This window comes from Ramlibacter sp. (assembly GCF_013697775.1).
In the GTDB taxonomy this organism is placed as follows: Bacteria; Pseudomonadota; Gammaproteobacteria; order Burkholderiales; family Burkholderiaceae_C; genus Ramlibacter.
Genome location: NZ_JACCWG010000109.1, coordinates 1 through 43,452, shown reverse-complemented (window position 1 = coordinate 43,452; position 43,452 = coordinate 1). Strand labels below are relative to the sequence as shown.

The 43,452-nt window shown below is 67.9% G+C and carries 42 protein-coding genes and 4 pseudogenes; 17 read left to right on the top strand and 29 right to left on the bottom strand.

The features are described 5' to 3' along the window. From pdxA to H0U68_RS05855, 6 genes and pseudogenes are all read left to right on the top strand, one after another. On the top strand, positions 1 to 834 hold an 834-nt coding region (gene pdxA / locus H0U68_RS05875; RefSeq protein ID WP_296353593.1), incomplete at its 5' end, for a 4-hydroxythreonine-4-phosphate dehydrogenase PdxA. Then, positions 831 to 1,502 carry a 4-hydroxythreonine-4-phosphate dehydrogenase gene (locus H0U68_RS05870; protein ID WP_296353591.1) on the top strand — a complete coding sequence of 224 codons (672 nt, stop codon included), beginning with the start codon at positions 831 to 833 and terminating at the stop codon, positions 1,500 to 1,502. The genes pdxA and H0U68_RS05870, both read left to right, overlap by 4 nt. Further along, a pseudogene (locus H0U68_RS24360) lies at positions 1,397 to 1,768 on the top strand (cyclase family protein); the annotation flags it as partial. The gene H0U68_RS05870 and the pseudogene H0U68_RS24360, both read left to right, overlap by 106 nt. 88 nt (positions 1,769 to 1,856) lie before the next feature. Further along, positions 1,857 to 2,267: a cyclase family protein gene (locus H0U68_RS05865; RefSeq protein ID WP_296353589.1), complete on the top strand. Its 411-nt coding sequence runs from the start codon at positions 1,857 to 1,859 to the stop codon at positions 2,265 to 2,267. Positions 2,268 to 2,277: 10 nt separating this feature from the next. Further along, the gene (locus tag H0U68_RS05860) at positions 2,278 to 2,658 is read left to right on the top strand and encodes a cupin domain-containing protein (protein ID WP_296353586.1); all 381 of its coding nucleotides are present in this window, start codon (positions 2,278 to 2,280) and stop codon (positions 2,656 to 2,658) included. Continuing rightward, positions 2,651 to 3,163, top strand: a complete 513-nt coding sequence (locus H0U68_RS05855; RefSeq protein ID WP_296353584.1) for a YbaK/EbsC family protein — start codon at positions 2,651 to 2,653, stop codon at positions 3,161 to 3,163. The genes H0U68_RS05860 and H0U68_RS05855 overlap by 8 nt, the downstream gene beginning before the upstream one ends. Before the next feature lie 40 nt (positions 3,164 to 3,203). Here H0U68_RS05855 and H0U68_RS05850 read toward each other — a convergent pair whose 3' ends face one another. From H0U68_RS05850 to H0U68_RS05795, 12 genes are read right to left on the bottom strand one after another with little or no spacing between them, the layout of a single operon-like run. Continuing rightward, positions 3,204 to 3,881 carry an HAD family phosphatase gene (locus H0U68_RS05850; protein ID WP_296353582.1) on the bottom strand — a complete coding sequence of 226 codons (678 nt, stop codon included), beginning with the start codon at positions 3,879 to 3,881 and terminating at the stop codon, positions 3,204 to 3,206. Between the two features lie 4 nt (positions 3,882 to 3,885). Then, positions 3,886 to 4,299 (bottom strand): YchJ family metal-binding protein, encoded by a 414-nt coding sequence (locus tag H0U68_RS05845; protein WP_296353579.1) that lies wholly within the window; start codon positions 4,297 to 4,299, stop codon positions 3,886 to 3,888. Continuing rightward, positions 4,299 to 4,718, bottom strand: a complete 420-nt coding sequence (locus H0U68_RS05840; RefSeq protein WP_296353578.1) for a rhodanese-like domain-containing protein — start codon at positions 4,716 to 4,718, stop codon at positions 4,299 to 4,301. Before H0U68_RS05840 ends, H0U68_RS05845 begins: the two co-directional genes overlap by 1 nt. A 27-nt stretch (positions 4,719 to 4,745) precedes the next feature. Then, positions 4,746 to 5,873 carry an acyl-CoA dehydrogenase family protein gene (locus tag H0U68_RS05835; protein WP_296353576.1) on the bottom strand — a complete coding sequence of 376 codons (1,128 nt, stop codon included), beginning with the start codon at positions 5,871 to 5,873 and terminating at the stop codon, positions 4,746 to 4,748. A gap of 25 nt (positions 5,874 to 5,898) precedes the next feature. Next, a complete protein-coding gene (locus tag H0U68_RS05830; protein ID WP_296353574.1) occupies positions 5,899 to 6,567 on the bottom strand; it encodes an SDR family oxidoreductase in 669 nt (222 codons plus the stop codon). 5 nt (positions 6,568 to 6,572) lie between these two features. Next, on the bottom strand, positions 6,573 to 7,760 hold the full coding sequence (locus tag H0U68_RS05825; RefSeq protein ID WP_296353572.1) for an acetyl-CoA C-acyltransferase: 1,188 nt from the start codon (positions 7,758 to 7,760) through the stop codon (positions 6,573 to 6,575). A gap of 16 nt (positions 7,761 to 7,776) precedes the next feature. Continuing rightward, complete coding sequence (locus tag H0U68_RS05820) at positions 7,777 to 8,277, bottom strand: hypothetical protein (protein WP_365730823.1); 501 nt, start codon at positions 8,275 to 8,277, stop codon at positions 7,777 to 7,779. Continuing rightward, on the bottom strand, positions 8,274 to 10,127 hold the full coding sequence (aceK, locus tag H0U68_RS05815; protein ID WP_296353570.1) for a bifunctional isocitrate dehydrogenase kinase/phosphatase: 1,854 nt from the start codon (positions 10,125 to 10,127) through the stop codon (positions 8,274 to 8,276). The genes H0U68_RS05820 and aceK overlap by 4 nt, the downstream gene beginning before the upstream one ends. Positions 10,128 to 10,144: 17 nt before the next feature. Next, a complete protein-coding gene (gene can, locus H0U68_RS05810) occupies positions 10,145 to 10,798 on the bottom strand; it encodes a carbonate dehydratase (protein ID WP_296353568.1) in 654 nt (217 codons plus the stop codon). A 2-nt stretch (positions 10,799 to 10,800) separates the two neighbouring features. Then, positions 10,801 to 11,979 carry an isovaleryl-CoA dehydrogenase gene (locus tag H0U68_RS05805; protein WP_296353566.1) on the bottom strand — a complete coding sequence of 393 codons (1,179 nt, stop codon included), beginning with the start codon at positions 11,977 to 11,979 and terminating at the stop codon, positions 10,801 to 10,803. Between the two features lie 9 nt (positions 11,980 to 11,988). Then, positions 11,989 to 12,450, bottom strand: coding sequence for a PaaI family thioesterase (locus H0U68_RS05800; RefSeq protein ID WP_296353564.1), 462 nt, complete (start codon positions 12,448 to 12,450; stop codon positions 11,989 to 11,991). A gap of 45 nt (positions 12,451 to 12,495) precedes the next feature. Beyond that, positions 12,496 to 12,897: a MerR family DNA-binding transcriptional regulator gene (locus tag H0U68_RS05795; protein ID WP_296353601.1), complete on the bottom strand. Its 402-nt coding sequence runs from the start codon at positions 12,895 to 12,897 to the stop codon at positions 12,496 to 12,498. 127 nt (positions 12,898 to 13,024) lie between these two features. Between H0U68_RS05795 and H0U68_RS05790 the strand changes: the two are divergent. Then, positions 13,025 to 14,079: pseudogene (locus H0U68_RS05790) on the top strand (MBL fold metallo-hydrolase). Here the strand turns inward: H0U68_RS05790 and H0U68_RS05785 are convergent. From H0U68_RS05785 to glyQ, 8 genes are all read right to left on the bottom strand, one after another. Then, positions 14,066 to 17,593, bottom strand: coding sequence for a PAS domain S-box protein (locus tag H0U68_RS05785; RefSeq protein WP_296353562.1), 3,528 nt, complete (start codon positions 17,591 to 17,593; stop codon positions 14,066 to 14,068). The pseudogene H0U68_RS05790 and the gene H0U68_RS05785 overlap by 14 nt on opposite strands. A gap of 89 nt (positions 17,594 to 17,682) precedes the next feature. Beyond that, positions 17,683 to 18,594, bottom strand: coding sequence for a SprT family zinc-dependent metalloprotease (locus H0U68_RS05780; RefSeq protein WP_296353560.1), 912 nt, complete (start codon positions 18,592 to 18,594; stop codon positions 17,683 to 17,685). Positions 18,595 to 18,645: 51 nt separating this feature from the next. Beyond that, positions 18,646 to 19,413 (bottom strand): lysophospholipid acyltransferase family protein, encoded by a 768-nt coding sequence (locus tag H0U68_RS05775; RefSeq protein WP_296353558.1) that lies wholly within the window; start codon positions 19,411 to 19,413, stop codon positions 18,646 to 18,648. A 23-nt stretch (positions 19,414 to 19,436) separates the two neighbouring features. Further along, a complete protein-coding gene (gene gmhB / locus H0U68_RS05770) occupies positions 19,437 to 20,006 on the bottom strand; it encodes a D-glycero-beta-D-manno-heptose 1,7-bisphosphate 7-phosphatase (protein WP_296353556.1) in 570 nt (189 codons plus the stop codon). Beyond that, positions 20,003 to 20,437, bottom strand: a complete 435-nt coding sequence (locus tag H0U68_RS05765) for a hypothetical protein (protein ID WP_296353555.1) — start codon at positions 20,435 to 20,437, stop codon at positions 20,003 to 20,005. The genes gmhB and H0U68_RS05765 overlap by 4 nt, the downstream gene beginning before the upstream one ends. Continuing rightward, entirely contained in the window at positions 20,434 to 20,757 is a 324-nt protein-coding gene (locus tag H0U68_RS05760; protein WP_296353553.1) for a hypothetical protein, read from the bottom strand. Before H0U68_RS05760 ends, H0U68_RS05765 begins: the two co-directional genes overlap by 4 nt. A 23-nt stretch (positions 20,758 to 20,780) precedes the next feature. Beyond that, complete coding sequence (gene glyS, locus H0U68_RS05755) at positions 20,781 to 22,883, bottom strand: glycine--tRNA ligase subunit beta (protein WP_296353551.1); 2,103 nt, start codon at positions 22,881 to 22,883, stop codon at positions 20,781 to 20,783. Between the two features lies 1 nt (position 22,884). Further along, positions 22,885 to 23,790 carry a glycine--tRNA ligase subunit alpha gene (glyQ, locus tag H0U68_RS05750; RefSeq protein WP_296353549.1) on the bottom strand — a complete coding sequence of 302 codons (906 nt, stop codon included), beginning with the start codon at positions 23,788 to 23,790 and terminating at the stop codon, positions 22,885 to 22,887. Positions 23,791 to 24,053: 263 nt separating this feature from the next. Here glyQ and H0U68_RS05745 point away from each other — a divergent pair, with 263 nt between their 5' ends. From H0U68_RS05745 to H0U68_RS05720, 6 genes are all read left to right on the top strand, one after another. After that, positions 24,054 to 24,551, top strand: coding sequence for a spore coat protein U domain-containing protein (locus H0U68_RS05745; protein ID WP_296353548.1), 498 nt, complete (start codon positions 24,054 to 24,056; stop codon positions 24,549 to 24,551). A 17-nt stretch (positions 24,552 to 24,568) separates the two neighbouring features. Continuing rightward, positions 24,569 to 25,297, top strand: coding sequence for a fimbria/pilus periplasmic chaperone (locus H0U68_RS05740; RefSeq protein ID WP_296353546.1), 729 nt, complete (start codon positions 24,569 to 24,571; stop codon positions 25,295 to 25,297). Between the two features lie 56 nt (positions 25,298 to 25,353). Then, positions 25,354 to 27,810, top strand: coding sequence for a fimbria/pilus outer membrane usher protein (locus tag H0U68_RS24355; protein ID WP_365730812.1), 2,457 nt, complete (start codon positions 25,354 to 25,356; stop codon positions 27,808 to 27,810). Then, positions 27,714 to 28,166 (top strand): FimD/PapC C-terminal domain-containing protein, encoded by a 453-nt coding sequence (locus H0U68_RS05730; RefSeq protein WP_365730810.1) that lies wholly within the window; start codon positions 27,714 to 27,716, stop codon positions 28,164 to 28,166. The genes H0U68_RS24355 and H0U68_RS05730 overlap by 97 nt, the downstream gene beginning before the upstream one ends. A 26-nt stretch (positions 28,167 to 28,192) precedes the next feature. Continuing rightward, a complete protein-coding gene (locus tag H0U68_RS05725) occupies positions 28,193 to 28,636 on the top strand; it encodes a spore coat protein U domain-containing protein (RefSeq protein ID WP_296353544.1) in 444 nt (147 codons plus the stop codon). A gap of 120 nt (positions 28,637 to 28,756) precedes the next feature. Next, on the top strand, positions 28,757 to 29,689 hold the full coding sequence (locus H0U68_RS05720; RefSeq protein WP_296353542.1) for a LysR family transcriptional regulator: 933 nt from the start codon (positions 28,757 to 28,759) through the stop codon (positions 29,687 to 29,689). Position 29,690: 1 nt separating this feature from the next. Here H0U68_RS05720 and H0U68_RS05715 read toward each other — a convergent pair whose 3' ends face one another. The 5 genes from H0U68_RS05715 to H0U68_RS05695 form a co-directional block, all read right to left on the bottom strand. Beyond that, positions 29,691 to 30,713 (bottom strand): porin, encoded by a 1,023-nt coding sequence (locus tag H0U68_RS05715; protein WP_296353540.1) that lies wholly within the window; start codon positions 30,711 to 30,713, stop codon positions 29,691 to 29,693. A gap of 164 nt (positions 30,714 to 30,877) precedes the next feature. Further along, positions 30,878 to 32,431 (bottom strand): apolipoprotein N-acyltransferase, encoded by a 1,554-nt coding sequence (gene lnt, locus H0U68_RS05710; RefSeq protein WP_296353538.1) that lies wholly within the window; start codon positions 32,429 to 32,431, stop codon positions 30,878 to 30,880. Next, on the bottom strand, positions 32,431 to 33,309 hold the full coding sequence (locus H0U68_RS05705) for a transporter associated domain-containing protein (protein WP_296353535.1): 879 nt from the start codon (positions 33,307 to 33,309) through the stop codon (positions 32,431 to 32,433). The genes lnt and H0U68_RS05705 overlap by 1 nt, the downstream gene beginning before the upstream one ends. A 94-nt stretch (positions 33,310 to 33,403) precedes the next feature. After that, entirely contained in the window at positions 33,404 to 34,036 is a 633-nt protein-coding gene (locus H0U68_RS05700; protein ID WP_296353533.1) for a GNAT family N-acetyltransferase, read from the bottom strand. An 83-nt stretch (positions 34,037 to 34,119) separates the two neighbouring features. Next, positions 34,120 to 34,602, bottom strand: a complete 483-nt coding sequence (locus H0U68_RS05695) for an Lrp/AsnC family transcriptional regulator (protein ID WP_296353531.1) — start codon at positions 34,600 to 34,602, stop codon at positions 34,120 to 34,122. 160 nt (positions 34,603 to 34,762) lie between these two features. Here H0U68_RS05695 and hppD point away from each other — a divergent pair, with 160 nt between their 5' ends. Beyond that, complete coding sequence (gene hppD, locus H0U68_RS05690; protein WP_296353598.1) at positions 34,763 to 35,848, top strand: 4-hydroxyphenylpyruvate dioxygenase; 1,086 nt, start codon at positions 34,763 to 34,765, stop codon at positions 35,846 to 35,848. Between the two features lie 143 nt (positions 35,849 to 35,991). On the opposite strand, the pseudogene H0U68_RS05685 reads toward hppD, so the two are convergent. Continuing rightward, positions 35,992 to 36,698, bottom strand: a pseudogene (locus H0U68_RS05685) (IS481 family transposase); the annotation flags it as partial. A gap of 65 nt (positions 36,699 to 36,763) precedes the next feature. On the opposite strand from H0U68_RS05685, the gene H0U68_RS05680 reads away from it, so the two are divergent. After that, positions 36,764 to 38,035 (top strand): IS256 family transposase, encoded by a 1,272-nt coding sequence (locus H0U68_RS05680; RefSeq protein WP_296353529.1) that lies wholly within the window; start codon positions 36,764 to 36,766, stop codon positions 38,033 to 38,035. A 114-nt stretch (positions 38,036 to 38,149) separates the two neighbouring features. On the opposite strand, the pseudogene H0U68_RS05675 reads toward H0U68_RS05680, so the two are convergent. Further along, positions 38,150 to 38,338: pseudogene (locus H0U68_RS05675) on the bottom strand (leucine zipper domain-containing protein); the annotation flags it as partial. A 149-nt stretch (positions 38,339 to 38,487) separates the two neighbouring features. Between H0U68_RS05675 and H0U68_RS05670 the strand changes: the two are divergent. Together H0U68_RS05670 and H0U68_RS05665 are read left to right on the top strand one after the other, a co-directional pair. After that, positions 38,488 to 39,078 carry a hypothetical protein gene (locus H0U68_RS05670; protein ID WP_296353527.1) on the top strand — a complete coding sequence of 197 codons (591 nt, stop codon included), beginning with the start codon at positions 38,488 to 38,490 and terminating at the stop codon, positions 39,076 to 39,078. Positions 39,079 to 39,154: 76 nt separating this feature from the next. After that, entirely contained in the window at positions 39,155 to 39,703 is a 549-nt protein-coding gene (locus H0U68_RS05665; RefSeq protein ID WP_296353524.1) for a class I SAM-dependent methyltransferase, read from the top strand. Here the strand turns inward: H0U68_RS05665 and H0U68_RS05660 are convergent. After that, positions 39,683 to 42,877: an adenylate/guanylate cyclase domain-containing protein gene (locus tag H0U68_RS05660; protein WP_296353522.1), complete on the bottom strand. Its 3,195-nt coding sequence runs from the start codon at positions 42,875 to 42,877 to the stop codon at positions 39,683 to 39,685. The genes H0U68_RS05665 and H0U68_RS05660 overlap by 21 nt on opposite strands. A 108-nt stretch (positions 42,878 to 42,985) precedes the next feature. Beyond that, positions 42,986 to 43,375 (bottom strand): M4 family metallopeptidase, encoded by a 390-nt coding sequence (locus H0U68_RS05655; protein WP_296353596.1) that lies wholly within the window; start codon positions 43,373 to 43,375, stop codon positions 42,986 to 42,988. Between the last annotated feature and the right edge of the window lie 77 nt (positions 43,376 to 43,452).

The following is a 43,452-nucleotide window of genomic DNA, read 5'->3' as shown; positions in this document are numbered from 1 at the left end:
CGCGCGGTCCGCGTGGTGCGCACGCCGCAGCAACATGCGGCGCAGGCGGGCGTGCTCGACGTGATCGACATCGGCGACCTGCCGCCCGACCTGCCGTTCGGCAAGGTCGACGCGCGCGCCGGCCGCGCTGGCTTCGAGGCCGTGCGCCACGCCATCGGCCTGGCCATGGCGGGTGAAGTGGCCGCCATCTGCACCGCGCCGCTGCACAAGGAAGCGCTGGCCGCGGCGGGTGTGCGTCACCCGGGCCACACCGAAATGCTGGCCGAGTTCGCCGGCGCATCCGACACCGCCATGATGCTGCTCAACACCGCGCTGCGCGTGATGCTGGTGACGGTGCACTGCTCGCTGGCCGATGCCATCCACCAGATCGACAGCGCGCGCGAGCTGCGCATCATCCGGCTTGCGCACCGCACGCTGCGCGCGATGTGCATCGCCGCGCCGCGCATCGCGGTGGCGGGGCTGAACCCGCACGCGGGCGAAGGCGGCCTGTTCGGGTCGGAAGAGGCCGGCGTCATCGCGCCCGCCGTCGCCGCGGCGCGCGCCGAAGGCATCGACGCCACCGGACCGCTGCCGGGCGACACGGTGTTCATGCAGGCGCGGCGCGGCCGCTTCGACATCGTGATCGCGCAGTACCACGACCAGGGCCTGATCCCGATCAAGCTGCTGGGCATCGAGGACGGCGTGAACCTCACCGCCGGCCTGCCCTTCATCCGCACCAGCCCCGACCACGGCACCGCGTTCGACATCGCGGGCCAAGGCATCGCCGACCCGTCCAGCCTGCGCGCCGCGCTGTGCATGGCGCACGACCTGTGCACCAGGAAAACATCCGAATGAGCCACTTCATCCTCATGCTCACGCGCGACGACCGCACGGTGGGCGACGCGGCGCAGGTGTACCGGCGCCTGCGCGGCGGCCCGCTGCTGCACGTCGGCGTCAAGGACATCGGCCTGCCGTTCGACGAACTGGCCGAACTGGTCGCGATGATCAAGGCCGACGGCCGGCAGGCCTTGCTGGAAGTGGTCAGCGGCACGCGCGATGCGGAACTGACCTCGCTGGAAGCCGCGGCACGCCTGCAGGTGGACTACGCGCTGGGCGGGCGGCAGGCGCACGACGCGGTGCGCATCCTGCGCGGCCGGCCGATCCGCTATTTTCCGTTCGCCGGCCACACGGTGGGCCATCCCACGCGCCTGGTCGGCGACGCGACGGAGATCATCGAGGACGCCCGCGCGCTGGCCGCCATTCCCGGCGTGCACGGGCTGGACCTGCTGGCCTACCGCTTCGCGGGCGATGTGCCGGCGCTGGCGCGCGCCGTGGTGCGGGCCGTGCCCGTGCCGGTGATCGCGGCCGGCAGCATCGACAGCGCCATGCGCATCGGCGCCATGCAGGCGGCCGGCGTGTGGGGCTTCACGGTGGGAAGCGCGCTGTTCGACGGGCTGTTCCCCGCCGACACCTTCGGCGCCCAGATTGCATCCATCCTCGACGTGGCGGGAGTGCAGCCTTGAGCGCATCGCATCCCTACTGGGCGTTGCTGGACGTGCTCAAGTGCGGCCGCTGGGTCGACCTCACGCATGCGTTCGACGGCGACATCCCGCACTGCCAAGCCTTCCCGCCCGCGCAACGCACCACGCTGTATGCGCACGCGCCGGACAAGGGCACGCTGGGCCAGGGCTTTCTCGCGCACCACTACCAGCTGGTCGGCCAGTGGGGCACACACGTGGATGCGGGCGCGCATTTCGTACCGGGCCGCCGCTTCCTCGACGAGATCCCGGTGACGGAGATGGTGCTGCCGCTGGTGGTGATCGACGCGAGCGCCGCCTGCGCGCGCGCGCAGCGACTCTTGCATCCAGCCGGCCGACGTGCAGCGTTGGGAAGAGCGGCACGGCCGCATCCCGCACGGTGCCTTCGTGGCGATGCGCAGCGACTGGTCGCAGCGCTGGCCCTCGCATGCACGCATGCACAACCGCGACGCGGCCGGCGTGGCGCATTTCCCCGGCTGGAGCGCCGAAGTGCTGCGCCTGCTGCACGAAGACCGCGGCGCGCTCGCCTTTGGCCACGAAACCACCGACACCGACAGCGGCATCTCGGTCAGCCGCGGCGACGTGTCGCTGGAGCGCTACGTGCTGGACACGGACGCCTGGCAGATCGAGCTGCTGGCGAACCTGGACCAGGTGCCCGAGGCCGGCGCGCTCGCCGTGGCGAGCTGGCCCAAACCCAAGGCCGGCGCGGGCTTCCCCGCGCGGGTGTTCGCGATCTGTCCCTCCTCCTGAAGCATCCACCATGAAGCAAGACGCACCTTCCCCCTACGACATCACCAGCGACGTGCAGTTCGGTTTTCTCAAGCACATCGACGTCGATCACCTGGTGGACAACGCGCCGCCCGGCTGGTCCAACCGCACGCTGTGCGAAGTCAACGACTGCGTGGTGCGGCTGGGCGTGGTGCACGGCGAATTCCACTGGCACAAGCACGAGAAGGAAGACGAGTTCTTCTACGTGGTGCGCGGCACGCTGTTCGTCGACATCGAAGGCGCCACGGTGGAACTCAAACCCAACCAGGGCTACACCGTGCCCAAGGGCGTGCTGCACCGCACGCGCGCGCCCGAGCCCACGGCCATGCTGATGATCGAAGGGCGCGGCGTCACCGCGGTGGGCGATGAGTGAGCCGCAAGCTGCCGTTCCGGCCATCGACGCCTACGCGCGCCTGGTCGCGCTGCTGGACGCGCACGGCGCGGCGTATTCGCTGATCGACCATGCGCCCGAAGGCCGCACCGACCTCGTGAGCGCGATGCGCGGCCACGCCGTGGCCGATGCGGCCAAGTGCATGGTGGTGATGGTGAAGATCGGCAAGAAGAGCACGCGCTTCGTACTGGCCGTCGTGCCAGGCGACCGCAAGGTGGACATCGCCGCCATCCAGCGGCTGAAGGGCGGCACCTTCGCGCGCTTCACTGATCCGGCCGTGGCCGAGCGCCTGGCGCAGAGCGTGGCCGGCACCATCCTGCCGTTCACGTTCGACGACGACCTGGAGCTGGTCGCCGACCCGGCGCTGGCCGAGCGGCCCACGCTGTACTTCAACGCCGCGCGGCTGGACCGCTCGATCGCATTGAAGACGGCGGACTACCTGACGATCGCCAAGCCGCGCATGGAGCGCATCGCCGCTGCTGCTTGACTCGGCATGCGGCCGTTGCCGCAGCAGTGATGTGTCGCGATCAGCAGCGCAGTGACAGTGCCGGCAAATCGGCCATGTCGCTGAAGATCACCGACGCGCCGGCGCGTCGCAGCGCATCCGGCGCGTCGTGGCCGGCCTCGGGCGGGCTGTAGCCGAACACGGTGGCGCCGGCCGCCACGCCGGCCGTGACGCCGGTGACCGTGTCCTCCACCACCATGCAGCGCGCGGGGTCGGCGCCGAGTGCGGCCGCCGCCGCCAGGTACACGTCGGGGGCAGGCTTGGAGCGCGGCAGGTCGTGGCCGCTGAAGACGCGGCCCTCGAAGAAGCGCATCAGGCCGGTCTTGCGCAGCTGCAGTTCCACCTTGGGAAGGTCGGCGCCGGAGGCGACGGCAACGCGGCCCTGGTGGCGTGCGTGCAATTGCTCGACCGCCTGCAGCGCGTTGCGAATCGGCTGCACGCGTTCCATCAGGCCGCGGTTGCGGCGCTCGCGGAACTCGGCCAGCCAGTCCTCGCTGAAGGGCTTGCCTGTGTGCCGCTCGATCAGCGCACGCTCGTCCTTCACCGCCTTGCCGACGAAGATGCGCATGCACTCTTCCACGCTCAGCTGCCAGCCCAGCTCGCCCAGCATCTCGCGCAGCACGCCGTTGGTGATGCGCTCGCTGTCCACCAGCACGCCGTCGCAGTCGAACAGGACGGCTTCGAAACTCTTGTCGTTCATGCGTTCAGCATACATCGCCGTCCACGTAGAACCAGCGGCCGTCCTCCCGCATGAAGCGGCTGCGCTCGTGGATGCGCGCGGCGCGGCCGGCCATGCGGTAGCGGGCGACGAACTCGACTTCTGCATGCGTGGCGTCGCTCTGCCGGTGCGCATGCACGGCCAGTCCCAGCCACTTGATGCCGGGGTCGGTCTCGGCCTCGGCCGGCCGCGTGCCGGCGTGCCAGGTCGCCACCAGATACCGCGCGTCCTGCAGCACGTACGCGCAGTAGCGCGAGCGCATGAGCGACTCGGCGTCCGGCGCCGGCGTGGTGTCGAAGTGGCCGAGATAGCGGCCGCAGCAGTGCACGAACGCCAGGGGACGTTTCTTGAGGTCGGCGCGTGCGCAGGGGCACGGCGCGCCGGCAGCCGGTGCCGCCATCAGCCCTTGCGCGCCTTGCGCTCTTCCAGCGTCTCGGTCGGCGCGCCTTGCTTGGCCCATTCGGTGTAGCCGCCTTCGATGTGCGCCACGTTCGTCATGCCCATGTCCTGCAAACTCTTGGCGGCCAGCGCGCTGCGCCAGCCGGCGCCGCAGAACAGCACGAACTCCTTGCCTTCGTCGGCGAACACGCTTTTGAAGTACGGCGACGTGGGATCGACCCAGAACTCCAGCATGCCGCGCGGCGCGTGGTAGCTGCCGGCCACCGTGCCTTCGGCCTGCAGCTCGCGCACGTCGCGGATGTCCACGACCTGCAGCCGCGGGTCGCTGCCCAGGCGCGTACGCACGTCCTGGACCGTGTACGTCTTCACCTGCGCCATGGCGGCGTCGACCAGTGCGCGGAATCCTTTGGTGATGGGCATGCGTGTGTCCTCCTGGGTGCTGCGCGCTTACAGCGCCCGCTGGATGATGATCTTCTGCACGTCCGACGTGCCTTCGTAGATCTGGCAGACGCGCACGTCGCGCCAGATGCGCTCCACCGGAAAGTCGTTCACGTAGCCGTAGCCGCCCAGCGTCTGGATGGCGGCGCTGCAGACCTGCTCGGCCATCTCGCTCGCGTACAGCTTGGCCATGGCCGCTTCCTTCAAACAAGGGCGGCCGGCGTCGCGCAGTGCGGCGGCGTGCCAGATCAGCTGGCGCGCCGCCTCGATCTTCATCGCGCATTCGGCCAGGCGAAAGCCCACGGCCTGGTGGTTGATGATGGCGGTGCCGAAGCTCTCGCGTTCCTTGGCGTAGGCCACGGCCACGTCAAAGGCGCTGCGCGCCATGCCCACGCTTTGCGCGGCAATGCCGATGCGCCCGCCTTCCAGCGCCGACAGCGCGATGCGGTAGCCCTCGCCTTCCTCGCCGATGCGGTTCTCGGCTGGGATGCGGCAGTTCTCGAAGTTGATCTGCGCCGTGTCGCTGGAGCGTTGGCCGACTTTGTCTTCCAGGCGCGCCACGGTGTAGCCGGGCGCGTCGGTGGGCACCAGGAAGGCGCTCATGCCGCGCTTGCCGGCGCCCTTGTCCGTCACGGCAATCACCACCGCCAGCTGGCCGTTCTTGCCGCTGGTGATGAACTGCTTGACGCCGTTGATCACGTACGCGTCGCCCTGCTTCACCGCGGTGGTGCGCAGCGCGGATGCGTCGCTGCCCACGTGCGGCTCGGTCAGGCAGAACACGCCCAGCAGCTCGCCGGCGGCCAGGCGCGTGAGCCACTTCTTCTTTTGCGCCTCGCTGCCGTAGCGCATCATGATCGCGTTGACCGGGCAGTTGGTCACGCTGATGGCCGTGCTGGTGCCGCCGTCGCCGGCGGCGATTTCCTCCAGCACCAGCGCCAGCGAAAGGTAGTCCAGCCCGGCGCCGCCGTATTCATCGGGCACGCAGATGCCGTAGGCGCCCAGCGCCGCCAGCCCCTGGTGCGCTTCGCGCGGGAACGCGTGCTCGCGGTCCCAGTGCGCCGCGTGCGGCCACAGCTGTTCCTGCGCATAGGCGCGCACCGCGTCGCGGATCATTTCCTGGTCTTGGGTCAGCAGCATGGAGGGTCGCCGTTGTTGTTGTCGTTCACCAGCTCTTGAAGCGCCGGCCGTCGTAGTTGAGGAAAGCGCCCTGGTGCGTGAAGCTCAGGCGCGCGGCGGTTTCGCGCATCAGCGCGACGCTGCGCTCCACTTCCAGCGTGGCGCCCGGGCCGCCCATGTCGGTCTTCACCCAGCCCGGGCTGATAACGGCCATGATGGCCTTGGGATAGTCAGGCTGCGCGGCCACCACCGCCATGTTGAGCGCAGCCTTGCTCACGCGGTAGACCCAGCCCAGGCTGGAGTCCACGCTGGCGAAGTGCGCCATCTTGCTGGTGACGAAGACGAATCTGCCGCCCGTGGCCTCCACCAGCGGCGCGACCTGCGGAATGACCTGCATGGCGCCCAGCACGTTGGTGTGCATGGCGCGGTCGAAGTCTTCGCGGGTCGGCGGCTCGGTCGCGCCGGCCGTGGTGTAGACGCCCGCGACGTAGAGCGCCAGGTCGATCTTCTCGCCATCGAGCTGACAGGCCAGGCCGCTGGTGCTGGCCGGGTCGGTGACGTCCAGCCGCAGCGCCTGCGCGCCCAGCGCCTCGATGCGCTGGCAGCCCGCGTCGTCGCGCGCGGTGGCGATGACGCGGTCCCAGTCGGCCCGGTACTGGCGCACGAATTCCAGCCCGATGCCGCGCGAGGCGCCAAGGACCAGGACCGTGGCCATGGCGCTTACAGCAGCTCGACCGTCATGGCCGTACCTTCGCCGCCGCCGATGCACAGCGTGGCCAGGCCGCGCTTGGCGCCGCGCGCCTGCATGGCGTGGATCAGCGTAACCAGGATGCGCGCGCCGGACGCGCCGATCGGGTGGCCCAGCACCAGGCCGCCGCCGTTGACGTTGACGATGTCGGGCGACACCTTCAGGTCGTGCATCAGCGCCATCGGCACCACGGCGAAGGCTTCGTTGATTTCCCACAGGTCGACGTCGCTGACCTTCCAGCCGGCCTTCTGCAGCGCCTTCTGCGTGGCGCCGATGGGCGCGGTGGTGAACCAGTTGGGTTCCTGCGAATGCACGGCGTGCGACACGATGCGCGCCAGCGGCCTGGCGCCCACGCGCGCGGCGGTGGAGCCGGTCATCAGCACCATGGCGGCGGCGCCGTCGTTGATGGACGAGGCCGACGCCGCGGTGATGGTGCCGCCATCTTTCTTGAACGCGGGCTTGAGCAGCGGGATCTTGTCGACCTTGACCTTGCCCGGGCCTTCGTCGAGGGAGATCACGCGCTCGCCGGCACGGTCCTTCACGGCAACCGGCACCACTTCGGCGGCGAAGGCGCCGCCGGCCACGGCCGAGCGCTGCGCGCGCAGCACCGAGTCGCGGGCGAAGGCGTCCTGCTGCTCGCGCGTGAAGCCGTACTTGGCCGCGCAGTCCTCGCCGAAGGTGCCCATGGCGCGGCCGGGTTCGTAGGCGTCTTCCAGGCCGTCGAGCGTCATGTGGTCGAAGATGCGGTCATGGCCCATGCGGTAGCCGCCGCGGCCCTTGAGCAGGAGATAGGGCGCATTGGTCATGCTTTCCATGCCGCCGGCCACCAGGATCTCGTGCGTGCCGGCCAACAGCATGTCGTTGGCGAACATCACGGCCTGCATGCCGGAGGCGCACATCTTGGACAGCGTGATGGCGCCGGTGCTGCGCGGCAGCCCGGCCTTGTGCGCGGCCTGGCGGGCCGGCGCCTGGCCCTGGCCGGCCATCAGGCAGTTGCCCATCAGCACTTCGCCGACGGCGTCGTTGGGAATGCCGGCGCGCTCCACGGCGGCCTTGATCGCGGCTGCGCCCAGGTCGGACGCGGACAGCGAGGCGAAGTCGCCCTGGAAGTTGCCCATGGGGGTGCGGGCGGCACCGACGATGACGATGGATTCGGACATGGAAAGCTCCTTTTGGTCAGCTGGTGTGATGAAGAATCATGGGGCCGTGTTCCTCTTCGGCAACACGGCGGATGTAATCCTGGAATTCCGCGTCCTCGCCGCGCAGCAGCAGGGGCAGCGCGTTGCGGAAGTCCTCGCGGTGGCACCACTCGCGCATGTAGTCGTCCCAGCTGTTCCAGCGCCGCGCCTCGGTCTCGCTCATGCGGGACTTGTAGGCCACGAGGTAGGCGCGCTCGAACAACGAGATCAGCATATCGAAAATCACCAGCATCCGCTCGCGCTGCTCCGCGGTTGGATCGGCCAGCGGGTCGTTGGTTCGCAGCTGCAAATCGGGATGCGCCAGCACGACCTTGAGGAATTCGTTGTAGGCGTTGCTCAGCAGCTGGTACGCCTCTTCTTCCTCGTTGTCGCGCTCCTTGCGCTGCTCCCAGGCGAAGAACAGGATGGCGACCGGCAGGCCCAGCGCCGTGACGATGAAGCTCGCCAGCTCCCAGGCGTCGCGCATGGCCGCGTTCACGCATCGGCCTCCACCGGCCCGGCAGCAAGGGCCGCGCCCGCCTGCCTGCGCGCGAAGCGCTTGTCGCGCTCGTAGGGAAAGACGTCGTGCACGTGGCCGGCGGCGATACGCTCCTTGTGGGCCTGCCAGAACGCCGGGTCCAGCAGGTCGGCATGGTGCTTCATGAACACCTCGCGCACCGCCGCGTTGCCGAGCAGGAACGGCGCGAAGGTTTCGGGGAACACGTCGTGCGGGCCGACCGAATACCAGATCTCGCCCGACATTTCTTCCTCTTCGTTGCGCGGCTCGGGCACCTTGCGGAAGTTGCAGTCGGTGATGTATTCGATCTCGTCGTAGTCGTAGAACACGACCTTGCCGTTGCGCGTGACGCCGAAGTTCTTCCACAGCATGTCGCCCGGGAAGATGTTGGCCGACACCAGGTCCTTGATGGCGTTGCCGTAGTCGACCACCGCGTGCGCGATCTGCTCCTGCGCGGCGGCTGCCACCGCCGGGTCGGCGCTCTTGCTGGCGTCGAACGCTTCCTGCAGGTAGATGTTCAGCGGGATCATGCGCCGCTCGATGTAGAGGTGCTTGATGACCACCTCGTCGTGGCCGTCGCCGTCGCGGTCGGAGATTTCCAGCTGGCTGGGCGCGAACTTGCGGATCTCGTCGATCAGGTCGTCCTCGAAGCGCTCGCGCGCGAACGCCACCTCGCTGTACTCCAGCGTGTCGGCCAAGCGGCCGACACGGTCGTGCTGCTTGACCAGCAGGTACTTGCCCTGGATCTGCTCGCGCGAAGTGTCCTTGGGCGGCGGGTAGAAGTCCTTGATGACCTTGAAGACGAACGGGAACGACGGCAGGTCGAACACCAGCATCACCATGCCCTTGATGCCGGGCGCGATGCGGAACTTGTCGCTGGAATGCTTCAGGTGGTAGAGGAAGTCGCGGTAGAACAGCGTCTTGCCCTGCTTGGCCAGGCCCAGCGCGTTGTAGATTTCGGCGCGCGGCTTGCGCGGCATGAGAGAGCGCAGGAACTGCACGCTGGCCGCCGGCACGCCCATGTCCACCATGAAGTAGGCCCGCGCGAAGCTGAACAGCATCTGCAGGTCGTCCTCGCCGAACAGGCAGGCGTCGATCACCAATTTTCCCGCCCGGTTGTGCAGGATCGGCAGCGCGAACGGCAGCTCGTTGAAGCCGTTGATGATCTTGCCCACCACGTAGGCGCCCTTGTTGCGGAAGAACAGGGACGACAGCACCTGGATCTGGAAGTTGGCGCGCAGCTTCACCTGGTGCAGCCGCGCGCTCATCGCTTCCAGCACGAAGCCGGCGTCGCGCTGCAGGTCGTCGAACTCCCGCTGCAGGCGGTAGTTGTCGACGATGCGCACCAGCGTTTCCTGCAGCGTCTCGCGCGTGGGGTAGTAGGAGCGGTAGGTCGGCGTGGCGGCCGGCTCGTCGTTTTCGATGTACTCGGTGCTGACCGCCGGCCGCACGAAGATGAAGTCGTTGTGGAAGTACGTGCGGTGCAGGATCTTGGTGGTGACCGAGTTGAAAAAGGTCTCCGCCAGTTCCGGCTGGTGGTGGTCGATCAGGAGGCCGATGTAGTGCAGCTTGACCTGCTGCCACACCTCCATCGGCAGCGCGCCGGCCTTGAATTCGTTTTCCAGCCGCGTCACGGCTTCCCGCACGCGCAGGTCGTAGAACTCGATGCGCCCGCGCTGCGCGCGCTGCTGGCCGTGCCAGTCGGCGGTTTCGAAGCGCTGCTTGGCGCGCGCGGACTCGGTGCGGAACAGCTCGTAGTGCCGGTCGAAGCCGTCGCGCATGGCCCGCGCGATGTCGTAGGCTTGCGGCGAGTCCAGGCGCTGGGGGAACATCGCTGCCGCCTCCGCTGCTACCGGCGCTTGGCCGTCACGGTGTCGATCGCCGCGTGGTACGCCGGCTCGATCGCGTCGTGGCCGGAGACGGTCATGCGCAGGTCCTGCAGCAGGCCGTCGTGCACGCCGAAGGCCCAGCCGTGCACGCTGACTTTCTGCCCCTTGGCCCAGGCGTCGGTCATCACCGTGCTGACGCAGACATTGACCACCTGCTCGATCACGTTGAGTTCCACCAGCGCGTCCAGCCGGTGCGCGTCGCCCACCTTCTCCAGAATGCCGCGATGCCGGTCGCGCACGTCCTGGATGTGGCGGATCCAGTTGTCCGCCAGACCGATGCGCGTGCCGTGCAGCGCCGCCTGCACGCCGCCGCAGCCGTAGTGGCCCACCACCATGATGTGTTCGACCTTGAGCATCTCCACCGCGAACTGGATCGCCGACAGCGCGTTCAGGTCGGAGTGCACGACGATGTTGGCGACGTTGCGGTGCACGAACACCTCGCCCGGCTCCAACCCGGTGATCTGGTTGGCCGGCACACGGCTGTCGGAGCAGCCGATCCACATGAATTTCGGGCGCTGCTGCTGCGTGAGCCCCGAGAAGAAGCCCGGACGCGTGCGCTCCATCTCCGCGGCCCAGGCACGGTTGTGGGCGAACAGGTCTTGGATGGCGGTCATGTTTACATCGTCTCGGCGAACAGCTCGCGGCCGATCAGCATGCGGCGGACTTCGCTGGTGCCGGCGCCGATTTCGTACAGCTTGGCGTCGCGCCACAGGCGGCCCAGCGGGTACTCGTTGATGTAGCCGTTGCCACCGTAGACCTGGATGCCCTCACCGGCCATCCAGGTGGCCTTCTCGGCGCAGTACAGGATGACCGACGCGCAGTCCTTGCGCACCTGGCGCACGTGCTCGCTGCCCAGCAGGTCGAGGTTCTTGCCCACCATGTAGCAGTAGGCGCGCGCCGCCTGCAGCACCGTGTACATGTCGGCGACCTTGCCCTGGATGAGCTGGAATTCGCCGATGCTCTGGCCGAACTGCTTGCGGTCGTGGATGTACGGAATGACGTTGTCCATTACCGCCTGCATGATGCCGATGGGGCCGGCGGCGAGCACCGCGCGCTCGTAGTCCAGCCCGCTCATCAGCACCTTGGCGCCGCCGTTCAGCATGCCCAGCACGTTCTCGGCCGGCACCTCGACGTCCTGGAACACCAGCTCGCCGGTGTGGCTGCCGCGCATACCCAGCTTGTCGAGCTTCTGGGCGATGGAAAAGCCCTTCATGCCCTTCTGGATCAGGAACGCGGTGACCCCGCGCGCGCCCAGCTCGGGCTCGGTCTTGGCATACACCACCAGCGTGTCGGCATCGGGGCCGTTGGTGATCCAGAACTTGCTGCCGTTGAGCAGGTAGTAGCCGCCCTTGTCCTGGGCCTTCAGCTTCATGGAGATCACGTCGCTGCCGGCGCCGGACTCGCTCATGGCCAGCGCGCCCACGTGCTCGCCGGAGATCAGCCTGGGCAGGTACTTCTTCTTTTGCGCGTCGCTGCCGTTGCGCTTGATCTGGTTGACGCACAGGTTGCTGTGCGCGCCGTACGACAGGCCCACCGAGGCCGAAGCGCGCGAGATTTCTTCCATGGCCACCATGTGCGCCAGGTAGCCCATGCCGGCGCCGCCGTACTCCTCGGGCACCGTGATGCCCAGCACGCCGAGCTCGCCCATCTTGCGCCACAGGTCCATCGGGAACTGGTCGCTGCGGTCGATCTCGCCGGCGCGCGGCGCGATCTCGGATTGGGCGAAGGCGTGCACCGCGTCGCGCAGCGCGTCGATGTCTTCGCCGAGCTGGAAGTTCAGGCCGGGCAGTTGCATGGTGTCTCCTTAGTGCTGGATGCCTTCACGGCCGAACACGGCCATGAGGGTGCAGGTCATGGTGGCAACGAGTTTTTCTTTTTCGCCGTCCAGCGCCCAGGCACGGCCTTCGGACACCGTGATGGTGCGGCCCGGCTTGAGCACCTCGCCCTGGACGCGGAACAGCTGGCCGCGCGCGGGCGCCAGCAGGTTGACCTTGTATTCGATGGTGAGCACCGCCGCGTCGGCGGGCATCAGGCTGAAGGCGGCATAGCCGCATGCGGTGTCCATTACCGCGCCCAGCACGCCGGCATGCACGAAGCCGTGCTGCTGCGTCACCTGCTCGGACCAGGGGAACTCCATCACCGAGCGGCCCGGCTCCACCGCCGTGAGCGCGACGTTGAAGGTCTTCAGCGCGCCCTGGCGCTCGAAGCTGGCGCGCACGCGATCGGCGAAACCGGCGTCCGCGGGTTCAAAAGACGGCACGGCCATGGCAACTCCCCAGTTGACGTTTACGTAAACGTCAACTATACCAGTTCAGGCACGTTTCTCGAACTTGCCCAGCAGCGCCCGCGCCTCGCGCTCGTGGGTCTTCACCTCGTCCAGGTTGGCCTGCAGCTCGGCCATCTGCTCTTCCAGCTGCCGGCGGTGCTCGGCCAGGACGGTGAGGAACTTGCGCAGCTGCGGCCCGGTGTCGCGCGGGCTGTCGTACATGTCGATGATGTCCTTGGCCTCGGTCAGGGACAGCCCGAGGCGCTTGGCGCGCAGGGTGAGCTTCAGGCGGGTGCGGTCGCGGCTGCTGTAGACGCGGTTGCGCCCGCCCGGGCCGGACCGCTCCGGCTGCAGCAGGCCCATGTCCTCGTAGAAGCGGATGGCGCGGGTGGTGAGGTCGAACTCGCGCGCCAGGTCGCTGATGGTGAACGTCGTGTTGGTGGGCATCGCGGAAGCGGTCGCCTGCGCGACGGCAACGGACAAGCGGGTCATGTGGGTTCCCTACAATGGGCCATTACATCTGACGTTTACGTCAACGTCAATCAGGGCCTGTTCACACTCGCGGTACCCACGCATGAACCTCCAGGAACAAGAGCTGCACTACCCTCTCGGCGACACGCTGCCGCTTCCTGGACACACCATCGAGGTAGCGCCCGGCGTGCAGTGGATCCGCATGGCACTGCCGTTCGCGCTGGACCACATCAACCTGTGGCTGCTGCGCGACGAGATCGACGGGCGCGCCGGCTGGACCGCGGTGGATTGCTGCATCACGCGCGACGAGGCCAAGGCGCAGTGGGAGGCGGTGTTCGCCAACGCGCTGCAGGGTCTGCCGATCCTGCGCGTGGTCGTCACCCACATGCACCCGGACCACATCGGCCTGGCGCACTGGCTGTGCGAGCGCTGGAACGCGCCGCTGTGGATCAGCGCCACCGACTACAACGCCGCGCGCATGGCCTCGCAGAGCACCACCGGCTTCGGCGGCGAAAGCGCGGCGCGCTTCTTCGCCTCGCAGGGCCTGAGCGATCCGGAGTCGATCGAGAAGATCCGCGCGCGCGCCAACTACTACCGGGCATGGTGCCGGCGGTTCCGCCGAGCTTTCGCCGCATGCTGGAAGGCGACGTGCTCGCCATCGGCGGCAACGGATGGCGCTGCATCGCGGGCTACGGGCACGCGCCCGAGCACATCGCGCTGTTCTGCGAGGAGCTGGACGTGCTGATCAGCGGCGACATGCTGCTGCCGCGCATTTCCACCAACGTGAGCGTGTACGACATCGAGCCCGAGTCGAACGCGCTGGCGCTATTCCTGTCGTCCATCGACAAGTTCCGCGCGCTGCCCCCCGACACGCTGGTGCTGCCCTCGCACGGCAAGCCGTTTCGCGGCATGCACCGGCGCGTCGAGCAGCTGCACGAGCACCACGACGCGCGCCTGGCCGAGGTGATGCAGGCCTGCGCCGAACGCCCGCACAGCGCCGCCGACGTGCTGCCGATCCTGTTCAAGCGTGTGCTCGACCTGCACCAGACCACCTTCGCCATGGGCGAGGCGGTTGCGCACCTGCACCTGCTGTGGCATGCGGGGCAGCTGCAGCGCACGCGCGGCGCCGACGGGGTTTGGCGGTTCAGCCCAGCGTGAAATAGAAGGTCGTGCCCTCGCCGGGCACGGACTCGACCCAGACCTTGCCCTGGTGGCGCATCACCACGCGCCGCACGGTTGCCAAGCCGATGCCGGTGCCGGCGAATTCGGCTTCGGTGTGCAGGCGCTGGAAGGCGGTGAACAGCTTGCCGGCGTAGGCCATGTCGAAGCCCACGCCGTTGTCGCGCACGAAAAAGGCACCCTCGTCCGTGCGCCCGACCTCAATGCGCGCCGGCTGCGCGCCGGCGGTGAACTTCCAGGCGTTGCCCAGCAGGTTTTCCAGCAGCGCGCGCAGCAGCCTGTCGTCGCCCTGCACCTGCAGGCCGTCGTGCACCTGGACGTCGACCTGCCGCTCGGGCGCCTGGATGCGCAGGTTGTCCACCGTCTCGCCCGCGATGGCGCTCAGGTCCACCATGGCATGGCTGAGCGGCGCGCGCGTCACGCGCGACAGCGCCAGCATGGCCTCGATCAGCTGCTCCATCTTCAGCACGCCGGCTTCGATGCGCGCCAGGTAGTGGCGCGCCCTCTCGTCGGCCAGCGGGCCGATGCGCTGCTCCAGCGCCTTGCTGAAGCCGCCGATCGCGCCCAGCGGCGCGCGCAGGTCGTGCGACACCGAGTAGGAGAACGCCTCCAGCTCCGCGTTGGTGTCGCGCAGCGCCGCCTCGATGGCCTTCAGCTCGGTGATGTCGGAGTCGATGCCGACCCAGAACTCCACGCCGCCCTGCGCGTCCAGCACCGGCGCCGCGCGGTAGGACATGGTGTGCCAGGCGCCGTCGCGCCCACAGATGCGCCGCATGCCGCTGAACGGCTCCAGCCGCTCGCGCGAGCGCTTCCAGGCCCGGCGCATCTGCGCCAGATCCTCGGGATGGATGACACTCAGCCAGCCTTCGCCCAGCCAGTCGTGCGGCGCACCGCCGGCCAGCTCGTACCAGGCGCGGTTCAGGTAGGTGACCTGGCCTTGCGGGTCGACGTTCCACACCACTTCGGGCGCCTGCTCGGCCAGCACGCGGTAGCGCTTTTCCTGGCGCGCGAGTTCGGCCGTGCGGTAGGCGATGCGCGACTCCAGGTTGGCGTTGAGCTCGCGGATCTGCTCGAACAGGCGTGCGTTCTCGATCGAGATCGACGCCAGATGCGCCAGCTCGATGGCCACGTATTCGTCGCGTTCGGTGAACTCGCCCTCGAATTTGTCGGACAGCTGCAGCAGCCCGATGTTTTCGCCGCGGCCGTTGACCAGCGGCACCGCCAGCAGGCCGCGCAGCGACAGATGCTGCGCGGCGAACGCGCCGAAATTGCGCCAGCGCGGGTGCGCCGTCAGCGCGTCCTGCGTGAGGCGCAGCGGCCGGCCGGTTTCGCAGACCACGGCGTAGATGCCGGTGCCCTCGGGCGGCGAGATCGGGCTGCCCCGCCACTGCGCGTACTTGTCCGACAGCGACAAGGCGGTGATCACCTGCGCCCAGTCGTTGTCGGTGGTGAGGCTCAGCACGGCTTGGTGCGCCCCAATCACGCGCCGCGCCTGCTCCACCACCTCGTCCATGGTCTGCTGCATCACCTGGTGGCGTGCGATCGCCTGCGCCGCCTCGGCCGTGCGCTGCAGCATGCGGCTGAAGTCCTGCAGCTCGCGCTCGCCGGCCAGCAGCGCCTGCTCGGCCTGCTTGCGCGCGGTGACGTCGCGCTGCACGGCGATCCAGTGGGTGTACTGGCCGGCCTCGTTGGCCATCGGCACGATGTCCAGCTCGACCCAGAACGGGCGGCCCTGCTTGGTGTAGTTCACCAGTTCTTCGCGTACCGGCAGTCCCTGCGCCAGCGCCGAGCGGATGCGGTCCAGCGTGGCGCGGTCGGTGTCCGGCCCCTGCAGCATGCGCGGCGTCTGGCCGATCGCCTCGCGCGCCGAATAGCCGGTGAGCCGCTCGAAGGCTTCGTTGACGAACACGATGCGCGGGCCCGGGGGGTCCAGCGGCGCCGCCAGCGTGATCAGCACGATGTCGTTGAGCCGCGCCACCGCGTTGCGCAGCAGCACCAGGTCGGACTCGGCGCGCTCCAGCGCGGTGACGTCGGTGAACACCACCAGCGCGCCGGTGATGCCCTCCTCGCGGTACAGCGGCTGGTAGCTGCAGCGCAGCAGCCGGCCCTGCGCGATCAGCGGGTTGCGCGCCAGCACCAGCAGCTCGCCGCTGGCGCCGCGCATGGCGCGCGCGAACGGCATGTCCTGCGTCTCGAACAGCTGCTGCGTGCCGGGCCGGTACAGGCCGAAGTGGCGCGGCCAGTCCTCGGGCATGACCTTGGCGCCTTCCAGCGGGAACAGGTGCTCGGCGGCGCGGTTGACCATCATCAGCTGGCCCATGCGGTCCACCGCGATCAGTCCCTCCTGCATGCTGTTGAGCACGGTGTCCAGCACCGCGTAGGCGCTGCGGCTGCGCCCCAGCTCCGCCTCCAGGTCGGCCTGTCGCAGCTGCAGCGACTCGGCCATGAGGTTGAACGCGGCGCCGATGCGCATGAACTCGCCGCGGGTGCTGCGGGCCTGCAGCGGCACCCGCGCGTCCAGCTTGCCCTGCTCCAGCCGCCGCACCACGCCCAGGATCTGCTTGGTCGGCTTGACGATCACGCGTCCGCCTACCCACCACGCCGCGGCGAGCCCCGTCAGCAGGGTCAGCGCGACCACCGGCAGCAGGTCGCCCAGCTGGTCGTGCGCGCCGGCCGTGGCCTGCGCGCGGCCCAGGCTCACGACCGACAGGAAATTCTCGCCGCCCACGCCCTGGCTAGGCACCGCGGCATAGAGGCGGCGCTCGCCGGCGACATCGGTCAGCTCCCCCACCAGCGGCTTCATGGTAAGGGCGGCCTCGCGCAAGACGGGATCGGCGAGCGCGCGGCCGCCCCGGGTGGCGGCGCCGCGCGGGTATTCCATCAGCACCTGGCCGCGCCGGTCGGCAACGAACACCTGGGCGCCGGCGGGCAGGTCCATGCGGGCGAGCAGGTTGCTTGCGTGCTCCAGGTCCAGCGAGGCAAAGGCCGCGCCGATCACCTCGTCGCCGTCCATCAACGGGTGCGCAAAAGGCAGCACGAAGCGTCCGGTGAGGCTGCCGAACTGGGCCTGGCCGACCGCGAAGCGCCGCTCGGCCACCGCCTGCCCGTAGGCAGAACGCGCGCGTGCGACGGTTCCGCGCGGCCCGGCGTTGGCATCGCAGATCATCTGCCCGCCGGTATCCACCACGCCGATGTTGGCGTACACCGGGTAGCGGCCGCGCAGGTTCTCGAAGAAGCTGTCGCAGCCGCCGCGCTGCATCTGGCGCAGCTGCGGCACCGAGGCAATGACCCCCAGCAGCAGCTGGGCCGATTCGACCGCGCGGTCCTGGTAGCTGGCGATGGCCGAGGCGGTGAATTTCAGCTGCGACTGCGCGCGCGCCGCGCTGGCGTCGTTCTCCCGCGCCGCGAACCACACGGACAGGATGGCCAGCGGCAGCACGGCCGCGAGGACCAGCAGCACCAGCCGCTCCCGCAGACTCAGCCTGCCTTGCACAGCATGGCTCCTTTGTGTTGCGCGCGCCGCGCCGCGCGTGGATCAGTGTACGCGGTGCCCATGCGCCGTGCGGCGGGCGCCGGCGCGGATCACCAGGGGGGCAGCGCCTCTTCCTTGAGCTGCGCACGCAGCGATGCGTAGTCGGGCACCACTGCCCGCACGGTGTCCCAGAAACGGGGGCTGTGGTCCATTACATGCAAATGGCTGAGTTCGTGCGCCACCACGTAGTCGACCACCGGCATGCGGAAATGCACCAGCCGCCAATTCAGGCGGATCGAGCCGTCGTTGCGCGCCGTGCCCCACAGGGTGCCGGCGCTGCTGAGGGAGAGCCGCCGCCATTGCACGCCCAGCTGCGGCGCGAAGTGGTCGAGCCGCTCGGTGAACACGCGCTTGGCCTGGCGCATCAGCCAAGCCTGCACCGCGTCGCGGATCTGCGCCGGCTCGGCGTTCTGCGCCACCCCCACGTGCAGGGTATGGCGCGCGACGCCGGGCAAGCCGCCGTCGGCCGCGTGCAGCATGCAGCCGGCCTCTTCGAACGCATGGCGCGGGTCGAGCACCACGATCACCGGTTCGCCCAGGAAAGGAAACGTCGCGCCGTCTTTCCAGGCAATGCGCGCGGCCTCGATGCGCTCGCGGCGTTTGCCCGCCTGCTGCAGCTTGGCGGCGATCCAGCGCGCCTTGGTGCGCAGCGCCGCGTCCACCTCGGCCAGCGGCACCCAGCGCGGCGCGCTGACGGTCAGGCCGTCGGGGCCGACCACGAAGCCGATGTTGCGGCGCTTGGCGCGGCGGAATTCGTAGGCCACGTGCAGCTCGCCCAGCAGCACCTCGCGGTTGGCCGCGGGATGGCGAAAGCGTTGCGGCGCCAGCAGCGTGTCCAGCTCCACGGCCGGCGCCTGCGGTGGCGCAGGCGGCGTGGCGGCGGCGGGTGGGGGTGGCGCAGGCGCGGGAGGCGGTTTCGGCTCGTCGAACAGATCGAGCAGGAGCTGGAACGGAGACCGCATGCGGGGCAGTGTACCGTTCGCGCGGCACGCGCCGCGCGCAAAAAGTCCGCGTCAGGGCGCCGGCGAGGGGGCGGCGTCCGCCGATGTGGCGTAGGCCCCGGGATCGAGCCGCCGCATCTCGGCTTCGATCCAGGTTTCCACTTCGCGCATGAGCTCGTCGGCGCTGCGGCCGGCGCTGGGGATGGGCCGGCCGATGGACACGTCGACCACGCCGGCGCGCTTGACGAATGCCTTGCGCGGCCAGCACTTGCCGGACGTCACCGCCACCGGGATCACCGGCGCGCCGGTCTCCACCGCGAGCCGCGTGCCGCCGTTCTTGTAGCTGCCCTGCTGGCCGCGCGCGATGCGCGTGCCCTCCGGGAACATGATGATCCAAATGCCCTGGTCCAGCAGCAGCCGGCCCTGCGCCACCACCTTGTTGAAGGCCTGCGCGCGCTGGTTGCGGTCGATGTGCACCATGTCCAGCCGGCCCATGGCCCAGCCGAAGAACGGCACGCGCAGCAGCTCCTTCTTGAACACGAAGGCGAGCGGATGCGGCATCAGCACCGGCATCAAAAAGGTTTCCAGCGTGGACTGGTGCTTGACCAGCAGGATGGCGGGACTGCGTTCGCCCTGCGGCAGGTGTTCCATGCCGTGCACGCGCCAGCGCACGCCACACAGCACCCGTGCCCCGTGCACCGCCCAGCCGAGCCAGCGCACCGCCATCCAGTACAGCGGCACGCCGCGCCGCCAGAGCGAGGCCACCAGCATGATGATGGCCCAAGGAATCACCGTCAGCAGCATCCAGAGGGCGTGGAGGAGCGAGCGCAGGAAGGCCATGGCAGCGCGGTTGACGGCCGCGCTCAGGCCGGCTTGGCGGGCGGCGGGACGCGCTTGACCAGCCAGTCGGCGAACGCGCAGAGGTCCTCGTGCACCTGCGTGCCGGCGGGAAACTCCGCCGGCAGCGGCTGGCCGCGCAGCGCGGCGGCCTTGCCGGTGAGCACCAGGTGCGGCGCGCAGCCGACCGCCACGCCTGCCTGCAGGTCGCGCACCGTGTCGCCGACCACCGGCACCTGCTTCAGGTCGACGCCCAGGCGCTCGCCGATCTGCTCGAACAGCCCCGGCAGCGGCTTGCGGCAGCGGCAGCCCTCGTCCGGGCTGTGCGGGCAATAGAACACGGCGTCGATGCGCCCGCCGACGGCCGCCAGCGCCTTGTGCATCTTGGCGTGCACGGCGTTGAGCGTCGCCACGTCGAACAGGCCGCGGCCCAGGCCCGACTGGTTGGACGCCACCACCACGTGCCAGCCCGCATGGTTCAGCCGCGCGATCGCCTCCAGCGCCCCGGGCAGCGGCTGCCATTCGTCGGGCGACTTGATGAACTCGTCGCTGTCGGCGTTGATGGTGCCGTCGCGGTCGAGGATGGCGAGTTTCATGCGGATCGAGCCTCCAGGGACCGGCGGCGCGCCCATTCGGAAATAGCGGCGACAGGATGCGCAGCGATGTCCAGCTGGCCGATGCGCTGCAGCAGGACGTCGGCATCGAGCATGCGACGGCCGCCCACATAAAACAACTGCATTCGACTCTGCCAATCCGACGACATCACGGCAGTTTCGGGGCCGACGCCATCGGCGTGATAGCCGAACGTTTCGTCGAAACTCGACATGGCACCGATCGCGCCATCGATCAGGTCGGCCTTCCCGGGATTGAGCGCCGGATATAAATCGAGCTCACGCGACACCAGCAACTCTTCGGGTGCGTGCGGATAGGCCAGCAGAATCGCCTGGCTGCCCACCACCACAAAGGAATGCTCCTGCGTGATGGCCGCGGCCGCGCGCAGCACGTGCTCGACTTCGGACCGCTTCATGGCGAAGCGCGCCGTGCGGCACGCAGCAGCGCACCGCGCTCTTGCTGGGTCACCAGCACCGACAGTGGGGAGATGTTGCGCAGTGCGGCGGCGTGTTCGGTGGGCGCGCATGCTTCACGCTCAATCGCCTCGACGCCGAGTGCGACCAGTTGGTTCCATTCATCACGGTAGGCGTCCGAGCGGGTTTCGCCGTTCAGCGCGCGCCAGCGCGCCAGCAAGGCGGCAACGTCCGCGATCCGGGCAGGCTCCGCACGAAGGCGCGCCACTGCGAGCCGATGCATTTCCAGCAGGAAGTCGTCGATCTGTTGCTGCCGGTTCACGCGTCGATTATCCGGTCCACGCTTCAGCTTGCCAACCGCGACAGGTCCGCCACGCGGTTCATCGCCTGGTGCAGCATCGACAGCAGGCCGAGCCGGTTCAGGCGCAGGTCCGGCTGCTCGGCGTTGACCATCACGCCATCGAAGAACGCATCCACCGGGCCGCGCAGGGCGGCCAGGGTCTGCAGCGAAGCGGTGTAGTCGCCCGCCTCGAACTGCGCATGCGCCTGCGGCCCGATGCTGCCCATGGCGGCGTGGAGCGCCTTTTCCGCGTCCTCCTGCAGCAGCACGTCGCTCACGTGCGGATCGACCCGGCCGTCGGCCTTCTTCAGGATGTTGCCGATGCGCTTGTTGGCGGCCGCCAGCGCGGGCGCTTCCGGCAGCGCAGCGAAGGCCCGCACCGCGGCGAGCCGCTTGGCGACGTCGCCCAGGCGCTGCGGGCGCAGCGCCAGCACCGCGTCGACTTCCTGCGTGCTGTAGCCCTGCTCGCGCAGCAGGCCCGCCAGGCGTTCGAAGATGAAGTCGGCCAGCAGCGCGCCGGTCTTGGCCTCGGCCTGCGGGAACAGGGCCAGCGCCTGGGCGACCAGCTCGCCGACGGCCAGCGGCAGGTCCTGCCCCATCAGCATGCGCACGATGCCCAGCGCATGGCGGCGCAGCGCGAACGGGTCCTTGTCGCCGGTGGGCAATTGCCCGATGGCGAACAGGCCGGCCAGCGTTTCCAGCTTGTCGGCCAGCGCGACCACCAGGCCGACGCGGTTGCGCGGCAGCGCGTCGCCGGCGAAGCGCGGACGGTAGTGGTCCTCGATGGCGAAGGCGATGTCCTCGCCCAGGCCGTCGTGGCGCGCGTAGTAGCCGCCCATGATGCCCTGCAGCTCGGGGAATTCGCCCACCATGTCGGTCAGCAGGTCGGCCTTGGCGAGCAGCGCCGCGCGGTCGGCGTTGTGCGCGAGCAAGTCGTCGCCCAGCCGCGCGCCGATCACCCTGGCAATGGCGCGCACGCGCTCGATGCGCTCGCCCTGGGTGCCCAGCTTGTTGTGGTAGACCACCTTCGACAGGCCGGCAACGCGCGACTCCAGCGGCTTCTTGCGGTCCTGGTCGAAGAAGAATTTGGCGTCGGCCAGGCGCGGGCGCACCACGCGCTCGTTGCCGCCGACCACGGCGCTGGCGTCGGCCGGGCGGATGTTGCTGACCACCAGGAATTTGTTGGTGAGCTTGCCGCCGGCATCCAGCAGCGGAAAGTATTTCTGGTTGGCCTTCATCGTGAGGATGAGGCATTCCTGCGGCACGTCGAGGAACTCGCGCTCGAACGCGCAGACCAGAACGTTGGGCCGCTCGACCAGCGCCGTCACTTCGTCCAGCAGCGCGGCGTCATCGATCGGCTGCACGCCGCCGCCGACCTTCTGCGCAGCGTCGGCGAGCTGCCGCGCGATCTCGGCGCGGCGGGCCTGGAAGCTCGCGATGACCGCGCCGTCGCGCTCCAGCGTTTGCGCATAGCTGTCGGCATCCGCGATCTCGATGCGTTCGACAGCGGCTTCGAAGCGGTGGCCGCGCGTGGTGCGTCCGGCCTGCAGGCCCAGCGCCTGCACCGGCACCACCTCGTTGCCGTGCAGCGCGACCAGCGCATGCGCCGGCCGCACGAATTTCACGTCCGTCCCGTCGGCTAGCTGGTAGGTCATGACCTTGGGAATCGGCAGGTTCTCGATGGCAACCAGCAGTGCGCCCTGCAATCCATCCACAAGCGGCCGGCCCACCGCCAATCTCTCAAGAAACACGAACTCCTTTCCGCCTTCAAAGGCGCGCTTGGTTTCAGCGAGAGATGCTCCCTCCTTGTCGAGGCGTTTCAGCAGGGAGTCCGACGGCTCGCCAGCCGGCCCGAACGCAACACCAACCGGCAGCAGCCGTGTTCGGACGGGCACATCGGGACAAACCGATCGAACCGCTGTGATGTGGACGCCAAGCCTGCGAGGGGAGGCATAAACCGTTTGAATAGATGCAGCGTCGAGATAGTCGAGCTTGCGCAATGTTCCGAAAATCTCGTTCGCAAACGCCTCGCCAAGCTTCTTGAGCGCCTTGGGCGGCAGTTCCTCGACGAACAGTTCGACCAGCAGGTTCTTGGTTGTCGCTGCCATCTCAAGCCGCCTTCTTCTGCATCCGCGCCACCCATTCGCGCGGCGCCATCGGAAAATCCAGCCGCTCGCGGCTCTCGTAGTAACTCTGCGCCACGCTGCGCGCCAGGTTGCGGATGCGGCCGATGTAGGCCGCGCGTTCGGTCACGCTGATCGCGCCGCGCGCGTCCAGCAGGTTGAAGGTGTGCGCGGCCTTCAGCACCTGCTCGTAGGCGGGCAGCGCCAGCTGCTGCTCCATCAGGTGCCCGGCCTGCTTCTCGTACGCGCCGAAGGCGGTGAACAGGAACTCGGCGTCGCTGTGCTCGAAGTTGTAGGTGGACTGCTCCACCTCGTTCTGGTGGTAGACGTCGCCATAGGTGAGGCCGTCGGTCCACTGCAGGTTGTAGACGTTGTCCACGCCCTGCAGGTACATGGCAAGGCGCTCCAGGCCGTAGGTGATCTCGCCGGTGATCGGCTTGCAGTCGATGCCGCCGACCTGCTGGAAGTAGGTGAACTGCGTCACCTCCATGCCGTTCAGCCAGACTTCCCAGCCCAGGCCCCACGCCCCCAGTGTCGGGTTCTCCCAGTCGTCCTCGACGAAACGGATGTCGTTTTTCTTCAAGTCGAATCCCACCGCTTCCAGCGAGCCCAGGTACAGCTCCAGGATGTCGGCCGGCGCGGGCTTCAACACCACCTGGAACTGGTAGTAGTGCTGCATGCGGTTCGGGTTCTGGCCGTAGCGGCCATCTTTCGGCCGCCGGCTGGGCTGCACGTAGGCGGCCTTCCACGGCTCGGGGCCGATGGCGCGCAGGAAGGTGGCGGTGTGCGAGGTGCCGGCGCCGACCTCCATGTCGTACGGCTGCAGCAGCGCGCAGCCCTGGGCGTCCCAGTACGACTGCAGCTTCAGGATGAGTTGCTGGAAAGTGAGCATAGAGACCTGGAAGGGCCGGCCGATGCCGCGCACGTTGCGGGAATGCCACGGCGGCCAAAGCTTTCGATTGTAGGCGGGCACAGCAGCACGCTGGGGGTGGCGGCGTGTGGCGCAGGCGCTTAGGCAATTCGCCTAGGGCGCGCTAAGGAACTCGGCAGCAGTGGCGCGGCGCCTCAACCCTAAAGTGACTGGACACCTGCAGGAGTTACGGCGAGGGCAGCGACCCGCAGGTGTGTTGTTCAAACCGTTGGAGGAACCAAATCATGTCGAAACGCATTCTTATTTCCGCGCTGGCCGCAGCCGGCCTCGCCTCCATGGCATTCAGCTCGCACGCCGCCACCGTGGGAGGCTCCGTCGATGTGCAGACCACCCTGACGGCCGCTTGCGAGATCTCCGCATCCGGTGCGGCGATCGACTTCGGCTCCGTGGTGGCGCTGGCCAGCAGCGGCAACAAGGCCGCCAACAGCGGCTCCGGCTTCCAGGTGGCCTGCAGCACCGGCCTCAGCCCCACCATCTACTCGGCCACGACGCGCGAGATGGACGACGGCGCCACCCACACCCTGGCATTCAACCTGTGCCTGTCGGCCTGCACCGGCTCCAACGACCTGGCAAGTGCCGCTTTAAGCGCGGACACCCTGTCCATCACGCAGAACGGCAGCCTGCAGACCGTGGCGCTGCACGGCCGCATCCTCGCGGCGAACTTCAAGGCGCTGCCCGCCGGCAGCTACGCAAAGACGGTCACCGTCAACGTCGACTATTGAACCCAGGCGGGCTGGCAATGACTGTCGCTTCCCGCGCCGGCTGGCGGCGCAGTCTGTTGCGGCTGGGCGCGGCCCTGGCGCTCGGCCTGGCCGCCGGCACGGCCGGCGCCCAGCTGATCGCGCCGGTGCTGGTGGAGCTGTCGGCGGCACGCCGCGTGGCGTCCGTCACGCTCAGCAACAACAGCGACAGGCCGATGACGTTTCAGGCCCAGGCGCTGGCCTGGGAACAGGTGGAGGGTGCCGACCGCTACGCGGAAAGCGCCGACCTGCTGGTGGTGCCGCCGGTGGCCAATGTGGCACCGGGCGCAAGCCAGATCTTTCGCGTGGCACTGCGCCGGCAACCGCCGGCGCAGGAACTCGCCTACCGGCTGATCCTGGAGGACGTCACCACGGAAACCGCACCGAGTACCGGCGACAGTGCCGCGGTTCGCCTGCAGTTCCGCCACAGCCTGCCGGTCTTCGTCGGCACGCGCGAGAAGACCCAGCACCATGCACAACTGGTGCGCTGCGCAGCCGCTCCTGCCTGCGTGCGCCTGGACAACCAGGGCGGCAAGCGCGTCAAGCTGCTGAAGCTGGTCGCCACGGGCACCGGATGGCAGCGCGAGATCGGTTCGCCCGCGACGGTGCTCACGGACCGCTGGAAGCAGTGGACGCTCGATCCGCCGGCCTCGGCGGGCGCAGTGACCGTCACTGCCGAAACCACCGCCGGTGCCCTGTCCGTGGAGCTGCCGCCTCGCCTTCGCTGATGCGCCCTCCCCCACGGCTTCCATTGCACGGTTTGGCCGCTCTCGCGGGCGCAGCCGTGCTTTCGCCCGCCTGGTCCGCGCAGCCTCCGCTGGATGTGAGCCTGGTGCCGCAACCCAATTCCGCCGTTCAGGTGCAGCTGCGCGGCAACACCAGCGAACCGGTGCTGATGTGGTCGGGCACGTCGCAGGCGCCGCCCTACCGCGTCGCCCTGCTGTGGGAGGCTTCGCAGGTTGCACTCGGCCATCCCTTGCCGCAGGTGCCGGCGGGCGGCTCGGGCCCGCTGCAGACAATGACGATGAGCGACACGCCACAGGGCACCCGCCTGGAGATGCAGGTGGACCAGGACGTGTTGCCGCGCCTGCGGCGTGTGGCCGACAGCTGGGTGCTTCAGCTGGATGCCGTCGCGCCGAAGGCGCCGCGCGCGCCGGCGCCCGCACGCGTTGCGGCACCGGTTGCCGCACCCGTGGCTACGGCGCCGACGCCGGTGCGCCCTTCGGCTGCACCTGCTCCTCTCCAGGTTGCGCTGGCCGCTGTCCAGCCGCCTGTGCAGCCGCCCGCCGCACCTGCTCCCGCGCGCGAGCTGCTGGCGCTGGCGCGGCCTAGCGCCCTCCCGCCACCGTCACCGCCGCCGGGCCGCCGCCCCGAAACGCTGCTGCTGGACGTGCAGGTGAACGGCAGCGTGCTGCCCGACGTCGTGCGCGTGGAGCGTCTTGCCGACGGGCGGGTGATCCTGCCAGCAGCGACATGGAAAACCGCCCGGCTGCGCCCGGCCGGCGACACCGTGGTGTTCAGCGACAGCGACGGGGCCGGCTATGCGCTGGACGCGGCGACCGGCCTGCACTACCGCATCGACCGCAGCAAGCTGCAGCTGGTGATCGACGCGCAGCCCGAGGCGTTCGACGGCACCCGCATTTCCATGTCCGGCACCGAGCGCGATCTTCCGAACAAGGCGTCGCCGGGCGTTTACCTGAACTACGACGTCACCATGACCGCGGGCGAGGGAAGCAGCAGCCGCGGCGGCCTGGTGGAGATGGTGGCCTTCAATCACCTGGGCGCGCTGGTCAGCGGCAGCGCGCTCACCAGCAGCAGCAGCGATGGCCTGCGGCATGTGCGCACCGAAACCTACGCGCGCAAGGACTGGCCGGGCACCATGGAGTCGCTGGTGGTGGGCGATGCCATCGGCAGCGCGGGCGCCTGGAGCCGCCCGGTGCGCTTTGGCGGCGTGCGGTATGCGCGCGACTTTTCCCTGGCGCCGGGCTACATCACCACACCGATGCCCGCCATCAACGGCTCCGCCGCCCTGCCCTCCACGGTGGACGTGCTGGTGAACAACCAGCGCCAGTCCAGCACCAGCGTGCCGGCGGGTCCGTTCGCGTTGACCGACGTTCCGCTGGTCAACGGCGCGGGCGATCTCAACGTGGTGGTCCGCGACCTGCGCGGCGTCGAGACGGTGGTGTCGCAGAGCTACTACACCGCTGCCGCGCTGCTCGCACCGGAACTGTCCGACTTCTCCTTCGAAGCCGGCGCGCTGCGCCGCAACTTCGGCTCCGAAAGCAACGACTACGGGCCGGTGTTCGCTTCCGGCACGTACCGCTACGGCCTGGATGCGCAGACCACCGTCGGCGCGCGCGCCGAGCTGCAGCGCGCGCGGCAGGCCATCGGCGCCGATGCTACCCGGCTGCTGGGCACCTACGCGGTCGCGCAGGGCGCCTTGGCGGTCTCGCAATCCGACGCCGGCAGCGGCGCGCACTGGCTGGCCGGCATCGATCGCGTGACGCCAGGCGGCGGCGCGTCCGCCCTCTGGGAGCATTCCACGGATAACTACCGCGCGTTCGGCGCGGGCGAGCGCGAGGCGCGTGCGCGCGACCGCCTGCGCATCGGCGGCGGCATGCGCCTGAACGACACCTTCAACGCCGGCCTGAGCTACACGCGGCAGACCAGCTGGAATGCCGACAGCTTCTCGCTGGCCGGTGCGACGCTGGGCGTGCGCCTGCCGGGCAATGCGTCCTTGTCGCTCTACGCGAGCCGGGAGCTGGTGACGGGCGGCTGGAGCGCCGGCGTCAATCTGGTGGTGCCGCTGGAAGGCGGCAAGATCCTTGCCGCGAACACCACGCGGCAGGTGGACGGCGCAACGACGACGGCGGTGCAGGCCACGCAGGCGACGCCGGCCGGGCCTGGGGTGGGCTGGAGCGTGCGCGCCAGCAATGCCGCCGGCCAGCGCGCGCGCGCCCAGGCCACCCTGAACACCAACCATGTGCAGGTCGCCGCCGAAGCGAACGCCGGCAAGGACAACAACGCCGTGCGGCTGTCGGCCAACGGCTCGGTGGGCTGGCTGGAAGGCCAGGCGTTCGCGCGCGCCGCATCGACCAGGGCGCGTTCGCCGTGGTGCAGGTCGGCGACCTCGAAGGCGTGGCGGTGTCGCGCTCCAACCAGGTGGTGGCGACCACCGACAGCCGCGGCCGGGCGCTGGTCACGGGGCTGCTGCCCTACCAGAAGAACCAGCTCACCGTGAACTCCGACGAACTGCCCCTCGACGTGGAGATCGGCGGCGTGCGCGAGGAAGTCGTGCCCTACGCCCGCAGCGGCATGCGCGTGGATTTTCCGGTGCATCGCACGCGCAACGTGCTGGTCACCCTGCGCCGGCCGGACGGCATGCCGGTGCCTTCGGGCGCACAGGTCGTGCTCATGCCTGGGTCGCAGCAGTTCGTGGTCGCCACGCGCGGCGAGGTGTATCTCATGAACGTGCAGGCCGAGAACCGGCTGCAGGTCCGGTTCGCCGGCGGGGGCTGCGATCTCCCGCTCGCGGTCGACGCGGCACTGCCGGCCGAGTCGCACCTCGGGCCCCTGGTGTGCGGGGCCGCGCAATGAGTGCGCGCGCAACGAGAAAGTGTCGCTTGAAAAAGACATATTGCTGCGTCGCGGCCTTCCTCATCGGCCTTGCCGGCACCGCTGCGGCGGCACCACAGTGCATGGTCGCGTCGGGAGGGCAGCTCTCGTTCGGCACCGTGGTGGCACTGGCGAGCTCGCCGGACGTCATCAGCGACACCGGCGGCAGCTTCTGGGTGAACTGCAACGCCGAAGTCACCTCGGCGCCCCAGCTTTACTCCGACAGCGGCCGCGCCATGGCCGCTGCGGGCAGGAGCCTCCCCTTCACGCTCAGCCTGGCGTCCCCCGGGGGGTCGCAGCTGCCGACGGCAGCCCCCGGGACGTCGCTTGGGATCTCCCGCAACGGCACCAACCAGACTGTCGTTTTGTACGGGAAAATCCGGTCCGTGGACTTCCGCGCATTGCCCGCGGGGGTCTACTCCACCTCCGTCACACTGACCATCGAGTACTGACCGGCTGCGCCTGCACAAGGCGAGGCGCCGGCCGCGACGGTTCCCGGACGGAATCCGTTTGCACGTCCGGCAGCAGCCGGGTGTATTGTTTGCGTACTTTCGCTCGACAACGTCAGGGCTATGAACCTTCGCCAGCTTGAAGTTTTCCAGGCCGTCATGCAGACCGGCAACATGAGCGCGGCTGCGCGGCTGGTGTGCATCACGCCATCCGCGGTCAGCAAGACCATTGCCCACACCGAATTGCAGCTTGGCTACAAGCTGTTCACGCGCGCCAAGGGCGCGCTTGCGCCAACGCCCGAGGCGATGGTGCTGTTCGACGAATCCACCGCCATTCACGGCAAGCTGGAAGACCTGCGCAAGATCGCCCACAACCTGCGGCAGGTGGCGCAGGGCCGTGTGCGCATGGCGGCACTGCCGTCGGTCTCGGACGAACTGCTTCCGGCGGTGCTGCAGCAGCACGCGCAGCGCTATCCCGGGGTCCATGTGGAAGTGCGCACGCTGCACCAGGACCAGATGGCGCAGGCGCTGCTCACGCGCGCGGTGGATTTTGCGCTGGGCTTCTACCCGCACCCGCATCCGCAGCTCACGGGCTCGCAGCTCGCCAACGGTGCGCTCTATGCGGCGATGCCGCGCGACACGTGGCAACGCGCCATGCGCGCGAACCGGCGCGATCCCATGGGCTTTCTTGCCGGCACGCCGTTGATTCGGCTTGTAGGCGACGATCCGATGCGGGAATTCATCAATGAACTGGCACGCGTGCTGCGCGTGACCGTGGAGCCGACCATCGAAGTGCAGACCTCGCGCCTGGCACTGGAGCTGGTGCGCAGGGGAATGGGCTGGACGGTGGTGGATTTCCTGACGGCAGCGAATCTGGATCCGCAGTACATGGTCGCCTTGGAGTTGCGGGACTTGCCCCCGATCCCGCTCTATGCCTACCATGCCACGGCGTCGCCGCCGGGCCAGCATGCGTTGCGCATGCTGGAATTACTGCGAATCCAGCCGGGTCTCGCTCCGGCACGTGCCGAGCCGGAAGCGGAGACCCTGGCCGCTTAGCTTAGAAGCGGTGGCGGATGCCGACGTTCAGCCAGGTGGCGTCGACGCCGGTCAGGCCGGTACCCGAAGCACCCAGCGCGTCGTTGTTCACGCGCGAGTAGGACGCGTAGAAGTTCGTGCGCTTGGACAGGGCGTAGGTCGCGCCCAGGCCCCAGAAGTCGGCGTCGGCATTGCCCACTTGGCGGTCCTTGTGGCGGATGTACGAAGCCATCACGGTCACGGGGCCCACCGGAGCGCTCACGCCCAGCATCCAGTCGCGGCTGCGGCCGAAGGTGGCGCCACCAGCGGTTTCGTCGCGGTTGTCGGCGTAGGCGGCATGCAGCTTGGCAGCCTTGAAGTCGAACACGCCACCGACCAGCCAGCTGCGCGCTTCACCAGCGTCCACGTTGCCCGGCTGGCCAACGAGGTTTTGCTTGTGGTACGCCAGCACCGCGGTGACGGGCGACTTGTCGTAGTAGGCGGCGAAGCCGTACTGGCTGCCACGCGACGTGCTGCCCGAGATCTCACCCATGCCATAGGCAACTTCAGCGGACAGGCCGCCGAAGTTCGGGGTGGAGTAGTTGATGGTGTTGTCCATGCGCACGCCGTACGGGCGGAAGACCGCGGACATGCCCGAGCCGTCACCGATGATGCCGGTGCCGAACGGGTCAATGGTGTCTTGCGCCAGGAAGAACGGAACGTACTGGCGACCGAGCTTCACGGAGCCCCAGGCGCCGTCCAGGCCGACCCAGGATTGACGACCGAATGCCAGGCCACCTTGGCCGCGCGCACCGGTGGTGGCGTCGAAACCGGCTTCCAGCTGGAACGAAGCGGACAGGCCGCCACCCAGATCTTCCTTGCCCTTGACACCCCAGCGGCTGCCCGACTGGATGCCGCTGCTCAGGCGCAGCGTATTGCTACCGGGGCTCAGGCGCGTCTGCTCGATGCCGACGTCGACCACGCCGTACAGCGTGACGCTGGATTGCGCCGAAGCGCCGCCTGCCAGCGCGGAAAGCGCAGCCAGAGCTAGCAACTTTTTGTTCATAACGATGTTTCTCCTGTTCAGTGTGCTCAAAACCATGCTCAATCAGAATGCCGCGCGGTCTCCTCTTTGGTGGGAGACGCGGACGAATCGTATTGTTGAGAACTCGTGAACTAAGTAGGTATGGAATCTTCGGCAGTATCTTGTGCCTTGAATTCACACCCTGTTCATGCGAGGCCCGTAGGCCCCGTCCGACGGCTCCGCAGGACACAGATGACGGGCAGGGCGAGCGCCAGCAGCCAGAGCGGCCACAGCCCCAGGCGTGACACCCACCATGCGTAAAACGTGAGGCTGGACGCGCCTTCCGCCTCGCCGAGCAGTACTCCACGGGTGTGGCGCGGCAACGAATGCGTGACCCGTCCACGGCGGTTGATCACAACCGTAGCGCCTGTATTAGTAGCACGGATCATGGCCCTGTCGAATTCCAGCGACCGCATACGGCTGATATTTAGGTGTTGGTCTATCGCAACAGTGTTGCCGAACCAGCCGATGTTGCTCAAGTTGACGAACATCGTGGGCGCTTCCGCGGCGTCGGCAAAACGGGCTCCCAGTTCTTCGCCGAACAGGTCTTCGTAGCAGACGTTGGGCGCAAGCCGCTGGCCCTGCCACACAAAAGACGCCTGGCCGACGGCGCCGCGGTTGAAGTCGCCCAGCGGAATGTGCATCGCCTCGGTGAACCACCGGAACAGCGGCGGGATGAATTCGCCGAACGGCACCAAGTGGTGTTTGTCGTAGCGGTAGGGCGATGCGTCCGGCTTCAGGCCGATCACGGAGTTGCTGTAGCCCTCGCCCGCATTGCCCAGCGGGATGCCGATCAAGGTGGCACTGTCGCCACGCGCAAAGCGTTCCCGCAGGGTTTGAAGGTAGCCCTCGGGCAGCTGCTGGGGCAGCAGCGGAATCGCGGTCTCGGGTGCAACTACCAGTGCTGCCTGGGCGTCGAGCAGTTGCCGTCCGTACCAGCCAAGCGCCTGCGGAATGCCCGAACCGCCCTGGAACTTCTCGTCCTGGGGAATGTTTCCCTGCAGCAGGGCCACGGACAGCCGCGGCCCCGGCTGCGCCGAGCCCACCGAAGGCAAAGGCAGCCAGGCGCAGGCAGCAAGCAGCAGCAGCGCGCCCGCCGGCCCGATCCAGGGGCGCGCCGCGCCACCCGGCCGCGCGGCAAAGGGCGCAGCCAAGCCATACGCCAGCACCGCGGCAACGAAACCGATGCCGTGCACCCCGACGTACGGCGCCAGCACGGCGAGCGGCCCGTCCACGTGTGCATAGCCGCCCTCGCCCCACGGGAAGCCCGTGAACCAGGTGACGCGCATCAGCTCCGCGGCGAGCCACAGCGCCGCGAACAGCAAGGCATCGATGAACCCGCCGTGATGGCGCAGCTTGGCAAACAGGCCACAGGCAAATGCGTAATAGGAGCCGAGGAAACCGGCCAGCAGCAGCACGGCACCCGCCGCAAAGGGCGCCGGCAGGCCGCCATAGCTGTGCATGGAGATGAACAGCCACCAGAATGTTCCCGCCAGCCAGGCCAGTCCAAACACCCAGCCAAGGGCCACCGCCGCCCGCACCGATGAGGTGCGCAGCAGCAAGATCGCCAGAACGCCCAATGAGGCCAGTTGCAGCCACCAAAGCGGCTGGCCGTACCAGGGAGCGCCAATGGAAGCGGCTTGCGCCAGCCCGGCGAGCAACGCGGCAACGGCTGGAGTCCAGCGATTGGCGCGCACCATCAGCCAGTGCCGTCGTCCATCGACGCCGGCGACACCTTGAACCAGCGCACCGCGCCGCCCCGGGTGTGCAGCACCACGAAGTTCAGCCCGGCCAGCGTCATGTGCTCGCCGCGCTTGGGCACGTGGCCCATCTCGTGCGCCACCAGGCCGCCGATGGTGTCGAACTCCTGGTCGGCGTCGGAGGCGCGCAGCGCCACGCCGAAGGTCTCGGACACGCGGTCGATGGCGGTGTCGCCGCTGACGCGGTAGGTCCTGTCGGCCAAGCCGAAGATGTCGCCCGCGTCCTCGCCGATGTCGAATTCGTCCTCGATCTCCCCGACGATCTGCTCCAGCACATCCTCGATGGTGATGAGGCCGGCCACGCGCCCGAATTCGTCGATGACGATCGCCAGGTGGTTGCGGTTGCCGCGGAATTCGCGCAGCAGATCGTTCAGGCCCTTGGTCTCCGGCACGAACGACGGCGGGCGCAGCAGGGCGCGCAGGTTCAATGCAGGCGCGCGCTGGAGCTTCAGCAGGTCCTTGGCCAGCAGGATGCCGATGATGTTCTCGCGGTCGCCCTCGTACACAGGAAAGCGCGAGTGCGCGGTGTCGATGACGATGTTGAGGAGCCCGTCGTACGGCGCATCGATGTTGATCAGGTCCATCCGCGGCGCCGCCACCATGACGTCGCCGGCGGTGAGTTCCGCCAGGCGGATCACGCCCTCGAGCATCACGCGCGACTCGGCGCCGATGACGTCGTTGTCCTCGGCCTCGGCGAGTGTCTCGATGAGTTCGGCCTTGGAATCAGGCCCAGGATGAATGAACTCGGCGACTTTTTGCAGGAAGCCGCGCTTGTCCTGTTTTTCTTGCGAAGGGCGCGCAGGGTGTGGTTCTGACACGGCCTGATGGGCGAAATTGAGGGAACCGGTAGGATACTGGATCAGGATGACGCGCTGGGGCCGGCCGTCAGCCGGCCGGTTCATCCGTGGATTTTCACTGCGCCGACTTGTGCCGCGCTTCGCGCACGCCCTGCCGGATTTCCTGCATGCCCAGCAGGAAGCGCAGCAGGTGGCGTGCCTGCAGCTTCAGGCCGTAGTTGGTCCGAGCGAACCGCTCCTCCACCATCTCGCTCACGTGGCTGTCCAGCGTGGCGGGCGGCATGCGCAGGTAGGCGTCGGTTTCGCTGCCGGCGCGCTCCAGGGTCGCGCCTGCATTGCGTGCGATCTTCAGCATGGCCGTGTTCTCGGTGAGCGCGTGGATGAACAGTGTTTCAACGCCCAGGTTGCGCGCGTGCACCACGGCACGTTCGAACAGCCGGGCGCCGTAGCCCCGTCCCCGCGCCTTCTTCAGCACCGAAACCCCGAACTCCGCGCCGGACGGCGCGCCCCCTCCGTCCGCAACGGCAAGATGCGCCATGGCGATCATTTCCAGATTGCGGTTGTAGATGCCGAAGATGTCGTCGCGGGAAAAATTGAGCCTGGCCACGTACCGGCGGATCTGGTCGTCGTTGGCCGGGTAGCCGAAGCGCAGGTAGCGGTCCTGCGAATCCAGCGCCAGCAGGTGCCATTCGATGCGACCGCGGTGCCGTGGACCGAGAGAGCGGATGGGAACGCTGAACGAGGACATCACCCCAATATAAGGGTTTTCCCCGATTACTCCATGAACCGCACGCCCCGCGAGTAGTTCTACCTAACAGCCGTGCCGCCGCCTCACACCGGCACGGCGGTGGTGGCCTTCACCCGGTCCAGCACGAAGCTGGTCTTGCAGTCGTGCACGCTGGGGTGCTTGAGCAGGGTGTCCATGATGAAGCGGCTGTAGTGCCGCATGTCCTGCACCACCACCCGCAGCAGGTAGTCCATCTCGCCGGTGAGCGCCGCACACTCCACCACCTCCGGCCAGGTCTGTACCGCCGAGCGGAACAGGTCCATGGGATTGCGCTTGTGCGCCTCGGTGTTCTTCTCCAGCCGCACGTTGAGGTAGGCGGTGAGGCCCAGCCCCACCGATTCCGGCTTGACCAAGGCGACGTAGCGGTCGATGACGCCGGCTTCCTCCAGCCGCTTCACGCGCCGCAGCACCGCGCTGGGCGACAAACCGACCTGCTCGCCGATCACGTCATAGGTTTCCCGGCCGTTCTCCTGCAGGCGGCGCAGGATGCCCTTGTCGAGCTTGTCGAGTGCTTGCTTCACTTCCATGGCGCAACTTTAATGCAAACGATCAAGAAAGCGAGCCTGAAAACAGCGCAAAACTGTGCACTCTCGGTTCTATCATCCAGGCCGGATTCGCCAGGAGACCTCCTTGAACGCACCGCTGCCCCAACAAGCCACCGCCACCGCCTCCGCCTGGGACAACCCCATGGGCACGGACGGCTTTGAATTCATCGAATACGCCGCACCCGATCCCAAAGCCATGGGCAAAGTGTTCGAACAGATGGGGTTTCGCGCCATCGCGCGGCACCGCCACAAGAACGTCGTGCTGTACCGGCAGGGCGGCATCAACTTCATCGTCAACGCGGAGCCGGATTCGTTTGCGCAGCGCTTCGCGCGGCTGCACGGCCCCAGCATCTGCGCCATTGCCTTTCGCGTGCAGGACGCCAAGGCCGCCTATGAACGCGCGATCTCGCTGGGCGCCTGGGGCTATGCCGGGCAGGCCGGCCCGGGCGAGCTGAACATCCCCGCGATCAAGGGCATCGGCGACAGCCTGATCTATCTGGTGGACCGCTGGCGCGGCAAGAACGGCGCCGCGGAGGGCGACATCGGCAACATCGGCTTCTATGACGTGGACTTCGAGGCCTTGCCCGGCGTGGGCGCGCAGGAGGCACTCAATCCGGCCGGCTTTGGCCTCGGGTACATCGACCACCTCACGCACAACGTGCACCGCGGCCGCATGAAGGAATGGGCGGATTTCTACGAACGCCTGTTCAACTTCCGCGAGATCCGCTACTTCGACATCGAAGGCCAGGTCACCGGCGTCAAGAGCAAGGCCATGACCAGCCCGTGCGGCGGGATCCGCATCCCGATCAACGAGGAAGGCAACGACAAGGCCGGCCAGATCCAGGAGTACCTGGACATGTACCACGGCGAGGGCATCCAGCACATTGCGCTGGGTTCGACCGACCTCCACGCCACAGTGGACCAGTTGCGCGGCGCCGGCGTCAATCTGCTGAACACGATCGACACCTACTACGAGCTGATCGACAAGCGCATTCCGGGCCACGGCGAAGACGTGGCGCAGCTGCACAAGCGGCAGATCCTGGTGGACGGCAAGAAGGGCGCGCTGCTGCTGCAGATCTTCAGCGAGAACCAGCTGGGGCCGATCTTCTTCGAGTTCATCCAGCGCAAGGGCGACGACGGTTTCGGCGAAGGCAACTTCAAGGCCTTGTTCGAAAGCATCGAGCTCGATCAGATGCGGCGCGGCGTGCTGGAGGCAAGAAAAGACTGAGCTTTCCGCGAGCAGGTCGCGTACGTAGAACCTCCTTCTCAGGGGAGCGCCATCCGCAGCTTGGCTGCGCGGCGCTCCCCTTTTTCTTGCCTGTTAAAACCGGCATTGAGGAGAATCCATGAGCACCGTCGCGACCTACCCCTTGTGTTGAGTTGCAATAGGTTGTTCCCGCAGAGGCGGGAAGCTGGAGGCTGATAGCCCCGGGCCGAGTGAGGGCGGCGGGCGTTGTAATAGGCCAGGAAGGCTGGCAGCCAGCTGGTTCGTTCGGTGCTGTGAGACCACACGCGCCCGTAGGCCCACTCGCGCAAGCACGTCTGGATGAAGCGCTCGGCCTTGCCGTTGGTCTGTGGCCTGTACGCCTGGTGAAGGTGTGCTTGATGCCCAGGGCTTGGCAGGTGCGCGCGAACAGCTGGGAGCGGTAGGCCGGGCCGTTGTCAGTGATCAGGCGCTTGATGGTCACGCCAGCGCCTGGTAGTGCGCCACGGCGGCTTTGAGGAACTCCACGGCCGAGAGCTTCTTCTCGTCCGGATGCATCTGCACGAAGCCCACGCGCGAATGATCGTCGATGGCCACGTGGGCGAACTCCCAGCCGGCACCCCGCACGCGCGTGGTGCGATCGCCGTTGACGCGATGGCCTTCGCGCTCGATGCGCCCGAGCTTCTTGGTGTCCATGTGCAGCAACTCGCTTGGCGCGTCTCGCTCGTAGCGCACCAAGGCCGGCTTGGGATCGAGCGCCTTGAGGCTGGACAAGCCCAGGCCAGTCAGTAGCCGGCTGATGGTGGAGACGCTGCGCGACCACGGCAGCGATGCGGCGCATCGGCATGCGGCGCCTGCGAAGCTGCTCGATTCGCGAGGCAGCTCGAGCCTGTCCTGAATTCTGTGTTTGAGGCATAACCATGACCGACAGGATCATTTATGCCAAGCAGAACGAAGTTGAAGAACGCGGCCATCGCAGCTCGGAGTGCGGCGCTGCCGAAGATACCCAACGAACTGATTGACCAATTCGTCACCGGCCCGATGACCGGGGAGGCGGTGAACGCGGCCTCGCTGGCATTCAAGAAGGCGCTCATCGAACGCGCTATGGGCGCCGAGCTGGGCCACCACCGGGGCTACCCGGCGGGCGCGGCCAAGCCCGAGCCGGCTGCCAACCAGCGCAACGGCAAGAGCGCCAAGACTGTGCAGACCGGTGAAGGCCCGGTGCGCATCGAAGTGCCGCGCGATCGCGATGGCAGCTTCGCGCCGATCCTCATCCCCAAGCACGAGCGGCGCTTCACCGGCTTTGACGAAACCATCATCGCCCTGTACGCGCGGGGCATGACCATGCGCGAGATCCAGGGGTTCCTGCGCGAGACCTACGGCACCGATGTGTCGGCTGAATTCATCAGCAGCGTCACCGAGGCGGTGATGGCCGAAGTCACCGCCTGGCAGGCCAGGCCCCTGGAGCCGATGTACCCGGTGGTGTTCTTCGACGCCCTGCGCGTGAAGATCAAGGAAGACGCGGTGGTTCGCAACAAGGCCATCTACCTGGCCCTGGGCGTGTTGCCCGATGGCACGCGCGACATCCTGGGCTTGTGGATCGAGGGCAGCGAAGGCGCCAAGTTCTGGATGAAGGTGTTCAACGAGCTGAAGACCCGCGGCGTGGGTGACATCCTGATTGCGGTCACTGATGGCTTGAAGGGCATGCCTGAGGCGCTCGCAGCGGTGTTCCCGGCCACGACACTGCAGACGTGCATCGTGCACCTGATTCGCAACTCGCTGGACTACGCGAGCTGGAAGGACCGCAAGGTGCTGGCTGCGGCGATCAAGCCGATCTACACGGCCGCCAATGCCGAGGCGGCGCAAGGCGAACTCGATGCGTTCGAGCAAGGCCCCTGGGGCCAGAAGTTCCCCACCGTGGTGGCCGCTTGGCGCAGAGCATGGAGCCATGTGATTCCGTTCTTCGCGTTCCCGCCACAGATCAGGCGGGTGATCTACACGACAAACGCCATCGAGAGCATCAATGCGCGCCTGCGCAAGATCATCAAGTCGCGGGGCCACTTCCCCAGCGACGACGCGGCCAGCAAGCTGATTTGGCTGGCCCTGCGAAACATAACGGCCGAGTGGGGCCGCGCTGCACATAACTGGAAGGAGGCGATGAATCAGTTTGCGATCCTCTATGAAGATCGATTCACAAGGACGACAGCTTAAGATGTACGAGCGACTTGCCCACCGCGTCGGTCGTTCGTCGCAAGCGACGCCCGCCGCCGTGGACAAGTCTCAGCGCCTCAAACACGAAAATTCAGACAGCCCCGGCAGCTCGGGCTCGACGCAACTGCGCGTTTTGGCCGGGCGCGAGCTGCGGTCCATCAGTCCATCAACACCTTCGTTCTCCAAGCGATCTCGCCACTTGCGGGCGGCGCGCGAGCTGATGCCGGCGGCCTCGGCCGCCGGCATCAGCCCCATCACGGCAATGCGCTCGATCAGCAACTTGCGTCCTTCAAAGGTTTGCATGAGCGAGCATCGGGTGCGAAGGCCTTCCAAGCACCGCGAGCGACGTACAGACGCCTATCTCGGGCGTTCAGAGGCGGGTGCGTGGGCGATTGCGCCCTTCGGCGCGCGCGCTTACACTTCGCCACACTTTGTCCACAAGGATTAACGCTATGGGCTGGTTCATGCAGGAGCACGACATCTACATCGGCAGCATGCTGGAGGAATTGAACCTCCGGTTCGCGCCGTCCCAGGGCAGCGAGGCCCATTACGGCGGCGTCGAGGAGATGGCCGAACTCCAGAAGGAATTCAAGATTTTCAAGGCGGGCCGGACGTTCCGTACCAGTGTGAGCGCACTAAACATCGGTGCGCGCAACAACGAGATCCGCAACCGCTGGCTGAATCTGCTCGGCGCGCTGGCCAAGCACCCCTCGAACGTGAAGGGCAAGAACGGCGACGAGGCGATTGTGGATGCGATCGCCAAGAACCTTGCGGCGAAAAAGCCCTTGCCGGTGTACTTCACCTCGCACGACATGCGCGGTGCAGAGGAGAACGCCCAGGTGAAGGTCACGCACGGCCATCGCGCCCTGCACTACCTGGAGCAGGACTACTTGGCCATCTCGCTGCCGATGCAGTCGGTGCAGGCGGCGAACGAGGCGAGAGCGGCACGGGCTGCCGCGCGCGGACAGCAGGGCAAGAGCGCGGTTTCCAGCCGCAAGCCTGCGACCAAGAAGACCACCAAGGCCAAAAAGTCTGGTAGCTGAAGACGCCGCCCTGCACGCAGCGGTCGCCAGCTACTACGGGGCGCTCGTCACGCGCGAGGGCGCGACGCCGGCTGGCGTGGACTGGTCGTCGGCCGCCACCCAGGAGTTGCGCTTCCGCAAGCTGCTTCTGGTCTGCCGGCGGCAACGCCGATTCAGCCTGAACGACCTGGGCTGCGGCTATGGAGCTCTCTTCGGCTACCTCTGGCAGGCGCGGCCTGCCAGCGTCGACTATCTCGGCATCGATTTGGCCAAGCCCATGATCGAGGCCGCGCGGCGTCTCTGGCGGGCATACCCCGAGGCGCGCTTTCGCGTCAGCCGGCACAGCCCGCGCATTGCCGACTACTGCGTTGCCAGTGGCACCTTCAATGTGAAGCTGGACGCGGCTCGCCCGCAATGGGAGGCACTGGTCCGGCGCAGCTTGGCGGTGCTCGCCCGGACGTCACGGTACGGCTTCGCGTTCAATCTCCTCACACCGGAGCCCACCCACCTCCCTCAGGCACCGCAGCTGTACCGCACAGATCCCCAGCCCTGGGTCGCCTTCTGCGAGGAAACGCTCGGCGGCCGGTGCGAACTGATCGCCGGCTATGGGCTGAACGAGTTCACCCTACTCGTCCACCGCGGTTGACGCGGTGTCCGGCGCCGCGGCCTGGGCGATGGCCTCGCGCGCGCGCAACAGGGCTGGGTGAAACGCCTGGGCGCCAGTCAGCGCGAGCAGCACTTGCGCGTCCTCCAACAGAGACGCTGCTTCCCGGCGCCCCTCTTCGCCGCCGCACGCCGCCAACGCCGCAGCCAACGTGAGCATCGCCCGGCATTCCGTGACGCGGTTCGTCCGCTCGCGAGCCGCGCGAATCGCCTCTCTCGCCATTGCGACGGTTGCTTCCAGTTCTCCCAGGTCCAGCTCGCACTCGGCAATCCCAGCAAGGAATTCCGGCTCAAAATCCAGCCCCACCCGGCCTTGCCGCACGGTCTGCAAGGCCTCGTGGAAACTGAGCTTTGCCGCGCGCAAGTCGCCCTCGACCTGCAGCGCGATCGCGCGGCCGCTGTGCGCCAGCACTCTGCAGTAGGGACTCGCGTCCTCCTCAGGGATGCGCAGCACGAGTTCGCCGTGATGCCGGGCCAGCTCCCGATCTCTGCTGAGCCACGCGTAGTCCAGATACGCGTAGTGCACCAGCTGGCGCATCACGGGGTCCGCCACGCTGGAAACGTGCTCCGAGAGACTGACCAGGCACTCGCGCGCTTCCTGCAGCCGCCCCATCCTGTTCAGCAGTCGCAAGCGGATGCCGTAGGCCCATTGCTCCACGGAGAAACCGATGAATTCTCGATCCACCAAATCGATGCGACCCAGCCCTGCGAGCGCCGCGTCGCTGGCCTGAAGAGCCTCCTTGAGCATCCCGGCCCAAGCATAGGCATGGCTGAGCGCGAGCTGCAGCGTCGCCATTCGCCCGGGGCTCTCCTGCGCGCTCGCCATGCCCAGTGCACGTTGCACGTTCTCAACATAGTTGTCGGCGGCGCCGCCGCTGGACTGGATCAAGCGCCCGCGGGCGAACAGCAGCAACTGGATCAGTCCGCTGTCCGTGTCGGCGGCGAGACTGATCGCGTCGGTGATGAGATGTTCCAGCTCACCGCGCTCCAGGCCTTCGCGCCAGCCGAGATAGCAGATCTTGCCGGCGGCGAACGCGCGCAACCGATCCACCTCTGACGAGCGGGGGCACTGCTCCAACAGCGAGCGCACCTTGCGCCAAGCACGGATGCCGCGCGCCGAACTTGCCGAGGCCATCCACAGCGCGCCGCGTGCCATGAAGCGCGCCGCCGAGAGATGCTGGCCGGCCTGCTCGTGGTGGTAAGCGACCAAGCTGGCGTACTCGTCGAGTTGCTCGACGTAGTACAGCTCCATCGCCGCGGCGACGGTCGCATGCACTTGGCCTCGCCGCACCTTGAGCTGGGCGCCGTACGCTACTTCCTGGATCAAAGGGTGCCGAAATGCAAAGCGGCGGCCGCCGCGCGCGGTTTGCGGCAGGATCAGTCCGGCGTGGCACAGCCCCTCCAGCCCGCGCTCGATCTGGCTGGCCAGCCGACTGGCCACGTGCTCGAGCACTGCGAGCGGAATGTCCTTGCCAATGATCGCGCACATCTGCACAAGCGTTTTTTCCGGCTCGCCGAGCGAGTCGAGGCGCGCGCCGATGACAGCTTGCAGCGTCGCGGGCAGAGCCCGCTCCACTGCCTCCACGCCGCCAACCGGCAAACCCGTTTCCGGGGACAGCAGTTTGCTGTCGGCCAAAGTGCGCACCAGCTCTTCGGCGAAGAACGGATTGCCGGCGCTGCGTTCGCAGATCAGGCGGCAGATGTCCGGCAGCGCGCTCAGCGGGGCGAGTAGCTCGGCAACGATGGCATCCATGGCCGCCGTGGGTAATTCGCTGAGCTGCAGCTGCGTGAAGTACGGAACGTTCAGCCACGGGCAACGGTAAGATGTGCGGTAGTTGAGCAGTAGCAGAGTTCGCGTGCCGACCACCGCCTCCAGGATGGCGCCTACGAACTCCTCGCTGCCCTCGTCCAGCCAATGCATGTCCTCGATCAGGATCAGGCGTTCCGTATCGCCATCCGCGCGTATGAGCTCCTTCAGCCGCGCGAGCAGCCGGGCCTGGCGTGCGCGCGGGCCGAGCGCAATTGGCGGTGCGCCCGGCGGCGCCACTCCGAAGAACTCGAAAAGAAGCTCCAGGTCCGCCGCTGTCGGCTGCAACGGCTCCAGGCGCGCCGAAATGCGCGCGCGCGCCGTTGCGCCATCGTCGCTAGCCACGATGCAAAAGAAGTAAGTGCGGAACAGCTCCAGGACTGGCTGCATCGGCAGCGCATGGCCGTAGGGCTGCGCCCGCACCTCGTAGACGGGGGTACCGCGATTGCGGCACGCCTGCGCAAACTCATGGCACAGCCGGCTCTTGCCGGTTCCAGGCTCGCCTGTCACGCCGACGACCTGTGCGGTTCCAGCCTGCAGACGCTGAAGCGCGCGACTCAGAAACTCGAGTTCATCGGTGCGCCCGCGGAAGGTGGTCTGCTGCAAGGGCGGAGATGCCCCGGCCCGGGACTCAGCCCCCACCCCGGCGAGTTGCAGAATCTCCACCGCCTGTGGAATGCCCTTCAGCCTGTGGGCGCCGATCGAGTGCACTTTGCATGTCGAGCCGGCCGCCGCACGGCAGGCTTCCGTCAGGCAGATGCCGCCGGGCTCCGCTAGGGCGATCACCCGGCTGGCCAAATGGATGGTGAGCCCGTGCGCACCGCCGCCATGTCCATCCGCCGCATCCTCGGGGTCCGACGCAACCTGGCCGGAGTGCAGTCCGACACGGATCGACAGTCCGGCCAGCCCCTGGCTGAAGACGTGCTGCATATGCAGCGCGGCCTGGCAAGCGAGTAGCGCGTGTCCTTCCAGGGTGCGTGGGACGCCGAACAACGCCATGACGCCGTCGCCCAGGGTCCGCACCACGGTGCCGCCGAAACGTTCGATGGAGTGGCGCATGCGCAGAACTGCCGGCCGCAGCCGACCCATGGCTTGCTCAGGGTCGAGGTTTGCGACGAGCTCCGTCGAACCGACCACGTCGGCGAACAGTACAGTGGCCTGCTTCAGCTCGCCCCATTTGGGACTGCGCTCCACAGCGGTGCCCGCAGCGGCGGCAGACAAGAGGGAGTGGCCGCAATTGCCGCAGTAGCGCGCCGTGAGGCTGGCCTCGTGCCCGCAGGCCGAGCAGGTCAAATGCAGCTGCCCACCGCAGCTCTCGCAGAACCGGTTTCCGACGGGGTTGGCTGTCATGCAGGAAACGCAGCGCATGCGTTTGTGCTCCCTCAGTTGCACCGCTGGTGCAAGTCCGAGGATAGCAAACGCCGTCCAGGACGGCGCATAACATTGCGGAATTGTCGTTTAAGTGAGGACTTTGACTTTGCGCCAAGCCGCCGCTACCGCTCGGCGTTCGGCGGATGTGTCGCCGAACAAGGTGGCGGCCGCCGCGGTCGTGGCCGCCGCGGCGTCGGTGAAACCCGCGCGTGCGCCGATATTGTGCAAGGCTTCGTACCAGATGCGGCCCGCGCGCTCCCATGAATGGCCGCCGAGCGCGCGCGCGGCCAGATAGAACGCATGGTTGGGAATACCCGAATTGGCGTGCACGTCGCCATTGGGCACGTACCCGGTCATATCCTTCGCTTGGTCGTCGGCCTCGTAGGTGCGCGCGGGGTTGCCGGGGTCTTTCAGAGAGCGCACCGCACGTCCTAGTGTGGTGCGCGCCTCTGTTCTGTACTTATCGTGAGATCGCAGCCAATGCAGCCTTGGCTCTGGTGACCTTGGCCAGGATGTCCGAAGCACTGGCTGTCCAGATGAATGGTTTGGGGTTG

What these genes read in the sequence shown, in the direction of transcription:
- H0U68_RS05840 (WP_296353578.1), bottom strand. Translation starts at nt 4,718, where the DNA reads ATGCCCATCACCAAAGGATTCCGCGCACTGGTCGACGCCGCCATGGCG.
- gmhB (WP_296353556.1), bottom strand. Translation starts at nt 20,006, where the DNA reads ATGAAACTCGCCATCCTCGACCGCGACGGCACCATCAACGCCGACAGC.
- H0U68_RS05855 (WP_296353584.1), top strand. Translation starts at nt 2,651, where the DNA reads ATGAGTGAGCCGCAAGCTGCCGTTCCGGCCATCGACGCCTACGCGCGC.
- H0U68_RS05720 (WP_296353542.1), top strand. Translation starts at nt 28,757, where the DNA reads ATGAACCTTCGCCAGCTTGAAGTTTTCCAGGCCGTCATGCAGACCGGC.
- glyQ (WP_296353549.1), bottom strand. Translation starts at nt 23,790, where the DNA reads ATGCTCACTTTCCAGCAACTCATCCTGAAGCTGCAGTCGTACTGGGAC.
- H0U68_RS05775 (WP_296353558.1), bottom strand. Translation starts at nt 19,413, where the DNA reads ATGGCCTTCCTGCGCTCGCTCCTCCACGCCCTCTGGATGCTGCTGACG.
- aceK (WP_296353570.1), bottom strand. Translation starts at nt 10,127, where the DNA reads ATGTTCCCCCAGCGCCTGGACTCGCCGCAAGCCTACGACATCGCGCGG.
- H0U68_RS05700 (WP_296353533.1), bottom strand. Translation starts at nt 34,036, where the DNA reads ATGTCCTCGTTCAGCGTTCCCATCCGCTCTCTCGGTCCACGGCACCGC.
- H0U68_RS05860 (WP_296353586.1), top strand. Translation starts at nt 2,278, where the DNA reads ATGAAGCAAGACGCACCTTCCCCCTACGACATCACCAGCGACGTGCAG.
- H0U68_RS05850 (WP_296353582.1), bottom strand. Translation starts at nt 3,881, where the DNA reads ATGAACGACAAGAGTTTCGAAGCCGTCCTGTTCGACTGCGACGGCGTG.
- H0U68_RS05660 (WP_296353522.1), bottom strand. Translation starts at nt 42,877, where the DNA reads ATGACAGCCAACCCCGTCGGAAACCGGTTCTGCGAGAGCTGCGGTGGG.
- H0U68_RS05715 (WP_296353540.1), bottom strand. Translation starts at nt 30,713, where the DNA reads ATGAACAAAAAGTTGCTAGCTCTGGCTGCGCTTTCCGCGCTGGCAGGC.
- H0U68_RS05745 (WP_296353548.1), top strand. Translation starts at nt 24,054, where the DNA reads ATGTCGAAACGCATTCTTATTTCCGCGCTGGCCGCAGCCGGCCTCGCC.
- H0U68_RS05870 (WP_296353591.1), top strand. Translation starts at nt 831, where the DNA reads ATGAGCCACTTCATCCTCATGCTCACGCGCGACGACCGCACGGTGGGC.
- H0U68_RS05830 (WP_296353574.1), bottom strand. Translation starts at nt 6,567, where the DNA reads ATGGCCACGGTCCTGGTCCTTGGCGCCTCGCGCGGCATCGGGCTGGAA.
- H0U68_RS05795 (WP_296353601.1), bottom strand. Translation starts at nt 12,897, where the DNA reads ATGCCCACCAACACGACGTTCACCATCAGCGACCTGGCGCGCGAGTTC.
- lnt (WP_296353538.1), bottom strand. Translation starts at nt 32,431, where the DNA reads ATGGTGCGCGCCAATCGCTGGACTCCAGCCGTTGCCGCGTTGCTCGCC.
- H0U68_RS05805 (WP_296353566.1), bottom strand. Translation starts at nt 11,979, where the DNA reads ATGCAACTGCCCGGCCTGAACTTCCAGCTCGGCGAAGACATCGACGCG.
- H0U68_RS05835 (WP_296353576.1), bottom strand. Translation starts at nt 5,873, where the DNA reads ATGCTGCTGACCCAAGACCAGGAAATGATCCGCGACGCGGTGCGCGCC.
- H0U68_RS05670 (WP_296353527.1), top strand. Translation starts at nt 38,488, where the DNA reads ATGGGCTGGTTCATGCAGGAGCACGACATCTACATCGGCAGCATGCTG.
- H0U68_RS05780 (WP_296353560.1), bottom strand. Translation starts at nt 18,594, where the DNA reads ATGCGGTCTCCGTTCCAGCTCCTGCTCGATCTGTTCGACGAGCCGAAA.
- glyS (WP_296353551.1), bottom strand. Translation starts at nt 22,883, where the DNA reads ATGGCAGCGACAACCAAGAACCTGCTGGTCGAACTGTTCGTCGAGGAA.
- H0U68_RS05800 (WP_296353564.1), bottom strand. Translation starts at nt 12,450, where the DNA reads ATGGCCGTGCCGTCTTTTGAACCCGCGGACGCCGGTTTCGCCGATCGC.
- H0U68_RS05825 (WP_296353572.1), bottom strand. Translation starts at nt 7,760, where the DNA reads ATGTCCGAATCCATCGTCATCGTCGGTGCCGCCCGCACCCCCATGGGC.
- can (WP_296353568.1), bottom strand. Translation starts at nt 10,798, where the DNA reads ATGACCGCCATCCAAGACCTGTTCGCCCACAACCGTGCCTGGGCCGCG.
- H0U68_RS05740 (WP_296353546.1), top strand. Translation starts at nt 24,569, where the DNA reads ATGACTGTCGCTTCCCGCGCCGGCTGGCGGCGCAGTCTGTTGCGGCTG.
- H0U68_RS05680 (WP_296353529.1), top strand. Translation starts at nt 36,764, where the DNA reads ATGCCAAGCAGAACGAAGTTGAAGAACGCGGCCATCGCAGCTCGGAGT.
- H0U68_RS05695 (WP_296353531.1), bottom strand. Translation starts at nt 34,602, where the DNA reads ATGGAAGTGAAGCAAGCACTCGACAAGCTCGACAAGGGCATCCTGCGC.
- H0U68_RS05765 (WP_296353555.1), bottom strand. Translation starts at nt 20,437, where the DNA reads ATGAAGCGGTCCGAAGTCGAGCACGTGCTGCGCGCGGCCGCGGCCATC.
- hppD (WP_296353598.1), top strand. Translation starts at nt 34,763, where the DNA reads ATGGGCACGGACGGCTTTGAATTCATCGAATACGCCGCACCCGATCCC.
- H0U68_RS05845 (WP_296353579.1), bottom strand. Translation starts at nt 4,299, where the DNA reads ATGGCGGCACCGGCTGCCGGCGCGCCGTGCCCCTGCGCACGCGCCGAC.